General features: G+C 70.8%; 54 protein-coding genes (2 of these 54 running past the window's edge). 35 read left to right on the forward strand and 19 right to left on the reverse strand.

From position 1 onward, the window contains the following. The 3 genes from OG965_RS40230 to OG965_RS40240 form a co-directional block, all read left to right on the forward strand. Positions 1-360, forward strand: partial view of a hypothetical protein gene (locus tag OG965_RS40230; protein ID WP_331723602.1) — the 3' end only. Its footprint begins 366 nt before the window's first position; 360 of the gene's 726 nt are visible here — the last part of the coding sequence; its start codon lies off the left edge, out of view; its stop codon occupies positions 358-360. 294 nt (positions 361-654) lie between these two features. Then, entirely contained in the window at positions 655-966 is a 312-nt protein-coding gene (locus OG965_RS40235; RefSeq protein ID WP_331723603.1) for a hypothetical protein, read from the forward strand. 236 nt (positions 967-1,202) lie between these two features. Beyond that, positions 1,203-1,703, forward strand: a complete 501-nt coding sequence (locus tag OG965_RS40240) for a DUF5949 family protein (protein ID WP_331723604.1) — start codon at positions 1,203-1,205, stop codon at positions 1,701-1,703. A gap of 94 nt (positions 1,704-1,797) precedes the next feature. On the opposite strand, the gene OG965_RS40245 is transcribed toward OG965_RS40240, so the two are convergent. Next, the gene (locus tag OG965_RS40245; protein WP_331723605.1) at positions 1,798-2,076 is read right to left on the reverse strand and encodes a hypothetical protein; all 279 of its coding nucleotides are present in this window, start codon (positions 2,074-2,076) and stop codon (positions 1,798-1,800) included. A gap of 431 nt (positions 2,077-2,507) precedes the next feature. On the opposite strand from OG965_RS40245, the gene OG965_RS40250 reads away from it, so the two are divergent. Together OG965_RS40250 and OG965_RS40255 are read left to right on the forward strand one after the other, a co-directional pair. Next, on the forward strand, positions 2,508-3,146 hold the full coding sequence (locus tag OG965_RS40250) for a tyrosinase family oxidase copper chaperone (protein WP_331723606.1): 639 nt from the start codon (positions 2,508-2,510) through the stop codon (positions 3,144-3,146). Between the two features lie 36 nt (positions 3,147-3,182). Then, the gene (locus OG965_RS40255) at positions 3,183-4,061 is read left to right on the forward strand and encodes a tyrosinase family protein (protein ID WP_331723607.1); all 879 of its coding nucleotides are present in this window, start codon (positions 3,183-3,185) and stop codon (positions 4,059-4,061) included. Positions 4,062-4,137: 76 nt separating this feature from the next. On the opposite strand, the gene OG965_RS40260 is transcribed toward OG965_RS40255, so the two are convergent. The 6 genes from OG965_RS40260 to OG965_RS40285 form a co-directional block, all read right to left on the reverse strand. Then, complete coding sequence (locus tag OG965_RS40260; RefSeq protein WP_331723608.1) at positions 4,138-4,404, reverse strand: chaplin; 267 nt, start codon at positions 4,402-4,404, stop codon at positions 4,138-4,140. A gap of 110 nt (positions 4,405-4,514) precedes the next feature. Further along, a complete protein-coding gene (locus OG965_RS40265) occupies positions 4,515-5,267 on the reverse strand; it encodes a hypothetical protein (RefSeq protein ID WP_331723609.1) in 753 nt (250 codons plus the stop codon). 203 nt (positions 5,268-5,470) lie between these two features. Next, the gene (locus tag OG965_RS40270) at positions 5,471-6,730 is read right to left on the reverse strand and encodes a cytochrome P450 (protein ID WP_331723610.1); all 1,260 of its coding nucleotides are present in this window, start codon (positions 6,728-6,730) and stop codon (positions 5,471-5,473) included. A 150-nt stretch (positions 6,731-6,880) separates the two neighbouring features. Beyond that, positions 6,881-7,090, reverse strand: a complete 210-nt coding sequence (locus OG965_RS40275) for a hypothetical protein (RefSeq protein WP_371657207.1) — start codon at positions 7,088-7,090, stop codon at positions 6,881-6,883. A 149-nt stretch (positions 7,091-7,239) separates the two neighbouring features. Further along, positions 7,240-7,887 (reverse strand): HAD-IA family hydrolase, encoded by a 648-nt coding sequence (locus tag OG965_RS40280; protein ID WP_331723612.1) that lies wholly within the window; start codon positions 7,885-7,887, stop codon positions 7,240-7,242. Between the two features lie 89 nt (positions 7,888-7,976). Next, positions 7,977-8,921 carry a sigma-70 family RNA polymerase sigma factor gene (locus OG965_RS40285; protein ID WP_331723613.1) on the reverse strand — a complete coding sequence of 315 codons (945 nt, stop codon included), beginning with the start codon at positions 8,919-8,921 and terminating at the stop codon, positions 7,977-7,979. A 104-nt stretch (positions 8,922-9,025) separates the two neighbouring features. Between OG965_RS40285 and OG965_RS40290 the strand changes: the two genes are divergently transcribed. The 4 genes from OG965_RS40290 to OG965_RS40305 are packed head-to-tail and all read left to right on the forward strand — an operon-like array spanning position 9,026 to position 12,318. Beyond that, positions 9,026-9,790, forward strand: coding sequence for an SDR family oxidoreductase (locus tag OG965_RS40290; protein ID WP_331723614.1), 765 nt, complete (start codon positions 9,026-9,028; stop codon positions 9,788-9,790). Positions 9,791-9,846: 56 nt separating this feature from the next. Then, entirely contained in the window at positions 9,847-10,149 is a 303-nt protein-coding gene (locus OG965_RS40295) for an XRE family transcriptional regulator (protein ID WP_331723615.1), read from the forward strand. After that, entirely contained in the window at positions 10,146-11,747 is a 1,602-nt protein-coding gene (locus tag OG965_RS40300; RefSeq protein ID WP_331723616.1) for a helix-turn-helix domain-containing protein, read from the forward strand. The genes OG965_RS40295 and OG965_RS40300 overlap by 4 nt, the downstream gene beginning before the upstream one ends. 1 nt (position 11,748) lies before the next feature. Next, positions 11,749-12,318: a transcriptional regulator gene (locus OG965_RS40305; protein WP_331723743.1), complete on the forward strand. Its 570-nt coding sequence runs from the start codon at positions 11,749-11,751 to the stop codon at positions 12,316-12,318. Between the two features lie 100 nt (positions 12,319-12,418). Here OG965_RS40305 and OG965_RS40310 read toward each other — a convergent pair whose 3' ends face one another. The 3 genes from OG965_RS40310 to OG965_RS40320 all read right to left on the reverse strand — a co-directional run bounded on the left by OG965_RS40310 (position 12,419) and on the right by OG965_RS40320 (position 14,542). Next, entirely contained in the window at positions 12,419-12,910 is a 492-nt protein-coding gene (locus OG965_RS40310) for a hypothetical protein (protein ID WP_371657208.1), read from the reverse strand. Further along, entirely contained in the window at positions 12,910-13,242 is a 333-nt protein-coding gene (locus tag OG965_RS40315; RefSeq protein ID WP_331723618.1) for a hypothetical protein, read from the reverse strand. Before OG965_RS40315 ends, OG965_RS40310 begins: the two co-directional genes overlap by 1 nt. Positions 13,243-13,327: 85 nt before the next feature. Further along, positions 13,328-14,542, reverse strand: coding sequence for a helix-turn-helix transcriptional regulator (locus OG965_RS40320; RefSeq protein ID WP_331723619.1), 1,215 nt, complete (start codon positions 14,540-14,542; stop codon positions 13,328-13,330). Between the two features lie 103 nt (positions 14,543-14,645). On the opposite strand from OG965_RS40320, the gene OG965_RS40325 reads away from it, so the two are divergent. Further along, a complete protein-coding gene (locus OG965_RS40325) occupies positions 14,646-15,320 on the forward strand; it encodes a haloacid dehalogenase-like hydrolase (RefSeq protein WP_331723620.1) in 675 nt (224 codons plus the stop codon). A gap of 225 nt (positions 15,321-15,545) precedes the next feature. On the opposite strand, the gene OG965_RS40330 is transcribed toward OG965_RS40325, so the two are convergent. After that, entirely contained in the window at positions 15,546-16,133 is a 588-nt protein-coding gene (locus tag OG965_RS40330; RefSeq protein ID WP_371657209.1) for an NPCBM/NEW2 domain-containing protein, read from the reverse strand. Between the two features lie 533 nt (positions 16,134-16,666). Here OG965_RS40330 and OG965_RS40335 point away from each other — a divergent pair. The 9 genes from OG965_RS40335 to OG965_RS40375 all read left to right on the forward strand — a co-directional run bounded on the left by OG965_RS40335 (position 16,667) and on the right by OG965_RS40375 (position 26,951). After that, complete coding sequence (locus OG965_RS40335) at positions 16,667-17,191, forward strand: hypothetical protein (protein WP_331723622.1); 525 nt, start codon at positions 16,667-16,669, stop codon at positions 17,189-17,191. Positions 17,192-17,308: 117 nt separating this feature from the next. After that, complete coding sequence (locus OG965_RS40340) at positions 17,309-18,601, forward strand: serine protease (protein ID WP_331723623.1); 1,293 nt, start codon at positions 17,309-17,311, stop codon at positions 18,599-18,601. 231 nt (positions 18,602-18,832) lie between these two features. Continuing rightward, entirely contained in the window at positions 18,833-20,209 is a 1,377-nt protein-coding gene (locus tag OG965_RS40345; RefSeq protein ID WP_331723624.1) for a histidine kinase, read from the forward strand. Beyond that, positions 20,206-20,859 carry a response regulator transcription factor gene (locus tag OG965_RS40350; protein WP_331723625.1) on the forward strand — a complete coding sequence of 218 codons (654 nt, stop codon included), beginning with the start codon at positions 20,206-20,208 and terminating at the stop codon, positions 20,857-20,859. Before OG965_RS40345 ends, OG965_RS40350 begins: the two co-directional genes overlap by 4 nt. A 222-nt stretch (positions 20,860-21,081) precedes the next feature. Then, positions 21,082-22,539, forward strand: a complete 1,458-nt coding sequence (locus tag OG965_RS40355) for a DUF1996 domain-containing protein (RefSeq protein WP_371657210.1) — start codon at positions 21,082-21,084, stop codon at positions 22,537-22,539. A gap of 38 nt (positions 22,540-22,577) precedes the next feature. Continuing rightward, on the forward strand, positions 22,578-23,705 hold the full coding sequence (locus tag OG965_RS40360; RefSeq protein ID WP_371657211.1) for a hypothetical protein: 1,128 nt from the start codon (positions 22,578-22,580) through the stop codon (positions 23,703-23,705). Between the two features lie 27 nt (positions 23,706-23,732). Continuing rightward, positions 23,733-24,524 (forward strand): hypothetical protein, encoded by a 792-nt coding sequence (locus OG965_RS40365; protein ID WP_331723628.1) that lies wholly within the window; start codon positions 23,733-23,735, stop codon positions 24,522-24,524. Between the two features lie 193 nt (positions 24,525-24,717). After that, a complete protein-coding gene (locus tag OG965_RS40370) occupies positions 24,718-25,503 on the forward strand; it encodes a hypothetical protein (protein WP_331723629.1) in 786 nt (261 codons plus the stop codon). Beyond that, a complete protein-coding gene (locus OG965_RS40375) occupies positions 25,500-26,951 on the forward strand; it encodes an NADH-ubiquinone oxidoreductase-F iron-sulfur binding region domain-containing protein (protein ID WP_331723630.1) in 1,452 nt (483 codons plus the stop codon). The genes OG965_RS40370 and OG965_RS40375 overlap by 4 nt, the downstream gene beginning before the upstream one ends. A gap of 45 nt (positions 26,952-26,996) precedes the next feature. On the opposite strand, the gene OG965_RS40380 is transcribed toward OG965_RS40375, so the two are convergent. Continuing rightward, positions 26,997-27,392, reverse strand: a complete 396-nt coding sequence (locus OG965_RS40380; RefSeq protein ID WP_331723631.1) for a hypothetical protein — start codon at positions 27,390-27,392, stop codon at positions 26,997-26,999. A 227-nt stretch (positions 27,393-27,619) separates the two neighbouring features. After that, positions 27,620-28,660, reverse strand: a complete 1,041-nt coding sequence (locus tag OG965_RS40385; RefSeq protein WP_331723632.1) for a hypothetical protein — start codon at positions 28,658-28,660, stop codon at positions 27,620-27,622. Positions 28,661-28,998: 338 nt separating this feature from the next. Here OG965_RS40385 and OG965_RS40390 point away from each other — a divergent pair, with 338 nt between their 5' ends. The 12 genes from OG965_RS40390 to OG965_RS40445 all read left to right on the forward strand — a co-directional run bounded on the left by OG965_RS40390 (position 28,999) and on the right by OG965_RS40445 (position 46,203). Beyond that, complete coding sequence (locus tag OG965_RS40390; protein ID WP_371657212.1) at positions 28,999-29,412, forward strand: ATP-binding protein; 414 nt, start codon at positions 28,999-29,001, stop codon at positions 29,410-29,412. Positions 29,413-29,637: 225 nt separating this feature from the next. Then, positions 29,638-30,318 (forward strand): DUF4142 domain-containing protein, encoded by a 681-nt coding sequence (locus OG965_RS40395; RefSeq protein ID WP_371657213.1) that lies wholly within the window; start codon positions 29,638-29,640, stop codon positions 30,316-30,318. 18 nt (positions 30,319-30,336) lie between these two features. After that, positions 30,337-31,641, forward strand: a complete 1,305-nt coding sequence (locus tag OG965_RS40400; protein WP_331723635.1) for a hypothetical protein — start codon at positions 30,337-30,339, stop codon at positions 31,639-31,641. Next, positions 31,638-32,777, forward strand: coding sequence for a hypothetical protein (locus OG965_RS40405; protein ID WP_331723636.1), 1,140 nt, complete (start codon positions 31,638-31,640; stop codon positions 32,775-32,777). Before OG965_RS40400 ends, OG965_RS40405 begins: the two co-directional genes overlap by 4 nt. Positions 32,778-32,983: 206 nt before the next feature. Continuing rightward, the gene (locus OG965_RS40410; RefSeq protein WP_371657214.1) at positions 32,984-34,042 is read left to right on the forward strand and encodes a PucR family transcriptional regulator; all 1,059 of its coding nucleotides are present in this window, start codon (positions 32,984-32,986) and stop codon (positions 34,040-34,042) included. Between the two features lie 62 nt (positions 34,043-34,104). Next, positions 34,105-38,124 carry an amino acid adenylation domain-containing protein gene (locus tag OG965_RS40415; RefSeq protein ID WP_331723638.1) on the forward strand — a complete coding sequence of 1,340 codons (4,020 nt, stop codon included), beginning with the start codon at positions 34,105-34,107 and terminating at the stop codon, positions 38,122-38,124. A gap of 168 nt (positions 38,125-38,292) precedes the next feature. Beyond that, positions 38,293-39,669 (forward strand): hypothetical protein, encoded by a 1,377-nt coding sequence (locus OG965_RS40420; RefSeq protein WP_331723639.1) that lies wholly within the window; start codon positions 38,293-38,295, stop codon positions 39,667-39,669. 45 nt (positions 39,670-39,714) lie between these two features. Next, positions 39,715-41,091: a hypothetical protein gene (locus tag OG965_RS40425; RefSeq protein ID WP_331723640.1), complete on the forward strand. Its 1,377-nt coding sequence runs from the start codon at positions 39,715-39,717 to the stop codon at positions 41,089-41,091. A gap of 401 nt (positions 41,092-41,492) precedes the next feature. Then, positions 41,493-42,875, forward strand: a complete 1,383-nt coding sequence (locus tag OG965_RS40430; protein ID WP_331723642.1) for a hypothetical protein — start codon at positions 41,493-41,495, stop codon at positions 42,873-42,875. 142 nt (positions 42,876-43,017) lie between these two features. Next, positions 43,018-44,412 carry a hypothetical protein gene (locus tag OG965_RS40435; protein WP_331723643.1) on the forward strand — a complete coding sequence of 465 codons (1,395 nt, stop codon included), beginning with the start codon at positions 43,018-43,020 and terminating at the stop codon, positions 44,410-44,412. Between the two features lie 119 nt (positions 44,413-44,531). Then, positions 44,532-45,554: a hypothetical protein gene (locus tag OG965_RS40440; protein WP_331723644.1), complete on the forward strand. Its 1,023-nt coding sequence runs from the start codon at positions 44,532-44,534 to the stop codon at positions 45,552-45,554. Positions 45,555-45,570: 16 nt separating this feature from the next. Further along, positions 45,571-46,203, forward strand: coding sequence for a hypothetical protein (locus OG965_RS40445; RefSeq protein ID WP_371657215.1), 633 nt, complete (start codon positions 45,571-45,573; stop codon positions 46,201-46,203). A 165-nt stretch (positions 46,204-46,368) separates the two neighbouring features. Here OG965_RS40445 and OG965_RS40450 read toward each other — a convergent pair whose 3' ends face one another. After that, on the reverse strand, positions 46,369-47,769 hold the full coding sequence (locus tag OG965_RS40450) for a hypothetical protein (protein ID WP_371657216.1): 1,401 nt from the start codon (positions 47,767-47,769) through the stop codon (positions 46,369-46,371). A gap of 111 nt (positions 47,770-47,880) precedes the next feature. Continuing rightward, positions 47,881-49,506 carry an SGNH/GDSL hydrolase family protein gene (locus OG965_RS40455; protein ID WP_371657217.1) on the reverse strand — a complete coding sequence of 542 codons (1,626 nt, stop codon included), beginning with the start codon at positions 49,504-49,506 and terminating at the stop codon, positions 47,881-47,883. Between the two features lie 376 nt (positions 49,507-49,882). On the opposite strand from OG965_RS40455, the gene OG965_RS40460 reads away from it, so the two are divergent. Further along, the gene (locus tag OG965_RS40460) at positions 49,883-50,161 is read left to right on the forward strand and encodes a hypothetical protein (protein WP_331723648.1); all 279 of its coding nucleotides are present in this window, start codon (positions 49,883-49,885) and stop codon (positions 50,159-50,161) included. 15 nt (positions 50,162-50,176) lie between these two features. Here OG965_RS40460 and OG965_RS40465 read toward each other — a convergent pair whose 3' ends face one another. Then, the gene (locus OG965_RS40465; protein WP_331723649.1) at positions 50,177-51,649 is read right to left on the reverse strand and encodes a SulP family inorganic anion transporter; all 1,473 of its coding nucleotides are present in this window, start codon (positions 51,647-51,649) and stop codon (positions 50,177-50,179) included. 34 nt (positions 51,650-51,683) lie between these two features. After that, on the reverse strand, positions 51,684-52,286 hold the full coding sequence (locus tag OG965_RS40470) for an SET domain-containing protein-lysine N-methyltransferase (protein WP_331723650.1): 603 nt from the start codon (positions 52,284-52,286) through the stop codon (positions 51,684-51,686). A gap of 204 nt (positions 52,287-52,490) precedes the next feature. Here OG965_RS40470 and OG965_RS40475 point away from each other — a divergent pair, with 204 nt between their 5' ends. Further along, positions 52,491-52,874: a hypothetical protein gene (locus OG965_RS40475; protein WP_331723651.1), complete on the forward strand. Its 384-nt coding sequence runs from the start codon at positions 52,491-52,493 to the stop codon at positions 52,872-52,874. Here OG965_RS40475 and OG965_RS40480 read toward each other — a convergent pair. Both OG965_RS40480 and OG965_RS40485 read right to left on the reverse strand, forming a co-directional pair. Further along, the gene (locus tag OG965_RS40480; protein WP_331723652.1) at positions 52,867-53,514 is read right to left on the reverse strand and encodes a lytic polysaccharide monooxygenase; all 648 of its coding nucleotides are present in this window, start codon (positions 53,512-53,514) and stop codon (positions 52,867-52,869) included. The two genes, OG965_RS40475 and OG965_RS40480, sit on opposite strands and share 8 nt — an antisense overlap. 53 nt (positions 53,515-53,567) lie before the next feature. After that, positions 53,568-54,476: a cellulose binding domain-containing protein gene (locus tag OG965_RS40485; protein ID WP_331723653.1), complete on the reverse strand. Its 909-nt coding sequence runs from the start codon at positions 54,474-54,476 to the stop codon at positions 53,568-53,570. Positions 54,477-54,701: 225 nt separating this feature from the next. On the opposite strand from OG965_RS40485, the gene OG965_RS40490 reads away from it, so the two are divergent. After that, the gene (locus OG965_RS40490) at positions 54,702-55,952 is read left to right on the forward strand and encodes an aminotransferase class I/II-fold pyridoxal phosphate-dependent enzyme (protein ID WP_331757691.1); all 1,251 of its coding nucleotides are present in this window, start codon (positions 54,702-54,704) and stop codon (positions 55,950-55,952) included. A 43-nt stretch (positions 55,953-55,995) separates the two neighbouring features. Beyond that, positions 55,996-56,422, forward strand: the 5' portion of a protein-coding gene (locus OG965_RS40495) for an SDR family NAD(P)-dependent oxidoreductase (RefSeq protein ID WP_331723655.1). Its footprint extends 365 nt past the window's final position; only the first 427 of its 792 coding nucleotides appear in the window; it begins with the start codon at positions 55,996-55,998; its stop codon lies off the right edge, out of view.

Consider the following 56,422-nt stretch of genomic DNA (forward strand, 5'->3'; position numbering starts at 1 on the left):
CCCCCGGCGGCCTCGGTCGTCCCGCCGCTGCCCGTGCCGCTGCCCCTGCCGGCGCTGCCGGGCCTGCCCAAGCTGCCTGTGACGAAGGCGGCCGCGCACGGCGCCCCGGCGGCAGCCGACCCCGTGGCGGATGCCGTGGCCACGCTGCAGAAGGCCGTGGAGCAGCTGGTCAAGGACCTCACCGCCCTCAATCTCACGGGGGTCGTGGCCGATGCCACGGCAGCGGTCGGCGCCCTGCTCAACCTGCTCCTGAGCGCCGTGCTCGGCAGTGGCCTGCCCGGCCTGCCGAAGCTCCCGCTCCCCGAGCTCCCCAAGCTGCCCCTTCCGCTCCCCCTCCCTCTGCCCCTGCCGGTCTCCTGAGCGCACCACCCCGTACCGCAGCACACACACGAAGCGCCGGTCCCGGACAGGACCGGCGCTTCGTGCTGTGCGGCGGCTGCCGGGATACAGCTGCCTGGATGGTGATACGAGGATTCGTTTCGTACGAGTATCTGCGCGGCCCACTTCATACGAGTGGTCCGGCAACAATTTCCCGGCTGCTGGGTTTCCCTCGGGCGGGGAGGTCGTTAGCCAAGAGGAAGCGCGTGACACTTCGAATAGCGCATACAACGAACCGTAAACCGCGACGAAATGTCGCCTCCGGAAGGAATGATGATGAAGCCGATGAAGGTTGCCGCGATCGTCGCCGGTTCCCTGGCAGTGGTGGGGGCCGCGACCCCGGCGTTCGCGTCGAGTGGCTTCGGCGCCCCCGGCATGCCTCCCACCAGCCTCAACGGTGGGCTGGAGGCGCTGGCGGGCCAGGCGCTCGCCGACCCCACGCCGACGATCGTCCAGACGCAGGCCCTTGACCCGAAGTCGAGCGACTCCCTGATCCACACGGTCGGGCAGGCTACGGGAGGACTGAACAATGTCAATGGCCTTCCCCCGGCTGCGGGACTTCTCGGCGGCCTTCCGGTCGGCCACTGATAAATAGCGGCGAATTTCCTTTCGGGGGCGCGGGATAAGATCTCCGGCGGATTTCGGGAATCTCAGGAACGGGAAATTCGGATGTCCGCATGGCGGGCCCGGACAGGGGCGGACTGGGGCGGGCAGGAGACGGCAGGCGGCCGGACAGCGGGCGGGTCGGGGCGCACGGCAATCCGATTCGCCCTAACGAGTGGCCTTTGGTCCTGGTGTCTCCCCGATGTCGCTAGAGTCCCGGCATGACCTCAGCTTCCAGTGCCGTACGCCCTTCCAGGACCGCCCAGTTGGGCACCCTCGCCCTGCTCGCGTGGAGCGGCCCGCACCCCGACGAGGACCGCGACGTGGCCTTCCTCATGGCGTACTCGATGGGTGACGGCGAAGGCGGCCCCGAGGGCGCCGAGGCGGCCGTCCGGGAGCTGCTCGACGAGATCGGCATGCCGGCCGGGACCGTGGGCGACGCCGAGCACGGGGCGACGATGCCGGTGACGCTTCTTCTGGAGGGCGGCCAGGTTTCCCTGACGATGCCTCAGCTCAAGGTCCAGTGCGTCACGCCCCCGGAGTGGATGCAGGCCGCGCAGGCCGAGGACGCCGCGCACTTCATCTTCGCCACCCGCGCCTGGCCCGAGGCGGTCCCGGGCCGACCGGTCACCGAGGAGCTGCTGCGGGCGTTCGTGGGCGAGGAGGAGACGCTCACCAGCGCGGGCCACTGCGTCCTTCCGGTCCGCCGCCTGCGCAAGTAGTTCCCGCCGGGCCCCCGGGCGTACGGAAACGGCGTGTGCCGCGGACGGTGAAGTCCGCGGCGCACGCCGTTCTCATGTGCGGACCGGGTGGGAACTAGAGCACCCCGAACAGCAGGCCGAGAAGGCCGCCGTGCTGGCCGTAGCGGCCGTCGTGGTCGTCACGACCGTCGTGGCCGTAGCTGCCATGGTTGTCGTAGCGGCCGTGTTCCCGGTGGTCCTTGTCCTTGTCCTTGCACTTCTCGCCGTACCCGCACGAAAGTGCCGCCGATGCCGGGGTACGGGCCGTCGGGGGCGCTGCCTGGGCGGCGCCGGCGACCGGAAGGATCGCCACGGCGGACAGGGCGGCGGCTACAGCTATCTGACGAAACGTCATCTTCGGTGTCTCCTGATGTGATGAACACGGACACCAAGGACGCTAATCCGACAAATCTCACTTGTCGCGCTGAGCAAGCACGCGGCTACTGCATGTGAGTGGCGAGGGCTGGCGGCCCGTCAGAAGCCGACCGCGCGAAGAGGCGAGAGGCGCAAGGGTCGGGGGCAAAGGGCCGGGGAGGCCGGGGAGCAAAGACCAAGGCCCCGGAAGCGCGTTGGCCTCCGGGACCCCAGTAGGCGTTCATTCTCCTCTGCCCTACCCGCACCAACGACCGGCCGCCGGGAAGGTCACGGCCACCCGCCGGATCCGACACCAAGTGAGCAACCAGGGCCGGAACGGTTTCGGGGCGGCCTCGTTGTCCCGAATGCCCCCTTGTGCATGATCAGCCCCGGGCTGTAAGTGATCAGCCCCGGGGCAGAACGGAGACCCGTGTGATCACCGAAGACCCGGTGCCGCGGCGGCGCCCCGGCCTCAAGCGCCTTCGCCTGCCGCGCCCCGGCGCGCTGTGGCCCGGCCACCCCCCGTGGACGGCCCCCGCCTCCACCCGGCGCGGAGTGCTGCGCGGCCTGTTCACCCTGACGGTCGTCAGCTTCACCGGCGGCACCCTCGCCCGTATCAACGCCGCCCCCGCCGCCGAGGCCGACCCGGCCGATCCGGCTGATCCGGCCGGGCTCTGGCGCGACAGCGGTGGCGAGGCGTTCGCCGACCGCGCCGGCCTGCCCACCGCGTTCGACGAGACCTACCGGGGCCGCCGCATCCAGGGCCGCACGGTCCTCGCCGACATGCACGCGCAGGCGGTGGCGGCGGCGGCCGGCCGGGCCCCCGACCGCCCGCCCGGCACCCTCGCGGCGATCCCGCACCCGGGGCCGGGCGGCAACAGCGCGGCCGGAGCCGGGTTCGAGGCCCTCATCGACGGCCGCCATCTGCACCTGATGCGCCGCGCCGACGGCACGTACATCAGCTCGGTGGACCACTACACCTCGTACGCGACGCCGCTGGAGGCCGTCCGTGCGGCGGTCGATGTGCTGGGCCCCGCCCGTCTGGCCGCCGCCCCGGTCCACGGCAAGTGACGCCCCGCACCCGACAGGCCAGGTGAGACAACCCGCATGGTGTACATCCGCAAGAACCAGAAGAACCTCACGAAGGCCGAGAAGCGGGCCTTCGTCAACGCCGTCCTGGAGCTCAAGCGCCGGGGCAAGTACGACCGGTTCGTCCGCACGCACATCGAGTACTTCGTCGGCGACGGGGACGAAGGGCTGCGCGTCGCCCACATGGCGCCCTCCTTCCTGCCCTGGCACCGCCGCTTCCTGCTCGACTTCGAACGGGAGCTGCGCGCGGTCAACCCCCGCGTCACCGTCCCGTACTGGGACTGGACCCGCGACAACTCCCCTTCGTCGTCGCTGTGGGCCGAGGACTTCATGGGCGGCACCGGCCGCGGCGAGGACTTCCAGGTGATGACCGGGCCCTTCGCCCACCGGCACGGCAAGTGGAAGATCGAGGCCGGGGTGACCGAGGACCCCTTCCTCACCCGCGACCTCGGCAACGCCCTCGGCCGCGGCAACCAGCTCGACCTGCCGCCGCGCGAGGACCTCAACCGGGCGCTCGCCGACTCCGTCTACGACGTCGAGCCCTGGAACTCCCTGAGCCCCACCGGCTTCCGCAACAAGATGGAGGGCTGGACGGACGGCGCCGGCACCGACAAACTGCGCCTCCACAACCGCGTCCACCGCTGGATCGGCGGCACCATGATCGGCGGCGGCGCCGTCAACGACCCGGTCTTCTGGCTCCACCACGCCTTCGTCGACCTCATCTGGTCCCGCTGGCAGACCCGCCACACCAAGTCGGGCTACCGCCCGGCCCAGCCGCCCGGCTCCGACGATCCCCAGCACGGCCGCGTCGCCGCCCTCAAGGAGCGGATGCCACCGTGGAACACCACCCCGGCGGCGCTCCTGGACCACCGCAAGATCTACAAGTACGCGGACTGACCGCTCGGCGCATACGCGTACGGCCCCCGGGAAACCCGGGGGCCGTACGTGAACGAACCGTCGTCGACGGAGGGGCTCAGCGCCCGTAGCCTCCGTGGTGGCCGCTCTCGTTCTCGCAGTGGTTGCCGAACACCGGGTTCAGCAGGCCGATCACGTTGATGGTGTTGCCGCACACGTTGACCGGCACGTGGACCGGAACCTGGATCAGGTTGCCGGACAGCACACCCGGGGAGTGCGACGCATTGCCGTGCGCCCCAGCGTCGGCCGTGGCCATGCCGGCACCGCTAAGCGCCACCGCACCCGTTCCGGCGAGGACGGCGACGGTCTTCGCGATACGAGACATCAAGTTCTCCTTGTTCGTTCCAACGCTTCAGGGCCCCCGACGGCCGACGGCCACCGCGAAGCCGCAGTTGCCATGGCTAAACGCGCCCGGCGTGCAGAAGTAACGGAGGTTTACTGCGTCTGCTGGTGGCGGGCCACGCGTCGGCTCAGCGCCAGCACGGCTCCACCGGTGATGAGCAGCGTGCCGCCGGCCGCGCCGAGGACGAGCGGCAGGCTGTCGCTGCCGGTGTCCGCCATCTGCGGCGGCTTGCTCTCCTGGGGCGGCTTGCCCTGGTGCGGCGGCTGGTTGTCACCCGGAGGGGTGGTGTGGCCGGGCGGGGTGGTGTGGTCCGGAGTCCCCGGGTGGGTCGGCTTGGTGTGGGTGGGAGTGGGGTGCGGGTGGGGGTGCGGGTGGGGGTGTTTGGTCGGCGTGTGCGACGGCTTGGGGTGGTGCGGGGGGTGGTGAGGGTGCTTGGAGGGGTGGTGCGGGGACGGTTGGTGGTGGGAGGGGTGCGGGCGGGGGGTGTCGCCGCTGTGCTCATGGCCGTAGTCGTCGCCGTGGTCGTCAGCGGTGCCGTTGTCGTGCCCGTGTCCGTGTCCGTGCCCGTAGCCGGGGCGGTCGTGGTCGTCGCGGGCGTAACCGTCGTGGTCGTCGCGCGGGCCTGATGCGGAGTCAGCGCCGCTGGCGGCCTGGGAGTCGGCCCGGGAATCAGCCTGGGGGTCAGCCTGGGCGGCGAACGGGGCCGACGCCGCGCCCGGCGGCGTGGAGGAGCGTTCCCCGACGGGATCGCCACTGGCCGCGGCCGCGCTGTACGCCGTACCCAGCGTGGTGATGAGGCCTGCCACCAGGGCGGCCCGTGCGACAGAACCAGAGATGTTGTGCATGCCGAACAAACCCTTCGACGGGAATGCGGGGAGAAAGACCAGATGGTCATAGGAATACTCCGGGCATCGCGGGAAGGGCCGTATCCGCGGGCGTGTCCGTACGGGAGGGGGTGCGCGGCAACCCGTCTAGCGCAAGTCGGATGATCTGTTCGGGTCTACGGGGCTGTGGGCCTACGGGTTTATGGGCGTGGTCCCACCCGGTCTCACTTGGAGGCGAACGCACACCGCTGTGCGCGTACGCGGTTGTCGAAATTGGAATGCCCGAGATCCGGCACGCCCACGGCACGCAGGGCGAGCGGGCGGCTCAGCAGTTCGCGCAGCAGGGCTTTGATCTCGACGCGGGCGAGATGGGCGCCGAGACAGTAATGGGGCCCGCCGCCCCCGTACCCCAGATGGGGATTGGGCCGCCGGGTGATGTCGAAGGCGTCCGGGCGGTCGAACACGGCCTCGTCGCGATTGGCGGAGGCGTAAAGCAGCATGACCCGGTCCCCGGGCACAAAGGCCTGCCCGCCCAGAGTATGAGGACGGATCACATGCCGCCGGAATTGAATGATGGGAGTGGAGACGCGGACGATTTCGTCGACGGCGCCGTCGGCGTACCGCTCGAAGTCGGAGGTGAGCAGTTCGCGCTGCTCGGGGTGGTCGGTGAGCAGGGCGAGCGCGTGCGCGATGGCGTTACGGGTGGTCTCGACGCCGGCGACCATGAGCAGCGAGAAGAAGGAGCCCAGCTGGCGGGTGCTGAGGGCCTGCCCGTCGACGTCGGCGCTGACCAGGGCGGAGATGAGGTCCCCGGTGGGCCGCCGGCGCCGCTCACGCCCGAGCGCGGCGACGGTGAGCTGCATCCGGCCCAGCGCCCGCAGTCCGCGCCCGGGCACCCGGATGCGGGCCCGCAGCGTACGGGCGACCCCGGCGTTCTCGGAGGCCCGGTCGACCTGGCGGGCGATCTCCACCCGGCCCGGCTCGGGCACGCCGAGCATGTCGCAGATGACCTCGAAGGCCATGCGCGAGGCCGCGGCGGAGACGAACTCGTCGGCCCCGGTGGCCACGAGGTCGTCGACGATACGGGCGGCGAGGTCCCGGATCCCGCTCTCGGCGTCGGCGAGGACGCGGGGGGTGAAGGCCCGCGAGACCACGCGCCGCAGCTGGGCGTGGCGCGGCCCGTCCAGGTTGACCATGGAGTCCCCGAACACCCCCCGCACCCAGCGGGGCGGCTCGGGGGACGTGGCACCGGGCGCGCTGGCGAACACGTCGGCCATCCGGCTGGCCTCGACGACGTCGGCGTGCCGTACGAGCGCGTAGAACCCGCGCTCGGGCCGCCGCCTCCCGGCCGCGGCCCGCTCTACGAAGTAGGCGGGCCGGTCCAACTGCCGCAGCAGGGCGAAGGCTTCGAGGCGGCGCTCGCGGGGGAGTGTCCAGAACCGCGGATCGGCGAGATCGAATTCGACACCGTCCGTGTGATTCATACGATCCGTACTACTCGCACTACCCGTACCAACGGACAATGTCCCACCCGCCACTAAGTCGCACAAAATGGAAGTCCGCCCCCGGGTGATCCCCGAGGGCGGAAAGATCGGGCAAGGGGAAATGGGACTCCCCTGAAACTGCCCGCGAACTCAACTGACCAGGTCGTGCCCGGCCTTGGCGGCGTCAGTCCCGGCCTTCACGGCATCCCCGACTGCCTTGACCCGCTTGTTCAGATTGGGCCCGACAATCCCTTCGGCCACGGGCTTCGCCTTCTGCCCGGCGACGGAGGCCGTCTGTGCGGCGCTGCTGATGGTCCGGCCGAGGTCAAACGCCTGAGCAGAAGGTGCCACTGCAGCCACCAACGCCGACCCTGCCACCACAGTACTGAGAACTCGACATACATTCATGCCCGTACAACGCAATAGGCACGAAGAAGGCACGCCCGCGCGATGGGCGTGCAATGCCCTGCCTTTTGCGTATCCGTCGGGCGTGTGGCGGTCTTTGCCGGTCAGCCGACGGTGATCTCCAGGCCGGTTGCCGTGACCCGTACGGATACGGCGGTGAGGTCGGCGACGGTTGCGTCCGCGTCGAGTTCGTGGGCCTGGTGGGTTCTGGTGAGGGCGATCGTCTTCATTCCGGCGGCCCGGCCCGAGGTGAGGCCGGCGGGGGCGTCCTCGACGACCACGCAGCGGGCCGGGGCGACGCCCAGCCGCTCGGCGGCCAGCAGGAACGGCTCGGGGTGGGGCTTGTGGTGGGTGATGTCGTCGACCGTGACCAGGTGTGCGGGGCGGATGCCGACCTGGGCGAGACGGGCCTCGGCCACGCGCCGGGTGCCGGACGTCACCACGGCCCAGCGGTCCGGCGGGAGCGCGGCGAGGAGTTCGGGCGCGCCCGGGACGGCCACGACGCCGCCTGCGACCGCGTCCGCGACCTCGGCGTCCTCCAGCCGGGCCACGGCCTCGGCGACCTGCGCGGCGGGCAGCAGCTCGGCCACGATCGCGGCGGCCGGCCTGCCGTGCACCTCGACGCGGGCGACGTCCTCAAGGGTCATGCCGTACGCCGCGGCCCACCCGGTCCACGCCCGTACGACCGAGCGCATGCTGGAGACGAGCGTCTCGTCGCTGTCGAACAGGATGGCGTCGGCTGAGAATTGCATGATCGGTGAGCGTAGTCGGTGGGTTGGCGCAGGTCGGTCCGGCCCCGGGTTCGGCGGGCCGGGCCGGGCCGACCTGCGGTTGTCCGCCGTCAGGCGTCCGCGACCGTGATCTCCAGTTCGCTCAGGCGGGCCGGTTCCGCGATGACGTCGATCTCCGTGATCGCGTCGTCGGCGAAGGTGAAGCGGAGTGCCACGCGCAGGCGGCCGTACGGGGCCATGGTGAGGCCGGGGGTTCCGTCGACCAGGGCCACGCCGGTGAAGCGGGCGCGGCCGATCGCGGCCATCGCGGCCTTGGCGACCGTGACGGCGCCGCCGAGGAAGATGGGCTCGGGGGAGGGGACGACCGCCTTGTCGGCGCGCAGGACCACGTCGGGGTGGAGCAGTGTGACCAGGGCTTCGAAGTTCCCCTCGCGGGTGGCGGCCAGGAAGGCCTGGGCTACCTGGCGGCGGCGGGCCAGGTCGGGGGCGGGTGCGGTGGTCCCGCCCTTGACCCGTCGGCGTGCGCGGCTGGCCAGTTGGCGGGCGGTGGCCGGGGTCCGCTCGATCATCGGGGCGATCTGGTCGAAGGGCACGGCGAACATGTCGTGCAGGACGAACGCGAGCCGTTCCGCCGGGGAGAGCGTGTCGAGTACGACGAGCAGCGCGTGCCCGACCGAGTCGGCCATGACCGCTTCCTGCTCGGGGTCGGGCCGCCCCTCCTCCTGGTCGGGGCCGCCGGTGTCGGCGTCGGGGGTCACCTCGTCCAGCGGGTCCTCGCCGCGGGTGCGGCGGGTGCGGAGCATGTTCAGGCACACCCGCGCCACGACCGTCGTCAGCCACCCGCCGAGGTTCTCGACGTCGCTGATGTCGGCGCGGCTGGCGCGCAGCCAGGCGTCCTGCAGGGCGTCCTCGGCCTCGCTGAGCGAGCCGAGCATCCGGTAGGCCACCGACCGCAGATGGGTCCGGTCCTGCTCGAAACGGTCCGTCAGTGTCTGTGTCTGCGCCGGTGTTTGCGCCTGCGCCTGCGTCTGTGGCTCCGCTATGTGCTCGTCCATTGGCCCCATTCCTCCGGTCACATTCCTCACGCGCGGTGTGTCCAGAGAAGTAGATCACCGCTTACCTGCTCATCTTCTACGAAACGAATTGAGGAGCAGCAGCGATGGCGTCAACGATCCTGGTCACCGGTGGCACCGGCACGCTCGGCGGTCATGTCGTCCCGCTCCTGCTCGACGCGGGCCACCACGTACGCGTGCTCAGCCGCCACGGTCGCGAGGACGGCGGCGGTGTCGAGTACGTCGCCGCCGACCTGCTGCGGCCCGAGGGGCTCGGGCTCGCGGTCGACGGCGCCGACGTCGTCCTGCACCTCGCGGGCGGTCCCAAAGGTGACGACGAGGCGACCACCAACCTTGTACGGGTCGCCTCCGACGTCGGGGTGCGGCACCTCGTGTACGTCTCCGTCATCGGCGCGGACCGCGTCCCGCTGGGCTGGTTCGGGGCGAAGCTGGCGGCCGAGCAGGCGGTGAGGCTGTCCGGCATTCCGTGGTCGGGGCTGCGCGCGGCCCAGTTCTACGACCTGATCCTGCTGATGGCGCAGAAGATGACCAAGCTGCCGGTCGTCCCCGTTCCGGCGGGCCTGCGCTTCCAGCCGGTCGACTCGCGTGACGTGGCGGCCCGGCTGGTGGAGCTGACCCTGGGCGAGCCGTCCGGGCAGGCGCCCGACCTGGCTGGGCCGAAGACGTACGGGATGGGGGACCTGATCCGTACGTATCTCCAGGCGCGCGGCACGCGTCGGCTGCTGGTTCCGGTGCCCCTGCCGGGCAAGGCGGGGCGCGCCTACCGGGCGGGCGAGAACCTCTGCCTGGACGGCACGGCCACGCTGGGCGAGCGCACCTGGGAGGCGTTCCTCGCCGAGCGACTGGGGTAGTCCTTATTCCTCGGTTCCATGCGGTTTTCGCATCGCTGGTTGGTAGGGTGGGGTCTATGGGAGGACTGGGGCTTGAGGAGTCGCTGCGGTTGACCGTGGCGGCGCTGATGCAGGCGACGGGCGAGTCGCAGCGGGACCTGGCCGTGGTGCTGGGTCTGACGCAGACTCAGGTGTCGCGGCGTCAGGCGGGCACCACGGCGTGGAGCCTGCGCGACTGTGATGTGCTGGCCGCGCACTATGGGATCGGTTCTCTGGAGCTGTTGGCAGGGCCGACGCGGGCGTGTGAGGCGCGGGCGCTGCGGACGGGCGAGAACGTGAACGTGAACGGGAACGTGAAGGACGGGGTGGCGGGACGGTGAGCGACTTCGACGCGATCGACTCGCTGCTCGCCTCGGTCGGGCCCGAGGCCGTGCTCCCGGCGCCCGAGCAGCGCCTGCGGCTGCGCGAGGCCGCCCGCCTCTCGAAGGCGCAGGTCGCCCGCGCGCTCGGTGTCAGCCCGTCGACGGTCACGGGGTGGGAGACGGGCCGTGACCCGTCGGGCGAGGTGCGTACGCGGTACGCGTATCTGCTGGAGGGGGTGCGGGAGCGGCTGGAGGAGTACGAACCGGAGTCTGAACCGGGGTCTGAACCGGGGTCTGAACCTGTAGTCGAACCTGAGCCTGAACCGGTGGATGCGGATGAGGCCGGGGACGATGTCGAGTTGCTCGGTGCGCCCGAGCCGTGCGTGCTGTGTGGGCGGCCGGCCCGGCAGCGGGTGGCGGGGTTCGCGCAGCATCTGGATCCGGCGGAGTGCGAGGAGGCGGGGCAGACGGCTTCGGCTCCGGCGGCTTCGGTTCCGGAGGCTGTGGTCTCGGAGGCCCCGGCCCCGGCGGTCCCGGCCCGTACGGAGAAGGCGGCCGCCCCAGCCCGTACGGAATCGTCGAGGCCTGCCACGTCCGCGACCGCTCCGGCCGGGTCCCCCAAACCCCCCACCCGCCGGGCCTTCCAGCCTCCCCGTCCCGAGCCCTCCGACCTCGTCACCCAGGCTGTGCGCGGGGCCCTCGCCGAGCATCACGGGGACATCGAGGCGGCCACCGCCGCGCTGGTCAAGCGGGCGATCCCGGACGCGATGCGGCTGCTGGACGAGTCGCGCAAGGGCGCGCGTTACGACATCATCGCCCACCCCTGGATCCCGGACGTGCTGCGCAAGCAGACGGCCAAGGGTGCCGACCAGATCTGGGAGGCGCGCCCCAAATGGACGCGGCGCGAGCTGCCGCCGGGTGAGCACGAGGTGACGGCGCTCGACATCAACGGCGCGTACCTGTCGGCCCTGAAGACGCATCTGCCGCTGGGGCAGTTGGAGCACTCCACCGGGTTCGCGCACGACCGGCGCCGGGCGGGCGTACACCTGATCACGCCGCCGGCGTGGGAGCACGAGGACGTACTGCCGAACCCGATCGGCAACCGCGACGAGCCCGGCCCGCTGTGGGTGACCGAGCCGACCCTGCGCCTGCTGCAACGGCTGTCGGGCCCGAAGTACGGTTTGTGCGAACCCCCGGAGATCCACGAGTCGTTCACGTCCGGGGCGACGGAGAACCTCCTGGAGAAGTTCCGTATCGCCCTCAAGGACGCCCGTGACGCGGCGATCACGGACGGGGACGAGGTGACGCTGGAGTACGTGAAGGCGATGTACTCCAAGTTCGTCTCCACGATGGGGGAGTCGAACTACAACCGTGAGCTGTACCGTCCGGACTGGATGCACATCATCCGCTCCCAGGCGTTCGCCAACCTCTGGATGAAGGCGTACAAGGCGCACGACGAGGGTTTGGCGGTGGTACGGGCGATGGGCACCGACGAACTCCATGTGATCGGCGACTGGCGCGGGGTGTTCGCGGAGGGCCGGGGCGTGACGGAGGTCAAGGTCAAGGACACGTATACCGCCGGCGCTGTTGCTGTCGCTGAGGGTGTGGAGGACTGAAGTGCCGGAGCAGAGCCATGAGTTCGGCAAGTACGGGGCGCGCGGCATCAAGGGCAGCGAGGCCGTGTCCCGGGTCCTGGACGGGCTGGCGGGCGGCATCGCGACGCCGGTCACGGTCAAGCGAGGGTTGATGGCGCGGTTGCACTATCTGACGCGTACGCCGCATGCGTGGGCGGCGGCGCGGGAGGCGGGGCTCACGGTCACCGACCGTACGGTCAAGGCGTGGCTGGCGGGCGTCCGTAACCCGACGGCGGCGAACCTGGAGCGGATCGACGCGGCGTACTGGACGGTCCGCCGCCACAACGTGGCCCGCCATCTGCTGCGCCGCCTCAACTCGGCGGGGGGCACGCGGGTGGAGCTGCACCCCCTCAACCAGTCCCAGGTGCCGCGTCCGCGGCAGCGGGTGGTGGAGTACCGGGCCCTGAACGTACGGCGGTGGGACCGCATCGTTGAGGCGTGGGCGGAGGCGGATGCGGAGGCGTTGGACGGGGCGTGGACGGATGTCATCGAGGACTTGGGGTCGCAGTGGGGGCAGTACGAGTACGTGACGAATGTGGGGTTTGCGGCGTGAGGCTGCGCGCCCGCTGCTCGGCTCACTTGGTCTCTGTGCGCTCGTAGAGCGGGTGTCGTGTCGGTGCCGAGGGTCCATTCCGCGTGCCGGATCACGGACCTCATGGCGTCCGCTCCGGCGTCGGCGTCTGGCGCAGTCTGTTCTGCCCGAGGGCGACGAGGTCGACGACGGCTTGGGCCGCGCATACGCTGCCGACGGCGGTTGGTGGCAGGGTCCAGTGCGGGCCGGGGCGTGCGGTGAGGTCGAGGCGGGGTACTCCCAGCCAGGTTCCGGGCCGTAGGCACTCGACGTCCGGCACCTGCCAGTGGGTGTGGGTGCCCGGTGGGACGAGTGCGTAGTACCAGACGCCGATGCCGTACGCGTCGTGGATGACGGCCCCGTTCTTCAGGGCCTCGGTGAGGTATGCGGCGACGGCGTCCGGGTCTTGGCTGCCTGCGGCCGCGTGGACGACGGGGGCGGGCAGGCGGATGGCGTCGAACTGCTCGCCGGTCGGCACGAGGGCGATACCCACGTCGAACTCCCGCCGGGCCTGGGCGGGTACGTGGTGTGTGGAGGCGAGCCAGTTGGTGATGGCTGTGGCGGCTTGGGTCATCACGGCGTGATCACCTCGGCGTGCAGGCCGACGCGGCAGTCCTCCGTGGTCGCGCGGGCGGGGGCGGCTAGCGGGGCTGGTTCCAAGGCCCCGCCGTCCAGTACCTCACTGGCCCCGGCCACCCCGGCGCAGCCACGGTGCGCGTAGCTCGTGTGGGCGCCGCCGGAGTTGGTGACGAACATGCGGGTGACGACGTCCGCGCCCATCTCGTGGCACACCTCGCAGCGCCGGTACCGCGCCGGGTCGTCCGGCCGGCGGTTGAGCGCGTCCTCGATGCCGGTCGCCTGCAGGCGGGTGCCTGTGGCGGAAGGGTTTGTGGGCGGGGTGGACATGTCGCCTCGTCTCCTCGGGGATGGGGAGACGGTAGGGGCTGGGGCGGTGCACACCATGAACTGAGAGTTCGCATGAACTCTCAGTTCATGTCAGTCCCGCCCTCGCTGCGAGGCCGTCGACCTGGTCCCGGTACGTGGGCCGGGCTCTTCTACGCAGGTCGGCAAGGAGATCGAGGGCGGCTGGGCTGCGAGCCAGGTCCTCGGTGGAAAGTTCCTCCAGGCGCAGGAGGTGGACGAGAGTCGCGGCGTCTTCGTGCCGCATGGCGTAGCAGCGCGCCACTTCAAGGGTGAACGTGAATGCCCTTTCGCGGCTGGGGAGTTGGCGGGTGTCAATGCTGTCGGCCACACGCAGCGCTTCCCCGGCCTCCCCGGCGAGCATCTCGATGCTCAGCGCGTGCAGAGCGACGTTGGTAGGGCCGAACACCGTGTGCTGAACGTTCCCCTCACCCGCGCGGTCACCGAGGCCGCGCGCCTGGTTGGTGAGTCGGTCGCGGGCTCTCCACCACTGGCGGCGACGGGCGGAGGCGACGACGGCGACGAGTTGGAGAGCCCCGGCCATGGCGCGGGCTTCGCGGGTCTCTTTGCCTCGGCTGAGGGTCTCGATGGCGGAGAGTGCGATGTCGGCGGCTTCTTCCACGGCGCCTTCGTGCGGGTCGGACAGCATGACGTGGCCCATGTTCCAGCTGGCTGCCGCGATACGGATGGGATCGTCGGCATCTTCGGCGGCGCGCAGAGCCCGGTCGGCGACCATGAGGGCGAGGTCGTTGCGGCCGGTGCGGCGGCAGTAGGAGCGTGTCAATCCGTAGAGGTCAGCGGCAGTACGCAGGACGTCGCGCCGTGCCGGGGCGTCGGTTCCGAGACGGCGTGCGCGAGTGGCGTGCTCGACCTCTCCGATCAGTCGAGGGAGCACAGTGGCGATTTCCGTGAAGCGTGTCTTGGACGTCTGCCAGATCCGCCAGGCCGCCTCGACGGCATCGCGGAGTTCCGCGGCCGGGATGACGTCGCGGGAGCGTGGCGGCCCGTAGCCCATGAGGGCTTGGGCGATGGCGGGTGCGACGGTCAGCGGGGCTGCTTGTTCGGGCGTGTCGACCTCGGTGAGGAGCGCGCTGACGGGGACTCCGAGTTCGGCGGCGATGCGGACGAGGACGCCATGGGAGGGGATGCGCTGACCGCCCTCGATGTAGGCGAGGTAGCGCTCGCTGATGCCGCAGAGCCCGGCGACGGCGGCTCGCGTGCGGTTGCCGTTCTCTCGGCGGTAGTACACGATCCGCTCACCGACGGGCAGCCTCGGTGAGTCCATAGTGGTCAGCGTAGGGCGAGAAACGGTGTTCGGGCACGCTGTGTGCCCGCTTGGGTCGACTCTCGTAACCCAGTGGATTTTCCGGGCAGTTGGGGAGGACGACATGCGGCTGGTGTTGTGGGATGTCGATCACACGCTGATCGATACGTGCGGGGTGGGGCGGGAGTTGTCGGCGGCGGCGTTCCTCGCGGCTACGGGTGTGCCGATGCGGGAGCAGGCGGCGATCGACGGGATCACCGAACCGGTCATTTTCCGGGAGACCGCGAAGCTGCACGGGCTGGTCACGGATCGGGAAGACTTCGAGCGGTTCGCTCAGGCCCTCGAAGAGCAGCATCTGAAGCGAGCGGCCGAGCTCCGGGAACGAGGGCAGGCACTTCCCGGAGCCGCGGTGGCCCTGGGGGCCTTGGCCGCGGCGGGCGTCCGGCAGACGGTGGTGTCGGGCAACATCCAGGCCGCCGCCAGGATCAAGTTGTCCGTGTTCGGCCTGGATACACACATCGAATGGGAGATCGGGGCTTACGGCGAGGACGCCGACGAGCGTGGCGACCTGGTGCGACTGGCCCTCGACCAGGCGGGCGTCGCTGCGGCTGACGCGATTCTGATCGGCGACACTCCGGCCGACGTCGAGGGCGGCCGGACCCAGGGGGTACGGGTCATCGCCGTCGCCTCCGGCAGGAGCAGCGAGGCCGATCTGAAGGCGGTCGGCGCCGATGTCGCGCTGCCGGATCTGCGGGATGTGGGTCTGCTGGTGCAGTTGGTGCGGGACGGTGTCGGCTGACCGGGGCTCGACCGCAGGCGTCGCCCGAAGCCGTCTGCGCCCGCGAGGCCGACAAGCTGGAGTGCATGCTCCAGGGCATCGAATACGGGCGCAGGCTACGAGCACGCCCAGCGCTGGACTGGCTGCGAATGGCGCTCGGGGAGAAGGACGACTGACTGCGTCCACGCCCTGTACGGCGGCGCCGACGCCGCCGCACCAGGCCGGGCCGCCGTGTGGCGGCGGCTGTCAGAGGCGGTGGAGCACGGGATCACCGAGGGCGACTTTGGGAGTTTTGAAGTCGGCCTGCCCGACCTCGATCGTGAGGATGGCGACGCCCGTGAGCTCCACGGTCACCTTGGCCGGCCGATTGATCTGTGCGGTCACCGTCTTGAGGGTCTTGCCGCTCTCGTCACCGCTCTTGAACGTCACTGTGGCGGGATACGCCAGGCCGTCGTCGTCAAGACCGACGGTGGCGGTGAGGCTCTGGTAGCGCTCGTTGATGCTGTAGCCCACACTTTCGCCGTTGCCCGGCTCGGTGGTGACGGCATTGGAGAAGCGCTTGCCACCCATCACCACAGGCCCGACCGCCCAGTTGACGTATGACCCACCGAGAGGCGCGATGTCGGTCAGCGGTACGTCTTTGGTCCCGTCGGCGCGTGGGCTCGGAGGCGAGCTCGTGGATCCGCTCGGGTCGGGAGCGGGGGAAGCTGTCACTGTCGCCGTTGCCGTGACAGTCGTCGTGGCCGTGACCGTGCGCGCGGTGGGTGGCGTCACGAACGAGGGGACTCCGAAGAATCCGAGCAGGAGCCCGGCGAGGCCGGTGAACGCGGTCACGAGCGCCGCGGTTTCGGCTCTTCGGCCGCTGCGTGGCGGCGTCGGTGGTGGTGACGGTGGGCGAGGGGGTAACCCCGGACCCGGCTGTCCCGTACTCATCTCCGACTCCCCGTCTGTCGTCGTCCGTCGTTACACCTGTGGCCGTCGTTGCCGTATGCAGAACAGACAGATTCTTGCCAGAGAGGCCAACAGGCGGCAAGGGGACCCGGGTTGAGCCCTATCACGCCGTGATAGGCGACCCGGAGAGTGGAGCCGTCATTACCACTTCCGCCACGGCCCAAAAGAATTTCCCGTGGTCGTGTCACGTTCCTCCGCCCCCGCGTTTCACAGAAGCAGAGCCACGGAGAGGAGCGGCTCGCCTCTCCGGAACGGCAGGGGCACGAAAGCGAGTTCTGGAGCGAAGCGTCGTGGCGAAGCCCATCCCGGAAGGTCCGACACGGCGGGCACCACCAGCTCCGTGGCGATGGACGCCCGGTCGGGGCAACCGGATCGATCTTTTCTCGTCCGCGGTCGCTCGCAGGTAGCGTCGTGGCATGAGCGCACACCGACCATCCGCCGAAGAGCCCTGGCAGGGCTGGGGTCCGAGCGGGGCGGCGCGGGCCGCGTACGGCGAGGGTCTGGGGCGCGTGGTCGAACTCGTCCCCGCGCTGGTGTACCGGTACGCGATGGACCGTGCCGCTCTGACGGCCGCCCATGCCAGCGGGCTGCCCGAGGCGGTGCGGAGCGAGGCGTTCGGCGTGGCGCTGGAGTGCCGGGACGACCTGCTGGAGAGCGGGGTCGTCCTGGACGTCCTCGCTCTGTGCCAGGTGCCGGGTGGGTATTTGCCCCGGCCGTACCGGGAAGTGCCCGGTGGGCCGCCCGCCGGGGACGAGCTCCGTACCGACTCCTCCGACCTCGCCGACGAGTTGGTGCGTTACGACCACCGGTACGGCACCAGTGTCACCGGCGCGCTGCCGTCGGCGCTCGGGGACGGGTGCCAGGACGCCGAACGCGACGCCGTACGCGCCTACTTGCGCCGTGAGTGGTTCGCCGCGGAGCACGGCCGGTCGGCCGGCTGAACATACCCCTTAGGGCGGACGTCCGGCCCCGGTCGTCCGGCGTTGACTCAATTCCGCACCTGACGAGCGGTTGCTCCCGCTTGTTCCCCACGTATCCGGGCGGAGTAGGTCGGCGCTATGAGGCATCGAAGGAAGATCAATCGTACGTTCGCGGGAGCCTTCGTGGCGCTGGCCGTCGGCGGCGGTACGGCGGCGGTGCTCGGTGCCGCCTACGCGGATTCGCCGCTGATCATAGGTGGGCAGCCCGCGGCGGAAACGTATGCGTTCATGGGGTCGCTTCAAGTGAACGGGCAACATGACTGCGGTGCCACCCTCATCGGCTCGAAGGTCATGGTGACGGCGAAGCACTGCGTCATGGGGCAGAACGCGGCATCCATGACGGTGCGTATCGGATCGAACGACCGCGCCGCCGGTGGCACCGTGGCCCGAGTCGCCAGGGTGGTGCCCTTCGACACCTCGCAGAACCTGCCGGGCCAGGACATCGCGCTGCTCGTCCTGGCCGACGACGTACCGAACACGCCCGCCGAGATCGCCTCGGCGCCGCCGAAGGCGGACGCGGAGCTGCGATTGATCGGGTGGGGCCAGGACAAGTGCCCCGTCAAGGGCTGCCAGCCCGAACCGCCGCGTCAGCTGAAGATGCTGAACACCGCCGTCAAATCCGGCAGTTCGTGCGGGAGCACCTTCGTGGCGGGCAAGGAACTGTGCGTCGGCGGGACGGCGAGCGACACCGCGTGCTTCGGCGATTCGGGAGGTCCCGCGCTCGTCAAGAATGCCGATAAGTGGCAATTGGTGGGTGCTACGAGCAGGGGTACGGGGAGCGGGCCCCAGGGCGAATCCCGCTGCGACACCGGTAACGCGATCTACACGGACGTCTCGGCCTTCCGGGACTGGGTGAAGCAGAACTCCTCGGGCGGGCCCGCGCGGGGCGCGGAGCCCGGCGGCGCCGGCGGCGGGCCCGGACTTCCCGGCGGGATGCCCGGCGGGATGCCTCGTGGAATGCCTCACGGGATGCCTGGTGGGATGCCCGGAGGCGCGACGGGTGGTGCCGGTATGCCGGGGTTCCCCGGCCGTGGGCCTGGTGGGCCTGGTGGGCCCGGGGGGCCCGGGGGGATGCCGGGCGGTGGCGGTGGTGGTGGCGGTATACCAGGGGGTGGCGGTGGCGGCATGCCGGGCCTGCCTGGTCTGCCCGGCCTGCCGGGCCTGCCTGGCGGTACCGGGGGTATGCCCGAGATGCCTGGCATGCCGGGCCCGGGTGGCCCTGGAGGCTGGCCGGGCATGCCGGGCTTCCCCGGTCTCCCCGGTCTCCCCGGTGGTCCCGGCGGTCCCGACGGCTTCCCCGGCTTCCCCGGCGGTGGCCCCGAGGGGATGCCGGGGATGCCGGGGATGCCGGACATGCCGCCGTTCGTCTGACCACCCCTCATCCTCCCCTGATGAACCGGCCGGCCGCCCCGGAGAGATCTGTCAGTAGCGGACAAATCGCCGCTTTCCGGTTTCGTGGTTGTCTAGGCTCCCCACGTGGCAGATCTCGTGGCGGCCAAGAAACGCGGGTGTATTTCCGAGGCGGCCGCTGCGCGGCCGCACCACCCCCTCGCTCTGCGGGGTGTGTAACGGGTGTCCGGCCTGGAGTCGACGGTATCCACGGTGTCCCGGGGAGAGCGGCAGTCCGAGCCGGTCGAGCCGGTCGAGCCGGAAACGCCCGGCGCCGACACCCGGCGGACCGAGGAACCCGGTCCCCTCACGGGGCTGGCTCCACGGCCGAAGCTACGCAGCTTCATCTATGACCTGATGCTGGCGGCGGTAGCCACCGCCTACGCACTCCTCGCCCCACTCTCCCTCGCCCTGTTTCCCGCCATGCCCGCCGATCCCGGGGTGCCGTTCGCCCAGCCCTCGCCACTGGCCGTATCGGTGTCGGTGTACGCGTCGCTCGCGGCCTCGCTCTCGGTGCTCCTGCGCCGCCGCCTGCCACTCGTTCCCGCCGTGCTGGCCGTCGTGTCCTTGTCGGTGCACGGCGTGAGGGAGCTGTACCCGGTCGCGCTGTACACGCTCGTCGTGCAAGGGCGACACCGCTGGGCCGTGTTCGTCGGCCTCGCCGGTGCCGCGATTCCGATCGCCTTGACGGTGGCCTTCCCTCCGCCCCCACCCCCGCCGGGGCTGCCCGCGCCTCCACCCATCGCACTGTTCAATGAATACGTCCTGGGCCACCTCGCTCCCCTGGTCGCCGCCCCGGTACTGATCGGAGCGTCGGTCCGTACGTACCGCCTGTACATCGAGCTCGCGCGCGACCGCGCCCGCCGCCTCGAACGCGAGCAGGAGTTGACGGCGCTCAACGCCCGGCTGGAGGAGCGCACCCGGATCGCCCGCGACCTGCACGACGTGGTCGCCCACTACGTCGGCCTGTCGGTCATCCAGGCCGGGGCCCTGGAAATCCGCTCCACGGACGGACCCGTGACGGACACCGCCCGCCTCATCGGCGACCTCGGCCGCCGGGCCATGTCCGAACTCAGGGATCTGCTCGACGTGCTGCGCTCCGACGCCGACCCGGCGGCGCAGGGGTCCGTGTCGGACGAGGAGACCACCGGTATCTGGCGGGGCAAAGTGCAGGACCTGGTGGTCCGTACGCAGCAGGCCGGTGCCTCCGTGTCGTGGGAGATGAGCGGCGAAGTCACGCAGAGCGGCGCGGACACGAACGACATCGCCTACCGGGTCGTCCAGGAGGGACTGTCGAACGCCCTGCGGCACGCACCCGGTGCCCCGATCCATTTCACTGTCGCCGCGAGCCCGCGCGAACTGCACGTCCGCGTACGCAACGGGGCGCCCACGGCCGCGAGTCCACCGGGAGGACGCCCGCCCAGCGGCGGTTACGGCCTGGTCGGCATGCGCGAGCGCATCGCGGGGATGGGCGGCTCGCTGGTGACCCTCCCGACCTCCGACGCGGGCTTCCTCCTGGAGGCGACCATCCCCACGGCAGGCACCACGGCAGGCACCAAGACAGGCTCGACGACAGGGAACACCCCATGATCCGCGTCCTGCTCGTCGACGACGAGACCCTTGTGCGGCAGGGCATCCGGCTGATCCTGGAGGCCGCCGGCGACATCGTCGTCGTCGGCGAGGCGAGCGACGGCTCGCAGGTCGTGGACGCCGTCCGCACGCACCGGCCCGACATCGTCCTCGTCGACATCAACATGCCCCGCGTCGACGGCCTCGCCGCCACGCGTGAGCTGCTCAGCGGCTCGTTCCGCCCGCGCGTGGTCGTCCTCACCGCGCACGCGCTCGACGAGCACCTCTACGCGGCGCTCGACGCCGGGGCGGACGGGTTCATCGTCAAGGACGTCTCGCCCCACGACCTGATCGCCGCCGTCCGGACCGTGCAGACGGGAGACGCGCTCATCTCGCCGTCGATGACCCGCCGCCTCATCGACCGGTACGCCTGCTCCACCGCGGTACGTGCCAACCGCGCCCAGGAACAGCTGGACCGGCTCTCCGCCCGGCAGCGCGGCACGCTGGCCCTGCTCGCCCGCGGTCTGTCGAACGCGCAGATCGGCGTCGAGCTCGGTATCACCGAGTCCCGCGTCAAGGCCCAGGTCAGCGAGCTCCTGGGCGCGCTCGGTGTGGCGAACAGAGTGCAGGCGGCCACGCTCGCCTGTACCGCCGGGCTGCTCGACTCATGAGTCCGGCACGTGAACTCGGCCGGTGGGTGCGGCTCGTGAGCCTACATACCCCTTGGCAATCCGAAACAACCGGACGAGTTCTTTATCCAATCCGAACGGACCGCTGGTCCCTGCATGTCCATGCTTTATTGTCGTCCTTGTCCTGAGCGTGTCGCTGATTTTCGGGAACGTGCTACGGGTAGGTGCGTCGAGTGCGAATCGCCACAGATTTAGGAGAGCGACATGCGGCGTGGTCGTCGATATCGAAATCGAAATCGGTCTCAGCGTGGGAAGTTGATTCCCTTCCTCGCCGTGGTGGCGCTCGCGGGTACGGCGGCCGTCGCCGCCGTATCGAACTACACAGGCGGTTCGCCCGGCCTCGTTGCGAGCGCCAGCACTGTTCAGTGCCCGGACCTCACCGACAGTCTCAGCCAGGTGTCCGATGCGGACAAGCAGATGGTCGACGAGAGTGTCGCCCTCCTCGATGTGCAGGTCAGCGGCGCCTACGACCGTCTCCAGCAGACTCCGGTCGCCAAGCGGGACGCTCTGGTGAACGACCTATGGGTACAGCGCATGCCGATCCTCACGCGGATCTCCGGCGCCCTGGCGCGGTCGTCCTCGGCCCCCATGGACCCGAGGCAGATGGCTTCCTGCAAGGTCGTCACGGCATCGAGCGAGGCCGACAGCATCGTTTCTCTGCGGGGGCGCGGAAAGGGTAAGGGCAAGGGGAAGGCCAAGGACAACGGCAACGGCAACGGGAATGAGAATGGGGGCGGGGACGGGGGTGCGGACGAGGACAACGTCGGACAGGGGCAGGGTCTCTCCCGCAAGGATTTCGCGGACATCACCCAGGTCCGCCCCAATGCCGGGGGCAAAGGGAATGGGAAAAACGCATCCGGGGGCGGCCAGTTCACCTCCAAGTGCGGCCGCAACGAAAACGGTCACTCGAACCCCGACAACGTCATCGTGGCGCCTGGTGTGAGCAACGGTGCGCACCATATGCACGACTATGTGGGCAACCTCGACACCAGCGCGTTCTCCACGAACGACAGCCTCTCCGGCGCGGGCACGACCTGCAGCAACGGGGATAAATCGGCGTACTACTGGCCGGTCCTGCGCCTGCTGGACGGCTCGCGCGAGCGCGACGCGAAGGCACCGGGCGGTGGTCAGGACAAGAACGTCGGAAAGATCCTGCAGCCCGCCGACGTGAAGCTCACCATGGACGGGAACGCCGTCGACAACGTGACGGAGATGCCGCCCTTCATGCGCGTCATCACGGGGGACGCCAAGGCGTTCACGGACGGCGTCAAGAACGCCAACGCCTCGTGGAGTTGCACCGGGTTCGAGGACCGCCAGCTCAAGGACAAGTACCCGATCTGCCCGCAGGGCAGCCGTGTCGTGCGGAACCTTGAATTTCCGAGCTGCTGGGACGGCAAGAACGCCGACAGTGCCAACCACCGTACGCACGTCGTGTTCCCGAAGGGCGACGGGTCGTGCCCGAAGCAGTTCGTGGCCGTCCCCAAGCTCACCATGGTGCTCGCCTACGACGTTCCCAAGAACGCGTTCTTCGCGATCGACAGCTTCCCGGAGCAGGTGCACAAGCCGGTCACCGATCACGGGGACTTCATCAATGTGATGCCTCAGAAGTTGATGCGCCGGGCCGTGAACTGCATCAACAGCGGCCGCCAGTGCGAGAACTGAGGCGGCGGCAGCCGTGCCGCCGAAACGAAAGGGCAGTGATGTTGAGGAAACGCCATCTCCGCGCGGTCGTCACCGGGGCGGTCTCAGCCGTCCTCCTCTTCACGGCGGGCTGTGGCACCAAGGACCCCGACCCGCCGCCGCCCTCGACCGTTCCCAACGCCGGGTCCGGGGGAGCCCTGCCCCCCCTGCCGCCGCCCCCCGGAGGCGGCGGGCCCTCCACCTCTCCCGGCGGCGCGCCGCTCGGTGGCGGCCCGGGCTCGGGAGCCGGGCAACTGGGCGTACGCCAGGACGCGGCCCTGGGACCGATAGTGATGGACAGCCAGGGCAACACTCTCTACCGGTTCGACAACGACACGCCCCAGCCCCCCAAGTCGAGCTGCGACGGCGCCTGCGCACAGACGTGGCCCCCGGTGCCCGCCGACGGTGTGTCCGGCGGGGCCGGCATCAAGGCCGCCGACCTCGGTTCGGTCCAGCGCGCCGACGGGACCCGCCAGGCGACTCTGGCGGGCTGGCCGCTGTACCGCTACTCACAGGACGCGCGCCCCGGTGACACCAAGGGCCAGGGGGTCAAGAACACCTGGTTCGCGTCCACGCCCGAGGGGAAGCGCGCTCCCGGCGGAGGGGCCGGCGGAGGGGCCGGCGGCCAGGGGAAGGGCAAGCAGCCGCAGGGCTCCGGCGGCATGGGGGACATGGGGGGAATGGGAGGCTCGGGAGGAATGGGAGGCTCGGGAGGCGGACGGGGCGGCGGAGGAGGTACGGGTTCCGCCGATCAGAACCGCCAGGGCGGCGGTTCGTCCCGGGACGGGCGCGGACGCGGCGACAACGGACTGACCGTCATCGTCCAGCCGGTCCTCGGGGAGATCATCGTGGACTCGTCCGGGCGGACGCTGTACCGCAACGGCGGCGGCAGGCGGCAGACGACCTGCCGGGGCGGCTGTCTCGGGAACTGGACGCCGGCCCGCGCCGTGGACATTTCGCTCGTCAGCGGCATCGACGTCAAGCTGATCAGCAGCGTGCAGCGCTCCGACGGGATCGCCCAACTCGTGATCAACGGAGAGCCCATGTTCACCTTCAACGGGGACAGGCGGATCAGGGACGTCAACGGACAGGGCCTCCACAACTGTTGGTCAGCGGTCGGGCGGGGTGGCGGCAGCGTGGGCAAATAGGGCGCACGGCGACGGAGGCGGCACACGGTGAAACGTCTGGTTGTCCTGGTCGCCTGTCTGGCGGCGGCACTCGGTTCGGTCGGCCTCGCGGTCCGTGAGGGTCTCGTGGGCGAAGAGCAGGAACATCCCCTGGGAAGCGCGGAGATCGCCGCTGCCATCGGCTGCACGCTGGATACGGCGGTGGATGCCCAGGAGCTGCGCGAAGCGGCCTGCGAGGCCAAGGGGAACCATTACTGGGTGATGAGCTTTTCCTCCGCTGGAGGGGAAAAGGTCTGGCTCGACGAAGCGAAGGCGTACGGCGGTACCTACCTGGTGGGGCCGCGGTGGGTCGTCGTCTCCCAGCCCGAGGGCGCGGCGGAGGCTCTGAAGGCAGAGCTCGGCGGTGAGTTGCAGAAGGGGAGCACCCACCACGGCTCGGGCGACTCGGACCCGCACGGCACCGCCACCCCCGCCAGCCCGCACGGCACCGCCACCCCGGCCAGCCCGCACGGCACCGCCACCCCGGCCAGCCCGCACGGCACCGCCACCCATGCCAGCCCGCACGGCACCGCCACCCCCGCCAGCCCGCACGGCACCGCCACCCCGGCCAACCCGCACGGCACCGCCACCCCCGCCAACCCGCACGGGACCGCCACCCCGGCCAACCCCCACGCCACCACCACCCATGCCAGCCCGCACGGGACCGCGACCCCCGCCAACCCGCACGGCACCGCATCCCACCCGGACCCCCACGGCACCGCACCCCACCCGGACCCGCACGGGACCGCATCCCATGCCGCCCCCGACGGGACCGCACACGAGGGAGCGTCGGCCGGCTGACGAGCCGCCCGCCTCGATCCCCTCGCCTCCCCCCGACACACGACCGTCCTGTGCGGGCAGCCCCCTGCCGGGCACCGCACCCGCATGATCCGAAGGACCAAGCCCTATGCCACCCAGTCAGCGTTCCCGATCCCGTGGCGGGTCGGCCGGGCCTCCCGAGACGGAGGCGATCAGAGACGCCGTGGCGCGGCGCATGAGCTTGCTGCCCGGCGCCGGGCTCCTGGTCGTCGCGGCGCTCGCCACCCTGTTCGTCACGGCCGTGCAGTTCTCGCCCCTCATCCAGGACTTCCTCGACTTCGGTGCCGGGGTGCTGGCCCTCGTGTCGCTCACCTCGGCGGTCATGTGGGGCCTGGTGGCTCCCGACCGCAAACTCCTCTACTCCGAGCACCGGTTGTTCACCCAGCGCGTCCACCGCGTGCTCGCGGTCGCCGGTCTCGCCTTCCTCGCCCTGCACATCTGGATCAAGGTCGCCCGCGACCGGGTGTCCGCGTCCGCCGCGGCCCTGCCGTTCACCGACTCCTCGCAGCCCGTCCTCGTCGGCCTTGGCACGCTGGCCGGCTACACGTTCGTGGGGGTGGCCCTCACCGGGGCGGCGCGCAGCTCGTTCACGTCTCCGCAGCGGTCCCGGATGTGGCGGGTGCTGCACATGTCGGCGTACCTCGGCTGGGGCGCCGCCCTGCTCCACGGGCTCAGGGCGGGGCGCGAGGCGGCGGACTGGGTGACGTTCTCGTACACCGCCTGCGTCGCACTCGTCGCCGTCGTGCTGCTGCTGCGGTCACGAGCCGGCACCGGTCTCGACGGTCAGAAGCAGCCGCGGCGCGAGGCCCGGGCAGCGGCGGCACCGCCGTCGTCGCCGTCACCGTCGCCACAGCAGCCGACGCCCGCCTACGCACCGCCGACAGCCCGGGGCCCGGCTCCCGGCGGCGCCCCCACGCAGCCGATCCCCTCGCGTCTGGTCTATGAGAGGCGGTCGGAATGAGCCTGGTCCAGCCCGACATCATGTCCTTCGGGCCGCCCACCCTCCTCGCGGGGCTGGAGAAAGCGGAGCGGATGGACCGCGACCAGCATCTCGACGTCCACGGTCCGCTGAGACTGCTGCGCACCGACGACCTCGTGGAGCTCGCGACCTCCATCGACCTGCGTGGGCGCGGCGGCGCGGGATTCCCCTTCGCGCGCAAACTCCAGGCCGTGATGAAGTCCGCGGCGGCCGGCACCGACAAGCCCGCCGTGATCGTCAACGGCAGTGAGGGGGAGCCGAGTTGCCTCAAGGACACCGCCCTGCTGCTGCGCGCCCCGCACCTGGTGATCGACGGGGCGGAGCTGGCGGCGGCGGCCATCGGCGCGGACCAGGTCGTCCTCGGCGTGACCCGCCCCGACGTCGAGAAGGCGCTGGTCGACGCGCTGGCCGAGCGGGGTCCTTCCACCATCGACATCGCGGCCCAACGGCTGCCGGAACGCTTCGTCACCGGCGAGAGCACCGCCATGACCAACGGGCTGAACAACGGCCAGGCGCTTCCCACCGGGCGCAAGGTCCGCACCAGTGAGCGCGGGCTCGACGGTGTGCCGACCCTGTTCTCCAACACGGAGACCTTCGCCCAGCTGGCCGTCGCCTCCAGGCTCGGTGCGGCGGGCTACCGCAGGACCGGTCTGGCCGAGGAGCCCGGAACCGTCCTGCTGACCATGTCCGGCTCACTCGTCGTGGAGTGCCCCACCGGGGTTCCGCTGAACTACGTGCTGGAGATGTGCGGCATGGCGGCCGGGCAGGGCGTCCTGGTCGGGGGCTACCACGGCCTGTGGCTCGACCCGATGGCCGCACAGCAGGCGCTGGTCTCCCGGGAGTCCATGAAGTCCCTGGGGGCGACGCTCGGAGCCGGGGCCGTGCTGCCGCTGCCCGAGGACACCTGCCCGGTGGGCGAGGTCGCGCGGGTGGCCCGGTGGATGGCCGGCGAGTCGGCGCAGCAGTGCGGCCCGTGCGTGTGGGGGCTCGCCCGCCTGGCCGACGAGCTGGCCGCGCTGGCGGGCGGCGGCGGACTGGCTGCGTACGACGCGGTGTTCACCCATATCAAGGGGGTCGTGGGCCGGGGCGCCTGCAGCCATCCGGACGGCACGTCCAAATTCGTCGCCTCCGCGCTCTCGATCTTCGGGGACGATGTGGCCCGGCACGTCCAGTCGGACGGATGCGGGCGGCCAGTCCTGGGCGTGCTCCCGCTGACGAACGAGGAGGCGGCGAAGAACCAGAGCCTGGTGGTGGACTGGACGCTGTGCCGGGGCCACGGCCTGTGCGCCGACGTCCTGCCCGAGGTCGTCCAGCTCGGCCCCGACTCCTATCCGGTGTCGCCCAGGATGTCGCTGGGTGCGGAGTACCGCGAGGACGCCCTCAAGGCTGTACGCCGCTGCCCTGCGCTCGCCCTGCGCATCGAGGCCTGAGCGCGGGACGCCGGCCGGGGCCGGGGCCGGGAGCGGCCTTCGGCCTCATCCCACGGCGCGGTAGATGTCGATCAGCGTCCGGTAGCGCGCGCTCTCCACGAACGGGGTGGGGGTGTAGACCCACCCGCCCATCGCCGCGGCCGGACTCCGCGCCAGATAGGTGTGGACGTCCGCGACCCACCGGTGGACGTCGGACTGTACGCGCACGTTCCTGCCGAGCTGGACGTCGGCCTCCGTGCGGTCCTTGCGCCACTCGCGCCGCGCAAGGCTGTTCGGCCCGATCATGTACCGGAAGTCGTGCTGGGCGAACGCCTTCCAGGTGTCGTCCGTGGTGACGACACCCGGCATGTCCGTACGGGCGGGGGAGTAGAAACTCGTCTGCAGCGCGCAGATCTCGGGGATGTCCGAATGGCGTACGAGTACGCGCGCGCGGAGTTTCATGAAATCCTCGTTGCGCATTCCGGCTATGAGTCGGTAGAGGTGGGGCTCGAAGACTGCTACACCAAAAGATTCCGATGGCGGTGCGGGAATGACGGACACGCTGCTCGCCTCTCCTGAGATCCCGGGGGAAACAATTCCGTACCGAAAATCTTGCCCCTCCGTTGTATCGGACCGGGTGTGGTACCGGAAGCAATTGCCTGAAACTGTATGCTCCGTTGACAAGGCGTTCAGTTGTGCTGTCGCTGTCGGTCAATCAGGTCGCTCGTGGTCGCCGTGCCGGACTCCCGGTGACCGTCCGCCCATACAGAGGTCACGAGGGCGCCGAGAATGACGCCAACGGCGAAACCGGCGATGACGAGTCCCAGGCGTTTCCGCAGGGCGACGAGTGGTCCGGCGGCCTTCGGTCCTTGGTCATGAGCGGTTCTCGCCTGCTGGATCGCGCGTTCCAGGAAAGGCGGGTCGGAGGAGGGCGACATGACGGACGCTTTGAGGGTGGGGTATTCAAGGGTCGGCCACCAGCCGAGGAGGCGCCCGGGCAGATGCGAGGTGAGGCGGGCGTCGAGATGCGCGACGTCCTGGTACACCTCGTAGCAGCTCTCGCACGCATAGGCATGATGAAGAGGGGTCGGGCTGTTGGGCTGGACCGCCAGCGCCTGGATGGCGTCCCGGCATTCCGGAAGGACGTCCAGCCGCCCCAGATAGAGCGCCATGCGGCCGTAACGCAGCGAGCTCAGCGTGCCGGCGCGGGTGTCCTCGATCGCGCGCTGGTCGATGCCGGTGATCCGCGAGGCGAGCAGCGGCTCGTCCCGGTCGAGGACGGTGTGCCACAGCAGGCAGCGGGCGTCCCGGGAGGACTTCTCCCAGGCCAGCGTGAACTGTTCTCTCTCCTGCAGGGGCCACGGTGCGCCGGCGGCCACCCACTCGCGAAAACGCGGCGAGAACCCTTCGCCGTCCTGTGCGCACCTGCGTACGGCGAGGGTACGGACGCTGTCCATGAGCTGGAGGCGCAGGGATCCCGCCAGATGGTCCTTCGGGCGTTCCTTGCCGATGAGCCGCTGGAGCGTTTCGGTGAATGCCTGGAGCGTGAGTTCGTACGCGTCCAGTGAGGTCCGGGCGCAGGTGAGGGCATAGGCGAATACGGCCGGATAGTGCCGGTGGTAGAGAGGCCTGAATTCGGCGGGGTGGCCCGCACGCACACGCGACATGAGGATGTCGTCCGGTGCCCGTGCGGAGGCAGCGGTGGATTTCTCGTTCAGGGTGGAAACCATCGGATTCTCCTCTCGCGCCCGGGAACTGCGGTGCGGGCTGAGGCATGGGGATCGCTCACAAATTACAAGGACGCGGGCCCGCCCACGGCGAAGGGGGAGTGCCTTCGAGGTGCCTCGGTGCGGCCCGCCCCCCGGGATCGACTCGCGCGGGAGGCCGGGCGGCGCCGCGTCGGCCGCGCACAGCACGAGGCTGCGGACGTTTGGCAATCCGCGAGCAAGGGAGTACGAGAACTTTTCCGGTTTCCCAAAAGGCCTTTACGGGGTGCGTATCGAAGCCGGAGAGTCTGAGAGCCGGCTCTTCCGAACGAAAGGCCTGTGCGATGGGGTTACTGGAGGATATGAGCAGCCCCTACACGTTCCGTGTGCCGGAGGGCCGGGAGACAGTGCGCCGCGCACGCCGTCGAGTTGTCGGGGTCGCGCGCGCCAGAAGGTATCCGCTCGACGAGGAGTTGATGTGTTGTCTGGAACTTCTGGCAAGCGAACTGATAATGAATGCCGTTCAGCACGGCGGAGGGCCGAACGAGGTGTCCGTCTCCTGGACCGGAGCCCGGGTGCGGGTCGAGGTCAGTGACATCGACCCCACCGACACGAGGCCGGAGCCGGCGGGCCCGGAGGACGAACACGGCCGGGGGCTCGTGATCGTCGACGCGCTGGCCGACGCCTGGGGGAGGCGGCGCCACCGCCTGGGCAAGATCACGTGGTTCGAACTGGGACCCGCGGCTCCTCGCGCCACGGGCGCGCGGGCCTGCTGAGGCCACCCGGTGACCGGGCCCGTGAGCCCGTACGGGCCTTGTTCCCGCCCCTTTCAGACTCCCTCGCCTCCCCACGGGCGAGGGGCCCGGTGCGGCTGTTGAAAGGGTCGGCCGCACCGGATGCCCGAGGGCAGGCCCCCGCCTATCCCGCCCTGCTCTCGGGCTCCACTGCGCGTCCCGCCGCTTCCCCCGCCGCACCCCACCACCGAGGAGGATCCTGTCGTGATGTTCCGCCGCACCACCACGGCCCCCAGGGGGCCGTCCGCTCCCGGCCGTGAACTCCAGATACCCAGGCCCCTGGTGACCGGGGTGATAGTCCTGGGACTGGCCACGACCGTTTCCGCACTGCTCTTCCCGGTGAAACCGTTCGCCGAGGCCCGCCAGGGGATCGGGGTCGCCCCCGCGTCCGCGCTGGCGGACGACGGCCGAGGTGTCGTCAACACGGCCCAGGGGCCGCTCACTCCGGCCGACCGGGAGTTCATGCGGAAGATCGCTCTCGCGGGTCTGTGGGAGCTGCCGTCGGGCCAGCTGGCGCAGAGCCGCAGCAGCAGCCCCTCGGTGAAGGAGGCGGGCATGCATCTGCTCATGGGGCACCAGGACCTGAACAACACCGTGGCCCAGGACGCCCAGCTCCTCAACGTTCCACTCCCCGTTGAGCCCAATACCCAGCAGAAGGGATGGCTGGCCCAGATGAACGCCGATCAGGGGCAGGCCTTCGACCGGGACTTCGCCAACCTGCTGCGCAGTGCGCACGGGAAGGTGTTCCCCCTCGTCGCGGAGACGCGCGCCAAAACACAGAACAGCCTGGTCCGCGCGCTGGCCGATCAGGCGAACACCACCGTCCTCGACCACATCGGCATGCTGGAGAAGACCGGCCTTGTCGACTTCCCGTCCATGGCCAAATGAGCGGGCCCGAGGCCCGACATGATCAGAATCAGCAGGCTTCCCTGGGAAGCCGAAGCCGAAGCCGAAGTCGAAGCCCCGCAGGACCGCGAGCCGCCGCCGCGCGAGCCGTCGTACCGCGAGCCGCTGCCCCCCGTCCCGCCGTACCGCCCCGACGGGCCGACGCCCGTACCCCTGAACGGCGGGCGCCCGGCACGTCCTGAGCGGCCGACGGGCCTTGAGAGCCCGTCAGGCCCTGAGTGGCCCGCAGGCCCCGAGCGGCGGCCGACCGGTCTGGTGCCGGTGCCGCCGGTCCCGGTCCCGGACCCGGTCCGGTTGCCCCGGATCCGGGCGGCGGAGCCGGAAGTCGTCCGGCGCATGCCGTCACCCGTACTGCTGGCAGGCCCCGCCGGTCCCGCCGCCCTCGACCTGGGCGGTGCCGGGCCCAGCGTGTCCGACTGCCTGTACTGGCTCTACCGGATCAAGCAGCTCGTCCACTTCGCGGAGGACCTGCACGCACGCCTGCGCGGCGTTTCGATGCCCGCCCATCAGGGCGGAGACCGCCGGGGCGGCGACCTTCTGCGTGCCTGCGGCGCCGGTACGGCCCACGCGGCCCAGGTGCTCGCCGCCGCCATCCAGGAAGCGGTCCCCACTCCCGGCAGGCTGCCGCGCCCGCGCCCGCAGCAGGCTCCCATCGCCCACCGGGCCTGGGTCGAGGCCGTGTGCAGTGTGCACGCCGAGCACGCGATCTGCCGCGAGCTGGTCGCCAGGGCGCCGCAGCACCAACTCGTCCACGGCATCACGGAGTTGGCGCACCGCGCGGAGCAGGAGTTCCGCAAGATGGCGGGCACCCCGTCGTTCGCCTCCTGGTACGAGAGGGCGGACCCCCTGTACCGGTCCTGGATCGGCGGCACGCTCAGGGGCACGGCCCAGCCGCCCGCCCTCTTCCCCGACCGCACCGCGCTCTACCGGGCCCGGCCGGAGCTGGCGACCGGCTGGGACCTCGACGGCTCGGCCGAGCGGGGCGGCGACGGGCTGCCACTGGGGAGCCTGGAGCGGTACGTCTCGGACGAGCGGGGGGACGTGTGGGCCATCGTCCTGGCGGCGCCCGGTCACGTGGACGACCCCCGGGACTGGCCCGAGCCCTCGGGCGCGGTGATCGCCGCGCACACCGGCCCAGGACAGCCCCCCACCCGGTGCTATCTGCTGGCGGACTCGATCGTGCCGCGGCAGGCCCTGACGCTCATCGGCCCGGGGCAGGGGCGCGACCAGTTGGAGCACGTCGCCTCCTCCGTGGCCGCGTTGCGTTACCCGCCGTCCATTCCATCCCTGGAGGAACGTCCATGAGGCTCGTCTGGCGACGGCCGGCGGTCGCCGTCGTACTCATCACGGTGCTGGCGCTCACCGCCGTCGCCTGCGGATCCGGGCAGCGGGACGGCCGGGCCGGCGCGGCTCCCGCCGCCGGGCCGACGCGGCCCGCGGACCTGGAGCGGTGGAAGGACGGCGGCTGGAAGGACTGGGATCCGGGCCAATGGCTGCGCGCGGCGGAGGACTTCTTCAATCCGGTGATCGCGGGGCTGTGGGGGCCGGACCGCATGCGTACCGCCGGCGGGTCCGCGAAGGCCGTCGACGGGAGGATCGCCGACGGCGGGGTCTCCGACCCGGAGCCCGCGCCGGTGGTCGCCAAGGCCGCGAGTCTCCCGTACCGCCAGAACGCGGCCCCCGTCGGGAAGATCTTCTTCGACACCCCGGAGGGGACGGCCGTGTGCTCGGGCACCGTGGTGAAGGACCCCGCGCATCCGGGGCGGTCCGATCTCGTGTGGACGGCGGGCCATTGCGTCCACGCGGGCATGGAGGGCGGCTGGTTCCGGAACATCGCCTTCGTCCCGGACTTCAACGACACGGCCGCTGCGTCGACGGCGTCCGGGGCGTCCGACTTCTCCGGCACTCCTCAGGGCGCGACCGGCGTGACACCGCTGGGAACCTGGTGGGCCGACGGGGCGCAGACCTCGCAGCAATGGATCGACACCGGGAGAAAGGTCGGCGGCGCGGGCGCACCGTTCGACTTCGCCGTACTCCATGTGCGGCCCGGCCCGGGGATGACCACGTCCCTGGAGGAGGCCGTCGGTTCGGCGGCACAGGTCGATTTCAACGCCCCCCAGCCGAACGCCACCCCCTCCATCCAGGCCATGGGCTATCCGGCCGCGGAGCCCTTCGACGGCACCCGCATGTTCGGGTGCGTCGGACCACCCGGCCGCCTCTCCGTCAAGGCCGACCAGCCGACGATGTACCGGATCGGCTGCACCATGACGGGCGGCTCCTCCGGCGGCGGCTGGTTCGCCCAGAAGGCGGGGGGAGAACTCTCCCTGGTCTCCAACACCTCCATCGGCCCGGAGCCGGCGTCCTGGCTGGCCGGGCCGCATCTGGGACCGGAGGCGCGCGGCGTCTTCGAGGCGGTGAGCGGCCGTTTCGCCGGTCCCTAGGGATACGGGCAACAGGCATACGCATACGGCGACTTGTATGCGTGGCCGGCGCACGAGGCACACCGAGGCACTCCGGCGGATCTTGGTTCTTCGAGGCGATGAAGATTCCCTGGGACAAAGGCACTTCGGGCGCGAACGCGCAATGCGCGGCGCCTTTCATGGCCGGTTCAGAAAGCTCTCTTCCGTGTTGGGTGATGTGCATCACTATGGACAGTCCGCTTCCGCAGCCTGCGCGAGCAGGTTCGCAGACATTCCTCCGGGCCCTCGCCTCTCTCCTGGAGGAAGCACTGGAAATCCTCGAACGGCAAGGTCTCGTCGTCTTCACCCAGACCCCGGCCCCGTCGGCGGCCGATCTGCGGGCCCTGACGGAGTACGCGCTCTCGATCGTGATGCGGACACTGACCGTTCCGCAGGGCGCGGCCGGGGCGGCCGACGGTGATCGGGCGAGCCGTGACGTCGTGCCCGTCGCCCCGCGGCCGACGGACGGTCTCCCGGAGTTCCCCTTCCCCCGGCAGCACACCACGGCCCAGGCGGTCCATGCCCGCCAGCAGCTCTTCGACGCCTTCGTCGGGGAAGTGGCCCTGCCCTCCGGAGTCCTGGAGGACCTGGCGGTCTCGGCCGGCTGGCCCGCGCTGCCCCAGCGGATCCAGCCGGTCGTCCTGGCCCCCGGAGTCACCCTGCCCTGTCTGCCCTCCTCCCAGCACATCCTGGTCGGTACCGCGTCGCAGGAGCCCTGCCTGCTCCTGCTCGATCCGACACCGCAGAAGTCCGCCGCCCTGCGGGCGGCTCTGGGCACCCACACGGCCGCCGTCGGGCTGGCGGTGGGCGTCGCCGAGGCGGGCGCGTCGCTGCGCTGGGCGCGTCGGCTCGTCCACTTCCATGTCGCCCGCAACGGCCAACTGGGCGGCCCCCTCTGCGTGGAGGACCACCTCTCCACCTTGATGCTGCTGCAGGACGAGGTCCTCTCCCAGGCGCACGCCGCGCACTGGCTGCGCCCGCTGACCGACCTGCCCGCCCAGCGCGGCGAACGGCTCGGGGACACCCTCCAGGCCTGGCTGGACGGCGGGGGCGCGACCGAGGCGGCGAAGCTCCTCGGCGTCCACCCCCAGACCATCCGCTACCGGCTGCGCCAGATCGACAAGCTCTTCGGCGCCCAGCTGCGCGATCCCCGCAGCCGCCTGGAGCTGAAGCTGGCGCTGCGCAGCCGGACGCTGATGGCCTCGCGCCCCGCCCGGTCCCTGGACCGCACCGCCCGGACGTCGTAACCCTCTTTGCCGTGCTTCCCCGCCCTTCGCCGTAACCCCACCCCCGCAGAGGAGATCTGGCGATGACCGTCGCGGCCGAGCGGCTGCCCGATGCCGGGCCCACCATGCTGCCCGGTGCCGGGCCCACCACGCTGCCCGAGCTGTTCGAGACCGCGGCCCGGCTCCGGCCGGGAGCGCTGGCGCTCGACCTGCCGCCCGCCGAGGGCCGGCCGCGCCGGTCGCTGACGTACGCCGAGCTGAAGGCGCAGGCCGACGCGCTCGCCGGGGCCGTCGGCGCGCTGGTGGGGCAGGGGCGGATCGCGGCCGTTCTGCTGCCCCGCACCACCGAGCGGCTCTACGCCGCGCAACTCGGCGTGCTGCGGGCCGGTGCCGCGTACGTGTGTCTGGACCCGGCGTTCCCGGACGCGCAGATATGCGAGATCCTCGCCGCGTCCGGCGCCGCGGCCGTACTCACCGACCTGGACGGCCAGTTGCGTATGCGGCTCGCCGGTTACGAGGGCCCGGTGCTCCGTGTCGACAGGCCGCTGGAGCCGGTGCGCGCCGCGTTACCGGCTCCTCCGGACCCGGAGGAGCTCGCCTACCTCATCTACACCTCCGGCACCACCGGCAGACCCAAGGGCGTGATGATCGCCCACCGCTCGATTGCCTCCCTGGTCGCCTCCGACGTCGCGGAGTTCGCGCTCGGCCCCGGCGACCGGGTGGCGCAGGGCTCCTCCAGCGCGTACGACTCCTCGGTCGAGGAGACCTGGATGGCGCTGGCGTCCGGCGCGACGGCCGTGGTGATGGACGACGAGGTGGTGCGGCTCGGCCCCGACCTGGTGCCCTGGCTGCGGCGGGAGGGCATCACCGTGCTCTGCCCGCCCCCGACACTGCTGCGAGCGGCCAGTTGCGAGGACCCGGGCACGGAACTGCCCGAGCTGAGACTGCTGTACGTGGGCGGCGAGGCACTGCCCGCCGACGTCGCCGACGCCTGGTCGGTGGGCCGCCGCATGGTCAACGGCTACGGGCCGACCGAGTGCACGGTCACCTGTGTGCGCCACGACGTCGTCCCCGGCGAGCGGATCGCGATCGGCCGGGCGGTGCCGGGCATGCGGGCCTGGGTCCTGGACCGCAACCTGGAGCCGGTGCCGCGCGGCGAGCGGGGCGAGTTGTGCATGAGCGGCAACGGGCTCGCCCTCGGCTACCTCGGCGAGCCCGACAAGACCGCCGCGAGCTTCCTCCCCCACCCTCACCTCGGCCGCCTCTACCGGACGGGCGACCTGGTGCACCAGGAGCCGGACGGCACGCTGGTCTGCCACGGCCGCATCGACTCGCAGGTCAAACTCCGGGGCTACCGGGTCGAGTTGGAGGCCATCGAGGCCGCCCTCGCCCGCTGCCCCGGGGTGCGTGAGGCCGTCTGCCGGGTGCAGGGCGAGGGCTCGGCGCAGCTCCTGGCCGCGCACATCGTGCCGGTCGACGCCTCCCGGCCGCCGGAGTCCGACGTCCTGGCCGGGCGGCTGCGGGAGGTGCTGCCGTCGTACATGGTGCCCGCCCGGTTCGGTGTGCTGCGCGAGCTGCCGAAGAGCGCGGGCGGCAAGGTGCGCCGGGCCGATCTGCCGCTGCTGGAGCCGGCCGGGACCGGCGGCGGGCGTGCGACGCGCGGCCCGGATCCCGAGGACGCCGCCGCCCTGCGGATCGCCCAGGCCGCGGCGCAGGTGCTCGACCTCTCGTACGTCCCCGTGGACGCGGACTTCTTCACCGGTCTCGGCGGCACCTCCCTGCAGGCCGCGATGCTCGTCTCGTACCTGCGCGCCGACCCGGCCACCGCCTCCCTCACCGTGCGCGACGTGTACGAGGCGCGCACCGTCGAGAAGCTGGCGCGCAAGGCACGCGGATCCGGGCGTCCCCGGACGGACCCGCCGCCCGGGAGCGACCCGGACGGGCAGGACGTGCGGGACCGTTACGCGGACGCCCCCGTCGCGACGGCGGAGCAGACGGCCTGGCTGATCACCGAGCTCATCGCCCTCTCGTTCCCCGCCTACCTGGTCGTCTTCGGGCTGCTGCCATGGCTGTGCGACACGGTGGGCCTGGTCCCCCTGCTCCTGCTGGGCCCGCTGATCGCGGCACCCGTGCGCCTGCTGCTGGCGCCGCTGACCGTACGGATCGCGGTCCTCGCCAAGAAGGCGCTGGTGGGGACGTACGTGCCGGAGGCCTTGCCGGTGTGGAGCGAGCGCGCGGTGCGGATGTGGATGGTCCGCCAGGTGGTGCGCATCGTGCCGTGGGGATCCCTGGCGGGCACCGAGTACCAGTGCATGGCGCTGCGCGCGCTGGGTGCCCGGATCGGGGAGCGGGTCCACATCCACCGCGGGGTGAACCTCCAGCAGGGCGGCTGGGACCTGCTCGACATCGGCGACGACGTGACGCTCGGCCAGGACGCGTCGCTGGGGCTGATGCACCTGGAGGCGGGCCAGGTGGTCGTCGGCTCCGTCGTGCTGGGCGACGGGGCCACCCTCGACGTCCGCGCGGGCGTCGGAGCGGGCACGCGGGTCGGCAAGGGCGCGTGGCTGACCGCGCTGTCCTCGCTGCCGAGCGGCACGGTGGTGCCCGACGGCGAACTGGCCGACGGTGTCCCGGCGCGGATCGGCGGGTGGGTGCCCCCGCCGCCCCCGCCCACCCGCGGCGACTGGGAACTCTCGCCCAGGGCCCACGGTGTGGCGCTGATGCTGAGTCAGGCCCTGCTGCGAGGCGTCATGGCCGCGCCCTACGGGCTGTTGGCGGTGCTGCTCGTCAGCGGACTCGACCTCGACTACCCCTCACTGCTCACCGCCCTGACGCACCCGGCGGGGCACCCGGGGCTGCTCGCCGGGATCGCCGCCCTGACCTGCCTGGGAGTCGCCTCGTCCGTCATGCTGGAGGCGCTGGCCGTACGGGTGCTCGGCACGGTCGCGCCCGGGGTGATCAGCCTCTGGAGCCCCGGCTACATCCGGGTGTGGCTGAAGACCTCCCTGGTCGACTCGGCGAGCAACTGGCTCAGCGGAACCCTGCTGTGGCCCCGGTGGCTGCGCGCCGCGGGCATGGACATCGGCCCCGACTGCGAGATCAGCACCATCATCGACGTGGTGCCCGAACTGGTGTCCATCGGCGGGGGATCGTTCCTGGCCGACGGCATCTACCTCGGCGGGCCGCGCATCCACCGAGGCACGGTCGCGCTCGGGCTGCTGGGCCTGGGCAGCGGCACGTTCGTCGGCAACCACGCGGTGCTGCCGGGTGGTGCCTCGCTCCCCGACGACCTGCTGATCGGCGTCGCGACCCCCGGCCACGACCGCGCTTTCCGGCCCGGCAGCTCCTGGTTCGGCCATCCCGTGTTCGAACTGCCGCGCCGCGAGGTCGTCGAGGCGGACCGGGAGCTGACCCACGAGCCGACGCCGCTGCGGCGGTTCAACCGCTGGGTGTGGGAGCTCGCCCGGTTCCTCCTGCCGCTCGTCCCGCTCGCGGCGACGCAGGCCTGGCTCCTCGGGGTCGACGCCCTGAACCCGACCCCCTTCTACCCGTGGCCGGTGCTCGCCGTACCGGCCGTCACGCTCGGCTGCGCCGTCGCGCTGTGCGCCGTGGTGCTCGCGATGAAGTGGACCCTGCTCGGCCGGGTGCGTCCGGGGGTCCACCCGCTGTGGTCGTGCTGGTGCAGCCGCTGGGACTTCCTCTACGTGGCCTGGGGGGTCATCGCGCTGCGCCCGCTCACCGCTCTGGAAGGAACGTTGCTGCTGCCGATGTTCCTGCGCCGGACGGGAATGCGGATCGGCCGCCGGGTGGTGCTGGGCGAGGGCTTCGCCCAGGTCGTCGACCCGGACATGCTCGACATCGGCGACGGGGCCACGGTCTGCGCGAACTTCCAGGCCCACACCTTCGAGGACCGCGTGCTCAAGACCGACCACGTCCGGGTGGGCGCGGGCGCCACGCTCGCCGAGAACACCGTGGTGCTGTACGGGGCGGACATCGGGCCGGACACGTTCGTCGCCCCGCACAGCGTGGTGATGAAGCGGGAGAGCCTGCTGCCCGGGAGCCGCTACGAAGGCGTGCCGACCCGGCCCGTGAGCGTCGGCTAGCCCGACTCACCACGCCACAGGCCCGGATGACAGACATGCGCCGGGGGGCGTGCTTCGCAGGTGCCTTCCGCCGCTGGTCACTGGTTGGGGGCCGGACCCGACTCCTACGATCTGTGACCGTTGAACTACTGAGGCCGGGGACGGTGCTCAGAAGGCGGGAGACCACTCATGGCAGCACACCCTTTGGCGTTCCTGCGGGCGTCGACCGGCGTGTCCCATCCCTCGTACGCACGGCTGGTGGCCGAGACCCACGCCAAGCTGGGCTACGGGCACATGGCCGCGCGGCGCGAGAAGATCTGGCGCTGGGAGTCGGGCCGTACGGTTCCCGAGCTCACCGCGCAGCTGGCCATCGCCCATCTCCACCAGGTCCCCGAAGACGACGTCCGGCGCCTGGGCTGGCCCCACTGGCTGCATCTGGCCGCCGGGGACGCGGTGTTGCTGACGCGTCCCTGGACTCCCCGGGGCGCCATCGACGCCCTGCGCGACGGGAGCCGCCTCGCCGAACGCCGCGACCTCTCCTACCTCGCCGTGACCGGCCCGTTCGTGGACACCCTCACCCGGCAGTGGACGTCGGCGGCGGCCCCGGCGCTGCCCGTGCGGGCGGACGGGAGAAAACCCGGCGAGCCGCACCCGACCGAGCCGCACCCCGGTGAGCCCGACACCGTGTACCGGGCGCGGGTGCGCGTGGAGGCCCTGGAGACCATGGCGTCGACGCTGCCCGCGGCCGTCCTCCACCCCGCCGCCCGCGACGACCTCTCCCTGCTGACCTCGCTCGTGTCCGCCGCCGGTCACGACAGCGCGGCGACCGCCCCGCTGCTCCTGCTCGCCGCCCGTACCGCGAACCTGTGCGCGGGGCTGTGCATCGCGCTGGGCGAGGGCGCCACCGCCGAGCGGTACTACCTCCTGGCCGCCCGCGCGGCCACCGCGGCCGACCACCCCGAGCTGTCGGCCGCCTGCCTGGCCGGCATCGCCTACAGCCACCTCCTCGAAGGGGCACCCGGGGAAGTGATCCCCCTGGTCGAGGCGGCCTTCACCGCGCTGCGCACGCCCAGCCATCATCTCGCGGGGGTGCTGCACCTGTTGGCCGCCCGGGCCCACGCGCTGGCCGGGGAGGCCACACCCTGTGCCCGCGCCCTGGAACGCGCCGGGACGGCGCTGGCCGCGCACGCCGCCGCGCGGCTGGGCGAGCCGTGCCCGCTCGCCAGGGACCTGGACGAGGACTGTGCCGCCGTGGTCGCGGGCACCACCGCGTTCCACCTCGGCCGTCCCCGGCAGGCGCTCGGGCACTTCGCTCCGCTGCTGGACACGTCACGCTTCTTCGGGATCCGCCCGTTCGCGGTCCACGAACTCCTCCACGTGGTGGACACCCAACTCGCCCTGGGCGAGGTGGAGGCCGCGGCCGACACCGCCGGCCGCGCTGTTGCCCACTGCGACGGCCCCCCGGCCAAAGTCGTCCGGCAGTACCAGAAACGGTTCGCCGCGCATGGCACCGTCCCCGCGGTGCGTGACCTGCTCGCCTCTCTGACCCCCCACCTCGTGGGGTGACCAGCCCCGTCAAAGCCGGTCCGCCACGACCTGGCGGCGCCCGCGATGCCTGAGGCGTGCGCGGTGCCCGAGGCCGCGGGCGGCAAACCGGTGTCCCGGCAGCGGGTGCGGGTGCCCATGCGGCTGGTGTCGTCCCCGGACTACCCGGACATCGCGTTATCGGTGTACGTGAAAGTGGCGGCGCTCGGCGCCAGGCCCGAGGGCTGTACGGCGAGGACCTCGACGATCGCCGCCTACCTGGGGGTGTCCAAGGCATCGGTGGAGCGGGGGCTGACCGCCCTGCGCCGCCCGGGCACCGACGGGGTGGTGGAGCTGGTGTCCCGACGGCGTACGAGCCGGGGCGGCACGGGGACGTCGGCGCTGCGCGCGGTGCGCCCGATGACGCACAGGGAGGCTTTCGTGTGGCTTCCGGTGGTGGCCGCAGAAGATTTGACGCCTCGTCAGTTCAGGGCGTACGCGCTGATCGTGTACGCGGGGCAGCGGAACATCGCGCTGACCGAGGGGGAGTTGGCGGGTTCGCTCTTCCACCACTCGGGCGAACGGGCCGGACAGCCGCTGACGGTGACGGCGGCCGGGGTGATCGTGGACGAGTTGGAGGCAGCGCGGTGGCTCACGGTGCACCGGCGGGCCGGAGCGCAGGGCCGCCACCGCTTCGTCGCCCATGACATCGCGCCGACGGGCATCGTGCCGACGGAGGAAGGCGGCGGTTCCCCGGTCGGTGAGGGATCGGGTTCGCCGTCCGGTGAGGGATCCCTCGCGACTGAGGAATCACCTAGGACTGACCGACCTGATGCCGGGCGAGCGCTTTTGCCACCCGCCGTAGGCGAGATACCGGTGGATGGGGTCTTCGGGGGTGTACGGGGGAGGCCGCCCCGGCCGCCGTACGACGGGCCGCCGCTGACCCTGAGCGCACGGATCCACGACGTCCTCGAACCCGTCCACTGGCTGCTGCGGCGCGTGGACAGCCCCTTCGTACAGCGGCAGATAGCCCGGGAGGTCGGCCGCCGGCTGCGCGACGGCACGGCGGACGACCGGCTGCGCCACCGCCTGTCCGCCCGGTTCGCGGCCACCTCGCCGTCGGAGATCCGGGACCCGGGGCGCTGGCTGCTGGGGGTGGCACTGCCGCGCTGGGGCTGCGGCCACGCCGACTGCGAGGCCGGGGTGATGTGGTCGACCGGCCGCCGCTGCGAGGTGTGCGCCGAAGCCGTCGTGGACCGGTACGCCGCCCGGGCGGCCCAAGTGCCCGTCACCGTCCCCGAGTTGGAGCACGGGCGACCGCCGAACGGCCCGCCGCGCGGCTCCTGCGGCGACTGCGGCTGCCGGATCTTCCTGGTCGGCCCGGCGTGCGCCGACGGGCTGTGCAAGCCGTGCCGTACCGAACGGGCCGACCGCGCGGGGGGCCTACGGCAGTCGTCCGCGTAAGCCGTTCCCAAGGCGGCTCCCCGCGCGGCGCGGCCACTCGTACCGCCGGATCTCCGCCTGGAGGGGGATCTCCGCGACCGTTCGTCCGCTCTTCAATGGGGACACCGCCCGCCGGACCCCGCGGCGGCGGCCCGGCCCGGACGAGGGCTGGAAGGAGGGGTCGAGGAGATGCGATGAAAAATGACCGAGCGTCATCCCGCGAGGGTCGCTTCACGGCTGTTCTCGGCATAGCGCTGGTGGTCGGGCTGACGCTGGCCGGCGCCGCCGGGACATCCGCGCGAGCACAGGAGCCCCCGCCCCGGATCGGCAGCGCCTCGGGAGCGCCCACCCACCTGATTGGTGTAGACCAATAAAGTCTCTCTAGAATCCGGCGACCCGTTCCATCACCAGGGGCAAGGCGCATGTACCAGAGACCAGACGAGCCGGACGGCGCGCGGCATCCGCTGAAAGCCGCGCGGCAGGCGCTCGGCCTCTCCCAGATCGCGTACGCGCGGCTGGTCGCCAAGACGCACGACGAACTCGGCTTCGGGCCCATGGCCGTCAGGAACCACCACAAGGTCCTGCGGTGGGAGTCCGGGGGGACCGCGCCCGAGCACACCGCACAGCTCGCCATCGCCCGCATCCACCAGGTGCCCGAGGACGAGGTGTCGCGCCTCGGCTGGCCCCACTGGCTGCATCTGGCCACCGACGACGCCACGCTGCTCCATCAGCGGCTGACCCCCCGCAGCGCCATCGACGCCCTGCACACCACCGCCCGGCTCACCGACGAGAGCCCCCGCTCCTACCTCGCCGTCACCGGTCCCGCCCTCGGCTCCCAGCTCAGGAACGTGCTCACCGCGCTGGACAACCCGCAGCCGCTGCCCTCCCGCCACGGGCACTGCCTCACCCCGGACGCGCTGGCCCACGTCGAGGCCCGGCTCGAAGCGCTGGAGCTCCAGGAGGCGGGCGCCCAGGTCACCCCGGCGGTCCTGTACTTCGCCGCCCGCGCGGAGCACAGGCTGATCACCGGCCTTCTGACCGACGGCGGCTACAGCCGTACGACCGGCGCCCGGCTGCTCCTGCTCGCCGCCCGCGCCGCCGTGCTGTGCGCCTGGCTCTGCGGATGCCTGGGGGAGGAGGCGCGGGCGGAGCGCTTCTCGCTGGCCGCCATCCGCGCCGCCGCCGCCGCGGGCGCACCCCGGCACGTCGCCTCGTACCTGCCCGACCTGGCATTCCGTCACCTTCTCGCCGGTGCTCCCCAGGACGTGCTGTCCCTGGTCACCGCTGCCCGGGCGATCGTCCGCCACCCCTCGCCCCAGCTGGCGGCCGTCCTGCACACCCGGGAGGCCCAGGCCTTCGCCCGCCTCGGGGAGGACAGGGCCGCCGGCCGGGCGCTGCACCGCGCCGCCGCCGCGCTGTCCGACCGGCACGGCAGCCCCGACCCGTTTTCCGTCAACGTCGACGAGACGTGGCTGGCCTCGGCCGCCGGGTCCGTCTGGCTCCACCTGGGCCGGCCAGGGAAAGCACTGCCGCACTTCGCCCCGCTGCTCGACGAAGGCCCCGCCCCGCACCGCCCCGACCCGCTCTCCCCCTACGCCGCGAGGCGGCTCCTGTCCGTGGTCGACACCCAGCTGGCCCTCGGGGATCTCGACGCCGCCGCCGCCACCGCCCACCGCGCCATCGCCTTCGTCGGCAGCCTGCCCCCGGGACTCGCCCGGCAGTACCGGCAGCGGTTCGCTTCCCGTGCCGCCGAACCCGTCGTACGGGACCTCTCGCAGGCGCTGTCCGAACAGCCCGGACGGTGAGGCCGGGAGGCGCACGCGGGTCTTGGGAAACCGTCCGCCGAGGGGCTCGCCCCGCCTGTAACTAAGGTGTGCCTTGCTTAGCCGTCCTGTGTAGAAACGCTCCCTATGGTTAGTGATCGTTCAACTACTGCGGGGGTGGGGTATGCACTCGGGACCGGACCAGTCCGACATCGTCCAGCATCCGTTGGAGATGGCGCGCGCATCGCTCGGCCTCTCCCGGGTCGCGTACGCGCGGCTGATCGCCGATGCCTACAACGAACTCGGGTCCGTACTCGCGGCGCCCGACCACCGCACCACGGTTCCGCGCCCGGGGTCCGGGGCAGAGGCACCCGGGCTCACCGCGCAGCTCGCCATCGCCCATGTCCACCGGGTGCCCGAGGCCGAGGTGGTGCGCCTGGGCTGGCCGCACTGGCTGCACCTGGTCACCGACGACGCCGCGCTGCTGTACCGGCGATGGACCCCGCAGAGCGCCATCGACGCCCTGGGCAGCACCGCCCGGCTCGCTGACGCCAGGCCCCGCACCTACCTGGCCGTCACCGGCCGCGCCCTTGAGACCCTGGTCAAAAAGGCGCTCACCGCCCTGGACCACCCGCTGCCGGTGCCCTCCCGCGACGGCTGCCGCGTCAGCCCCGAGACGCTGGCCCATGCCGAGGCCCGCCTCGAAGCGCTGGAGCTCCAGGAGGCGGGCGCGCGCGTCACCCCGGCGGTCCTCTACCTCGCCGCCCTCGCGGAACACCAACTGCTCACCGGCCTGCTGACCAGCGGCGGCTACAACCCCACCAGCGGGGCCCGGCTGCTCCTGCTCGCCGCCCGCGCCGCCGTGCTGTGCGGCTGGCTCAGCGGCTGCCTGGGCGAAGAAGCGCGGGCGGAGCGCCACTGCCTGGCCGCCATCCGCGCCGCCGCCGCGGCCGGCGCGCCCAAGCGCGTCGCCTGCTACCTGGTCGAGCTGGCGTCCCGTCACCTGCTCGTCGGTGCTCCCAAGGACGCGCTGTCCCTGGTCAAAGCCGCCCGTGTCGCCATCCGGCACCCTTCGCCCCGGTTCGCGGCCGTCCTGCACACCCGCGAAGCGCAGGCCTTCGCCCGCCTCGGGGAAGAGAAGGCCGCCACCCGGGCGCTGATCCGCGCCACCACCGCGCTGTCCGACGACGAGCCGGACCGCCACCGCGCGCCCGACCCGCTCTGCCTCAACGTCGACGAGACATGGCTGGCCGCAGCCTCCGGGACGGCCTGGCTCCATCTGGGCCGGCCCGAGAAGGCGATGCCCTGCTTCACCGGGCTGCTCGTCGGCAGTCCCGCGGCACGCCCGCACCTGCCGCCGTCTCCCTACCTTGCCCGGTGCCTCCTGCCCGTGGTCGACACCCAACTGGCCCTCGGGGAACTCGACGACGCCGCCGCCACCGCCCACCGCGCCATCGCCCTGGTCGGCAGCCTGCCCCCCGGGCTCGCCCGCCAGTACCGGGAGCGGTTCGCCCCCCAAGCCGCCGATCCCGCCGTGCGCGACCTCGTCGAGGCACTGGCCGAACAGCGCGGCCACTGACTCCATGTCCGCGCCCACGTCCGCCTCCAGCGCCGCCGCCCGCCCCGCCGTCGACCGCTCACGGGCCGCGCAGGCGTCGAGCGGCACCCACCGCCGACCCTCAAGACGAGAAACTCCCCATGGCAAAACACCCCTTGGCCTCCCTGCGGGAATCGATAGGGGCCTCGCATCCGTCCTACGCCCGCCTGCTGGCCGACACCCACGAGAAACTGGGGTACGGGCACATGGCCGCGCGCCGGGAGAAGGTCTCGCGCTGGGAGTCCGGCCGTACGGTGCCGGAGCTCACCGCGCAACTGGCCATCGCCCACCTCCACCGCGTTCCCGCGCGCGAGGTGACGCGCCTGGGCTGGCCCGCCTGGGTCGAGTCGGCGACCGAGGACACCACCGGGCTGCTCGCGCTCCCGTGGACCCGCGCCGGAGCGACGGACGCCCTGCACGAGGGAAGCCGGCTGGGCAGCGGCGCGGCCCCGCGCCGCCTCGCCCTGACCGGGCCGTTCGCGCACACCTTCGTCGAGCAGTGGCGTGCGACGGTGGCCGACGGGGGATCCGTACCGGCCCGGAAGGAGCGCCCCCCCGTCCTTCCCTCCGGCCCTCCCTCCAGCCCTCCCACCGGTGCGGGCAGCGGCCTTCACGCCGGTACGGACTCCCTGAACTGGGCCCGGGCCAGAGTCGAGTCCCTGGAGACCATGGCGGGGACCGTCGGCCCGGACATCCTCTATCCGGCCGCCCGCAGCGATCTGTCCCTGCTCGCCACCGTCCTGTCCGCCGCCGACGACCGGGCGTCGGACACCGAGTTGCTTTCCCTCGCCGCCCGGACGGCGAGCCTGTGCGCCGGACTCACCATCGGCCTCGGTGACAGCGTCACGGCCGAGCGCTACTACCTCGTCGCCGCCCGGACAGCCGCGGTGGCCGGACAGCGCGAGCTGTCAGCCGCGTGCCTGAGGGGTGTCGCGTACAGCCACCTTCTCAAGGGCGAGTCCAGTGAGGTGGTCCTGCTTGTCGACACGGCGCTGTCGGTAGTGAGTACGAGGCCGTCTTTGTCCACTTCGGGCAAGTTTCCCACGCTGCCATTTCTGCCGGTGGAAGCTCTGGTAGAACGGCCTCAGTATGGCTGGCCAAAGGGAGGAGAACGGTATGCCTAAGAAAAGGAAATTAGCGGTGCTGACCGGAGTGGGGGCGTCGGTCGCTGCCGTGGCGGCCGGGGCATCGGTGTATGTCGGCGCGGCTGGTGCGGAGCCCGCCCATTCGACTGCCCGGGGCGACGACCTCGGGGTCCGTGCTGCAGAAAAGGACAAGCGCGAGCCGCCCGCGGAGAAAAAACCCGGAGCGAATGCCGAGCGGGACGAATACCTGAGGATCGCGAATCTGGACAACCGGAGCTTCATCAGGCTTCGCGATGCCGTCAGCGCGGGTGACCTCACGGGAGTCGACCAGGTACAGATGAAGCTCCTGCAGGCCAGTCTCGCCTCGGACCGGTGCCCGGCCGAACCGCCGAAATCCTTGCGGAAGGCCGTCAGTGGTCTTTCGTCCCAGCAGATCGTCAACGGCTGCCTTCAGCACGATTTCCGCTACACCGTGGGACCGACCGTGTTCAAGCGCGACGCGTCGGCGGGGTTGGCGGAAAGGGCAGCGGCCGACAACCAGCTCGCGAGCCTGTTCAACGTGGCCCTCCAGCAGCTCATACAGCTCGGCCTCAGCTTCCTGGGAGGAGGGGCGGGCCTTGTGCCGAACCTTGGGCAAGGGAGCCAGGGGGCGGCAGGCGTGTCGATCGGCGGACCCGGCTTCGGCTAGACGGGCGAGTCGGGCGGAGCCGCTCCCGGTCGGATGGACGGAGGAACGTGGGGGCTGCCCCAGGCGCTGAACCCACTCACGTGACGGGGACGGGGGACGCCGGACGGCCGAGTTCTTCCGCACCGCCCCGCGCCACCCCGTCAGCCCCCCTGCCCATCCGGCATGTCACGCACCTTGCTTCATGATTCCGAAAAGGTCTCCCACAGGCCGGCCGGCTGTCGGCGTAGCCGAGTAGAAGAGCCCCCCGGCGGCCTTTGTCAGCCACTTCGCCAACCAGCCCGTGCCGCCGCCGACATTGTCTCCGAGCTGAACATTGGCAGCGTCCCTCTCGGACGAGAAGGTCCCCGGGGACAGGTTGGGACCAGCGGTGTATCGGAAGTCGTGCTGAAGGCAGGCGTTGAGGGTCTGCTGACTCACCCACGACACTCCTGTGCAGCCGTTCGCGTAGAAACTGCGCTGCAGCCGTGCCCATCCGGGATCCGAGGGGGACTGCTGAAGAACGCGGTCCCGAATCCGTACGAAATCGTCGTTCTTCAGATTCGCGATCCGCTCGTACAGTTCCTTGGTGAATACGGCTCCCGGATTCTGCGCCGAAGGAAGTCCCGGCCCCTCGGCCCATGTCGGTGCGCTACGACCCTGTCGACCTGGCCCGCCGCTCTTGGGGTCGGTGGGGCAGATGCTGCTCTGCGGCTTGTTCGCCGCCTTCTTCTCGGCGGGTACGCAGTGGATGTCGATGCCCGCCGACGGGTCCTCCTCGGTCACCGGCTTCGCCGGAGTCGAGGGCGTTGCGGGCCGTGGAGGTGCCGGGGATGCCGGGGGCGCCGGGGTGGTGCTGCCCGTTCCTCCTGCCCCGGCGGGCGGGCATCCGGGCGCGGCCTCGGTCTGAACATCTGCCCCTTCGTCGGTTTGGTCGCTCGGCTCGGCTTGTCCGGGCTCCTCGGCTTGTTCGCCCTGCTCGGCTTGTTCGTCCTCCTCGGCTGTGCTCCCTTCGGGTGCGTTGGTGTTGTCGTCGTCGTTGCCAGTGACGTTTGTGCCGTCGGTGGGGAGTTCGGTGTCAGTGCTGGAGGCAGGTGCCTCCTTGTCGGTGTCGGTGTCGGTGGGTGCGTTGCTGTTGTCGGGGGTGCTCCTGTCGTCGGGGCTGGCGGTGGGTTCCGGGATGTCGGCGGTGTCGGGGGCGGGAGACTTGGCGGCGCCGGTCTGGTCGCCGGTGTCGGCAGGGTCTTGGGTGGGAGTGTTGGTGGGGGGTTTCTTGTCGTCGGTACCGTCAGGTTCTTTGGTGGGGGTGGTGGGGGTGGTGGTGGCGCTGGAAGGGCCGTCCTTGGCGCCGGTGCCGGCGCTACCACCCGTACTTCCGGCGGTCCCAGGAGCGCGGCCGGGGACTCCGGTACCGCCGGTGCCTGCGGCAGTGCCTCCGGCGGTGGCGGGCGTGCCGCCCGTGGCACCAGGGGCGGGGAGGCCGGAACAAGCGGCCAACGCCTTGCTGTTGACGTTCGAGTGTGACGGGGTGGTGCCGTGTGCGGCGTTCACAGCGAGGGCCGTGCCCCCGGCACTCAGCGTCAGGCTCACTGCGAGTGCTGCTCGTAATTTGTGCTTCCTTTTGTGCAAATCTGCTCCAGGGGGTAGGGGCGCATGGTTTCCCACGCGCCCAAGGGGGAGACATCTCAGGTCAGACGAGCGTCAATCGGCCCCACCCCCTGGCGTAGACACCGACCCGCTTCCGCCGGCTGAGACCTGTACCGTCTCCGGCCCTCCGCCGCCGGCGGCCTTGCAGCTGAACTCGCTCTGCCCGCCGGTGTGCTGGCGAACGGTCTCGGTCAGGCAGCGGCTGAGCGCCTTCTGGCCGTAGGCGTTGGGGTGAACTGCCTCCTGCTTGCTCCCTTGCGTGACTCCGACCTTGAGCAGAAAGGGGATCCAGCGGATCCATTCGGCTCGATCTCCGGTCAATGGCTTGGCCGAGGTATTGTCCTTAGCCGCCAACTGGGAGGTTTTGGCGCCCAGTTCGTGCCCGGCGAACGCATCAGCCAGGTCGAGGAAGACGGCATCCTTGCTCTTGGCCAGAGCGCGCAGCGTTGCACTGATACGGGGGACGACGGACTTGTGTGCCCAGTTGGAATCCGCGTTGTAGAAGGGGAAACCGTCCCTGGTGTAGCGGCGGTAGCTCTCGCTGGTAGAGCGGATCTGGTCGGCGGCGGGCAGCGGGTTCGGGTAGGACTGGAGCACCAGCGTGTAGGCGCCGTCGTCGTAGCCGGCGTCACGCATCACCTTGCGGATGGCATCCACCGAGGAAGCGACTCCGGTCTTCATGCGCTGAAGGCTGCCCGAGAAATTGGGCTCCTGATCGCCCTTGCAGGGGCCGCCTACAGGATTCAGGAACTGCTTGGCGCAGCTTTCGAGGATGTCGGCGAACTTCAGGTCATTTCCGCCGATGGACAACGCGATCGCTTTGACGTTGTTGGACGATGCGATTTTGGCGAGCTGTTCCGTCTGCGGCTTCTCGCCCTTGAAGCTCTCGCTGATCACATGCCTCGTCTCGGCGCCGGAGCAGGCGATGTTGAAGCGTCGGTCCGGCGGGATCCCGTCAATATCCGCTCCCTTGATCTCTGCCACGTCGGAGCGGTCGCAGTTGTCCGCGGTGTCTCCATAAATCCGGGCGACGTCTTGGGTGCACGAGCTCTCGGACGCGTTGCAGTTCATAGCTGCCCGGTCGGTCCCCAGGACAGATCCGCTGTTCTGCCCCCAATAACTGCCGTTGCCCGCCCACCGGCCTCCCTCACCGGAGATGAAACTGTCGCCCATGGAGACAATGGCCGCGGGCTTGCCTTCGTTGCCCCGGCAGTTCGGCGATGCGCTGCCGTCGGCGGGTGGGGCGGGTTCGGTGGGCTGGGTGGCGTCGCCGTTGGCACCCGGAGGGCTCGTACCCTCGGCACCGGCGGCACCATTGGTGGGTTCGGGGACGCCGGGATCGGCCTTGTAACCGGCTTCGGCACCGGGCTCGGCGCCGACACCGGTACTGGCACCGGCCTCGGGGCTGGCCTCGGCGGTGGCTCCGGCATCGGGCGCAGTCGGTTCGGCGGGCGTGCTGGGTGCGGCGGGTTCGGCAGGCGCGCCGGGTTCGGCCGGTGCGGCGGGTGTGTCGGGTGCAGCCGGTGTGGCGGGATCGACAGCTGAGGGGGTGTCAGGCTCGCTGCCCGCGCGTCCCGGGGTGGGAAGACCCCGTCCCGGGGCGGGAACCCCGGCGCAGGCGCCGGGCTTCTTGCTGCTGACGCTCGACTGCTGCGGGGCGGAGCCGTGTGCGGCGTTCATGGCGAGCGCGGTGCCCCCGGCACTCAGGGTCAGACTTACTGCGAGTAATGCTCGTATATTGTGCTTCCTTTTGTGCAAACCTGCTCCAGGAGATAGGGGGCAAGCTGATGTCCACTCGTCCGTTTCGTCTGTTGGGAGATATCCAAAGGCAGACGATCGGGAATGCGGATCCATCCGTGGAAGGAGGTGTCTGCAATCGGTCGGCGGTGGAAGCACGCGGACCCAGGAGGAGGTACCCGGATTCAGAAGGAGGCACCTGCGAGGCACGTCCCGTACCTCTCCGCGGACGGCACCGCAGCGGTGATACTCGCTGCCGGGAGCTCGAAGCTGCCCCGGCCGGACCACGGTCGGACCACGGCCCGTTGGGAAGGTCCGCGTGCATTTCTCGTCGTACCAGCTGATCCGTACCACCGAACTGGCCGAGCTCCGGATGGCCGCGGCCACCGGCGAGCTCGATGCGCAGGAGGCCGTGGCGCTGGAGGAGGAGCGCGACGAACTGCTCGTCGAGTGCCGCAGGTTGCTCGAACAGCAGGCTGGTCTCCGGAGCCGTATCGACGCTCTGGAACTGGCCTTGGTGACGGTCGAGCAGGAGAGACTGCGACTGCGCGGTGGGTCGCGCCGAAAGCCCGGCATGGCGGTGTTCCCGCCCTGTTGAACGCCTCGGGCGGCGCTACGCGGGCCGCGCGCTCGGGAGCCGGTGCGTCCGAGCCGGGTGATGGGCCTGCTTCGACCAGCTCTCGAACGCGGTCGCGCAGGCGTGGTCGAGGTGGCGCAGCCCGCTGAGGTCGAGTTCGAGCGGGCGGTCGCGCGGCAGCGCCTCCAGCTGGTCGAGGAGCGCGGGCAGTCGCAGGAAGGTGGCGTTGCCGGTGGCGCGCACCCGCAGGCCGCCCCCCTCGGTGTCCTCGACCTCCAACTGCACCCGAGACGTCTCCCACGCCGACTTGGCGACGGCGACGAGCAGCCCAGCGAGTACCCCCTCGAAGAGGTTGGTCGCCACGATCGCGGAGGCGGTGACGGCCAGGACGACCGCTTCTGCCCGGTGGGTGCGCCACATCCGGACGAAGTCCCGTACGGGGATGAGCTTGCAGCCCGCGTGGACGAGTACCCCCGCCAGCGCGGCCAGCGGGATGACACCCAGAGCGGCCGGGAAGGCGGCGGCGAAGAGCAGCAGCCAGATGCCGTGCAGGACGCGGGAGAGTTTCGTACGGGCGCCTGCTTGGACGTTGGCGGCGCTGCGGACGATGACGGCGGTCATCGGCAGCGAACCGAGCATCCCGCAGACCGAGTTGCCCACGCCCTGCGCGATGAGCTCCTTGTCGAAGTCGGTACGCGGCCCGTCGTGCAGCCGGTCCACCGCGGCGGCGCTGAACAGGGACTCGGCCGACGCGATCAGCGTGAAGGCCACGAGCGTGCCGAGCGCGCTCAGCAGCACCGGCCCGCCGGTCAGGCGGCCGAAGTCCTCGCGCTCGGGCAGAGAGACGGCGTAGGCAAGTCCGTTGACCTCAAGGCGCGGTACAGGTAGATGGAGCAGCGCGACCGCGCCCGTGGCCAGCGCGGTGGCGAGGAGCGGCGCGGGCAGGACGCGCGCGGCGCGGCGCAAGCGGGGCCACCCGATCAGGATGGCGATGGTATTCCCGCCGATGCCCAGGGCGGTGGCGGCGTCGTCGGAACGCACGGTGTGCAGGGCGAGGTCGGGCAGCCCGGCGAGGTTGGCGAGCCCGCTGCCATGGGCGTGTGCGCCGGTGAGGGTGTAGAGCTGCCCGGCGACCAGGACGACCCCGATCCCCGCCAACATGCCCTGGACCACCCCGGTGGAAATCGCCCGGAACCAGCGCCCCAGCTTCAGCGCGCCCAGGGCGATCTGGAGCAGCCCGGCCAGCAGCACGAGGACACCGAGCGCGCCGGGCCCGTACGTCTCCACGGCCTCGTACACCAGCACCGTGAGTCCGGCGGCGGGCCCGCTGACCTGGAGGCTGCTGCCGGGCAGCAGCCCGGTGAGCAGTCCGCCCACGATGCCGGTGACCAGCCCCAGTTCGGCAGGCACCCCCGAGGCCACCGCCACCCCGACACACAGGGGCAGCGCCACCAGGAACACCACGAGCGATGCGGTCACGTCGGCACGCGAGAGCCGGACCCGCCTCATGTGGGGGCGCCGGGAGGCCGTACGGCCGCGAGGATCACGGTGCGGCGGCCGGGCCGACGGGCTCCGGCGCACTGGCAACAGGCGCCGGGCCGCCCGTCAGCAGATGCTGAGCCAGCCACGGCCGCAGCCGCTCGCGCTCGGCGTCCGAAGCCATCGTGAAGCCGGCGATGTGGCCCGCGCAGTTCACGCTCCCGCACCGGCAGTCGAACGGCTCGGCCATGAAGAACTCGGTGGTGCTGTAGTGAAACGTGATCTCGTCGCCCACACCGATGTCGGTGGCCGCGAGCACCTGCCGCCCCGCGATCCTGGAATTCGGCGAGCAACTGTGATTCATGAACCGCCAGAAGTACGCGTCCATGGTTTCCTCGTTCCCCACACCCTCGGGCAGATCGAGGTGCACGTCCTTGCCGACCTGTACGGAATACCGGCTCGGTACGTTCGTCGGCTCGCCGTGCACCTCGAACAGCGGCGCCCCCGCCCGCGCGGGTTCGCAGGCGATCAGCGCGTATTCACCGGCCGTTCGCAGTACCCCCACCTGTATTTCCCCATGGCTCACAAGAGGAGCTGTCTCGGTGAGCGGCCCCATGAGAACCAGTGTGCTCTGTTCGTCGGTCAACGCTGAAGCGAGCTCGGTCATGCAGTCAACCTCATTAAAGGGGAAACGTGCCGGTCTGCGAGTATGTCTAACGCCCGCGCACGACGTTTTCAAGCAATCGTTCGGCCGGTGACAACGCCTCGGGTGCGTTGCTCGCATGCGTGCAAAAGCGTTCAAGTTCCGCCCTGGTGGGACGGAGGATCGGGCAAGGGGTGGGCGGGTCCGGCGCCGAGCGAGGAGTACGTCATGGCATGGGGTGCGAACCAGGACATCCGCGTCACCAACCATCTCGACCGGGACATCTATGTGATGCCGGCCTTCAGCACCTTTGCCGCCCCCAGCCCCTTCCTGAGGATTCCGGCCGGCGGGAGCGAGGACGTGAAGGAGGAGGTGCTGGCGTTTCTCGGCGGCTACTTCAAACCGGCCGGCGGATGGTTCACCATGACCGGTTTCATCAAGGTGAGTCTGACCGTCGTGACATGTGACGGAAAGCGGACCGCGGAAATCGAATCGTCCCCGGGCCAATCCTGGACAGTCACAGACGCGGGGATCACTCGCGCGATACCCGGGACCCCGGACAACCCCGGCGCCCCGCTCGAACCCGTCGCGTGGAACCTGTCCGTCAGGTGAAGTCCACGTCCGAGCAGGCGTAGAACGCCTCCCCGCTGGAAGGGAGTTCGCGCTGCCAGATGGTGAAGACGAGATGCCTGCCCTTCTTGGCGGGCAGTTGGGTGGCCCAGCTCGTCCGGGTGTCGAGCGCGGGTTGTTGGGCGACGAGGAAGGGGATGGCCTCCAGGTCCTTCCAGGCCAGCGGCTTGGTGGGGTTGTAGCCGTCCTTGGTGACGTAGTACTCGAAGTGGCTGGGGGCGTGGCGGGCCGTCTCCTTGAACACCAAGGTCTGCTCGGTGTTCGACGGCAGCTTCTGGGCGGGCCAGTCGTCACGCGCGAGATCGAGCCCGGAGAATTTGGGCTGATTGCCGCTGCACAGCTTCCCGTCGGGCAGGAAGGACCGGTGGCGGCCGGCCACGTCGATCTGCGCCACACTCATCCAGTCGCTGAAAGGGGACTCCCCACTGCGCTGATAGGCGGCGTTGCACGCCTTGTTCGGCGTACGGCCGCCGCCCCCCTTCACGACTCCGAGGTCCTTGCAGACCAGGGCCCGGCTGGGGGGAGACGACGACGTACCGTGTGCGGAGGCCGTGCCCCCGGTGGTGAGGGCCAGGGGAGCCAGCAGCAGCGCGCAGGCCGTGGCCGCGAGGTGTTTCCTCATGGTGATGATCTGCCTACTCGTCGGTTGCCCGGGGGCGGGGTGAGCGGTCACCGTCACGGGACGGAGACCGTCTGCTCGGAGGAGAAGGCACTCCAACGTCCGTCGTTCTGCTGAGCCCTGATCTTGATCTTCATGGCGGATACGGGGGACGAGCCGACGGGCAGTGTCTGTGCGACCTTTCCGCGCACCGCCGTCGTATAGACGGTGGAGGCGAGCCGACCGTCCACGTACACCTCGTAGCGCCGCATCGCGTCGGAGCCGCCGGGCGCCGCCCAGGTCAGCTGGAGCAGACGGAGTTTGGTGGCGCCGTCCGTCTTCGATTCCGCGCGGACGGAGAGACCGGCGAGCGCGGCCCCCGTGGTGCCGGAGGGGCTGCCGCCGTCCGGCGCGGGAGCGCGGCTGTCCGGCTCCGCGGGAGCGGGTACGACGGGAGGGGCAGCCGGGGAGGCGGGGGCAGCCGGTGGCTTCTTGGCGGATTCCTCGGGCTCGGCCGGATGCGCGTGCCCGTCGCTCTCACATCCCTTGACCGAGTCCCCATCCAGCGAGCAGTTCGTGATGCGGAGTCCGGAGGTGCCCTGCCCGCTGATGCCCCACAACACGTCCTGCGTGCCCGAGGGGCGCAGCGGATGACCTTCCTTCGGGGTGAGCTTCACGTGGCCGCCGGACTGGACGGCCGTGGTGTTCCAGGACGAATGGTTGTCGAATTTCCCTCCTACGACGTCGAATTCGAGCTTCCAGCTGTCAGCGGGGGTTCCGGACTTGTTGGAGATACGGAACTTTCCGCCCGCGTACCAGGTGTTCCCGCTTCCGGCCTCCAGACTTCCGGACAGGTTTCCCCCGCCGTGGTCGTCGTGTGTCGCCATCGCGACGGTGGGAACGAGTCCGAGGGTGGCGATCACCGCAGCGGACCCCAGGACTCTCTTCCGCTTCCTCCTGGAGTGCAGCTGCCTCATCTGCTTCATCGGCTTCTCCCTGCGGTCTGATCGTGAACTGCTGAAGAGTCAACCGCAGACGAAAGTTCGGGAAGTCGGCATCAGGAATGACTTAGGTGGAGACGATCGGCGCCCCACCTGAATAAGCCGCTGGGCACGTGCGAGGCACCTCCCCATCCCTTGAACCACGAAGAGGGCCACGATTTCCTGGGCCGTGACTGTGCCTCAGGTGTCGTGATCCGAGGAGAGAACATCATGCCGCTCCACCGTGCGGAATCCTGCCCCGTATGCGTCAGGTATGCGAAAATCAATGAAGTGGGGAACCCCTATTACCGAAAAGTGACAGGGAAAAGCGGAACGACCATCGAGTTCGACGGCGAGCCCACGCTGCTCGCCGCCGGAAACGACTATCTGGACCTGTCCACCGATCCCCGGGTCACCCGGGCGGCGCACGACGCGATCGACCGCTACGGCGTGGGCATCACCGGGTCCCCGTTGATGAACGGGTATCTCGACATCCACGCCCAGCTGGAGGACGAGCTGGCCGAGTGGGTCGGGAAGGAAGCCGGCATGGTGTTCGCCGCCGGCCTGCTGGCCAACGTCGGCCCGCTCTCCCAGATCATCCGGTTCAACTACGACACCGCGGTCGTGAGCGATGAGTCGATCCACGCTTCCCTGATCGACGGAATCAGGCTCGGCCGCCCCAAGTATGTCGCTCGGTTCGCCCACAACGACGTGTCCGAGTTGCGGGCTGGACTCCAGAAGGTCTCGGAGAAAACCAGCAACATCCTGATCGTCGTCGAGGGCACGTACTCCGTGGAGGGCGACCTCGCCGCGCTGCCCGACATCGTGGCCGTCGCGCGGGAGTTCGGTGCGGAGATCTTCTTGGACGACGCGCACGGTGTGGGCGTCCTGGGTGCTGGTCGAGGCACCGCCGCGCACTTCGGTCTTGCTGATCAAATCGACTACATCACGGGTACGTTCAGCAAGAGCTTCGGCTCCTCGGGTGGCTTCCTGTGTACTTCCCGAGAAGCCATGCACCATTTCGCGGCACAGTGCCCGAGCCATATGTTCGCAGCCGCCCTGGCCCCCGCCCTGACCGCTGCCGCCCTGTGCGCTCTGGAGATCATGCGGCAGGAGCCGCACCGTTCTGATCACGCGCTCCACATGGCGAACACCCTGCGCGAGGAGCTTCGCGCTCTGGGATTCGATGCGACGGGTGTCACCCCCGTTGTCCCCGTCTCCCTCAAGGGCCTTTTCGGTTCCAGCGGCGATCTCGACCTGCTCCAGAAGGAGATGATCGGTGCGATCGAGGCGCAGAGCAGGCTGCTGTCGGAACACGGCGTCTATGCCAACCCTTTCATCCCGCCGGGCTCTCCCGATCCACTGCTCCGCCTCAGCGTCACCGCCGGGTTCGATGACGACGACATCAAAAAGATCGTCGACGCGTTCGCCGCTCTCCGGGAGACGATCCCCGGCTTCGGCACCGAGCAGCCGGCGTCGTGAAGCCGAGCGTCCCCGCGCAGCCCGCACAGAAAGCAGTTCGAGTGTGTCGTCTCCCACGGCCCTGATCACGGGCGCGAGTTCCGGAATCGGGCGCGAATTCGCCCGACAACTGGCGGTTCGCGGCTACCGGCTCGTCCTCGTCGCCCGCAGTGAGGTGAAGCTTGAGGAGACGGCGGCGGAGCTGTCCGACATGTCCTTCTCCCAAGCCGAGATCCTGGCAGCGGATCTCGGCACCAAGACCGGACGGGCCGCGGTCCTGAGCCGGTTGCGGCAAGGGGACATCGACCTCTTGGTCAACAACGCGGGGATCGGGTACGCGATGCCGGCGAGCCGCAACCCGGTCGAGGACGAGATGTATCTCCTGGAGGTGAACGGGTTGGCGAAGGTCGAGCTCTCGCTGACGGCTCTCCAGATGATGCTCAAGCGCGATCGGGGGGCGATCATCAACGTATCCAGCATCGCGGGAATGG

It is taken from the genome of Streptomyces sp. NBC_00224, assembly GCF_041435195.1.
Taxonomy (GTDB): Bacteria; Actinomycetota; Actinomycetes; order Streptomycetales; family Streptomycetaceae; genus Streptomyces.

Excerpts from the sequence above, each read along its gene's own strand:
- OG965_RS40435 (WP_331723643.1), top strand. The coding sequence starts at position 43,018 with ATGCACTCGGGACCGGACCAGTCCGACATCGTCCAGCATCCGTTGGAG.
- OG965_RS40400 (WP_331723635.1), top strand. The coding sequence starts at position 30,337 with ATGATCAGAATCAGCAGGCTTCCCTGGGAAGCCGAAGCCGAAGCCGAA.
- OG965_RS40385 (WP_331723632.1), bottom strand. The coding sequence starts at position 28,660 with ATGGTTTCCACCCTGAACGAGAAATCCACCGCTGCCTCCGCACGGGCA.
- OG965_RS40255 (WP_331723607.1), top strand. The coding sequence starts at position 3,183 with ATGGTGTACATCCGCAAGAACCAGAAGAACCTCACGAAGGCCGAGAAG.
- OG965_RS40390 (WP_371657212.1), top strand. The coding sequence starts at position 28,999 with ATGAGCAGCCCCTACACGTTCCGTGTGCCGGAGGGCCGGGAGACAGTG.
- OG965_RS40420 (WP_331723639.1), top strand. The coding sequence starts at position 38,293 with ATGGCAGCACACCCTTTGGCGTTCCTGCGGGCGTCGACCGGCGTGTCC.
- OG965_RS40375 (WP_331723630.1), top strand. The coding sequence starts at position 25,500 with ATGAGCCTGGTCCAGCCCGACATCATGTCCTTCGGGCCGCCCACCCTC.
- OG965_RS40470 (WP_331723650.1), bottom strand. The coding sequence starts at position 52,286 with ATGACCGAGCTCGCTTCAGCGTTGACCGACGAACAGAGCACACTGGTT.
- OG965_RS40475 (WP_331723651.1), top strand. The coding sequence starts at position 52,491 with ATGGCATGGGGTGCGAACCAGGACATCCGCGTCACCAACCATCTCGAC.
- OG965_RS40350 (WP_331723625.1), top strand. The coding sequence starts at position 20,206 with ATGATCCGCGTCCTGCTCGTCGACGACGAGACCCTTGTGCGGCAGGGC.
- OG965_RS40410 (WP_371657214.1), top strand. The coding sequence starts at position 32,984 with ATGGACAGTCCGCTTCCGCAGCCTGCGCGAGCAGGTTCGCAGACATTC.
- OG965_RS40370 (WP_331723629.1), top strand. The coding sequence starts at position 24,718 with ATGAGCTTGCTGCCCGGCGCCGGGCTCCTGGTCGTCGCGGCGCTCGCC.
- OG965_RS40335 (WP_331723622.1), top strand. The coding sequence starts at position 16,667 with ATGAGCGCACACCGACCATCCGCCGAAGAGCCCTGGCAGGGCTGGGGT.
- OG965_RS40235 (WP_331723603.1), top strand. The coding sequence starts at position 655 with ATGAAGCCGATGAAGGTTGCCGCGATCGTCGCCGGTTCCCTGGCAGTG.
- OG965_RS40280 (WP_331723612.1), bottom strand. The coding sequence starts at position 7,887 with ATGCAATTCTCAGCCGACGCCATCCTGTTCGACAGCGACGAGACGCTC.
- OG965_RS40355 (WP_371657210.1), top strand. The coding sequence starts at position 21,082 with ATGCGGCGTGGTCGTCGATATCGAAATCGAAATCGGTCTCAGCGTGGG.
- OG965_RS40320 (WP_331723619.1), bottom strand. The coding sequence starts at position 14,542 with ATGGACTCACCGAGGCTGCCCGTCGGTGAGCGGATCGTGTACTACCGC.
- OG965_RS40240 (WP_331723604.1), top strand. The coding sequence starts at position 1,203 with ATGACCTCAGCTTCCAGTGCCGTACGCCCTTCCAGGACCGCCCAGTTG.
- OG965_RS40490 (WP_331757691.1), top strand. The coding sequence starts at position 54,702 with ATGCCGCTCCACCGTGCGGAATCCTGCCCCGTATGCGTCAGGTATGCG.
- OG965_RS40405 (WP_331723636.1), top strand. The coding sequence starts at position 31,638 with ATGAGGCTCGTCTGGCGACGGCCGGCGGTCGCCGTCGTACTCATCACG.
- OG965_RS40465 (WP_331723649.1), bottom strand. The coding sequence starts at position 51,649 with ATGAGGCGGGTCCGGCTCTCGCGTGCCGACGTGACCGCATCGCTCGTG.
- OG965_RS40325 (WP_331723620.1), top strand. The coding sequence starts at position 14,646 with ATGCGGCTGGTGTTGTGGGATGTCGATCACACGCTGATCGATACGTGC.
- OG965_RS40480 (WP_331723652.1), bottom strand. The coding sequence starts at position 53,514 with ATGAGGAAACACCTCGCGGCCACGGCCTGCGCGCTGCTGCTGGCTCCC.
- OG965_RS40360 (WP_371657211.1), top strand. The coding sequence starts at position 22,578 with ATGTTGAGGAAACGCCATCTCCGCGCGGTCGTCACCGGGGCGGTCTCA.
- OG965_RS40260 (WP_331723608.1), bottom strand. The coding sequence starts at position 4,404 with ATGTCTCGTATCGCGAAGACCGTCGCCGTCCTCGCCGGAACGGGTGCG.
- OG965_RS40285 (WP_331723613.1), bottom strand. The coding sequence starts at position 8,921 with ATGGACGAGCACATAGCGGAGCCACAGACGCAGGCGCAGGCGCAAACA.
- OG965_RS40485 (WP_331723653.1), bottom strand. The coding sequence starts at position 54,476 with ATGAAGCAGATGAGGCAGCTGCACTCCAGGAGGAAGCGGAAGAGAGTC.
- OG965_RS40270 (WP_331723610.1), bottom strand. The coding sequence starts at position 6,730 with ATGAATCACACGGACGGTGTCGAATTCGATCTCGCCGATCCGCGGTTC.
- OG965_RS40455 (WP_371657217.1), bottom strand. The coding sequence starts at position 49,506 with ATGAACGCCGCACACGGCTCCGCCCCGCAGCAGTCGAGCGTCAGCAGC.
- OG965_RS40430 (WP_331723642.1), top strand. The coding sequence starts at position 41,493 with ATGTACCAGAGACCAGACGAGCCGGACGGCGCGCGGCATCCGCTGAAA.
- OG965_RS40245 (WP_331723605.1), bottom strand. The coding sequence starts at position 2,076 with ATGACGTTTCGTCAGATAGCTGTAGCCGCCGCCCTGTCCGCCGTGGCG.
- OG965_RS40440 (WP_331723644.1), top strand. The coding sequence starts at position 44,532 with ATGGCAAAACACCCCTTGGCCTCCCTGCGGGAATCGATAGGGGCCTCG.
- OG965_RS40380 (WP_331723631.1), bottom strand. The coding sequence starts at position 27,392 with ATGAAACTCCGCGCGCGCGTACTCGTACGCCATTCGGACATCCCCGAG.
- OG965_RS40290 (WP_331723614.1), top strand. The coding sequence starts at position 9,026 with ATGGCGTCAACGATCCTGGTCACCGGTGGCACCGGCACGCTCGGCGGT.
- OG965_RS40340 (WP_331723623.1), top strand. The coding sequence starts at position 17,309 with ATGAGGCATCGAAGGAAGATCAATCGTACGTTCGCGGGAGCCTTCGTG.
- OG965_RS40415 (WP_331723638.1), top strand. The coding sequence starts at position 34,105 with ATGACCGTCGCGGCCGAGCGGCTGCCCGATGCCGGGCCCACCATGCTG.
- OG965_RS40315 (WP_331723618.1), bottom strand. The coding sequence starts at position 13,242 with ATGTCCACCCCGCCCACAAACCCTTCCGCCACAGGCACCCGCCTGCAG.
- OG965_RS40310 (WP_371657208.1), bottom strand. The coding sequence starts at position 12,910 with ATGACCCAAGCCGCCACAGCCATCACCAACTGGCTCGCCTCCACACAC.
- OG965_RS40265 (WP_331723609.1), bottom strand. The coding sequence starts at position 5,267 with ATGCACAACATCTCTGGTTCTGTCGCACGGGCCGCCCTGGTGGCAGGC.
- OG965_RS40295 (WP_331723615.1), top strand. The coding sequence starts at position 9,847 with ATGGGAGGACTGGGGCTTGAGGAGTCGCTGCGGTTGACCGTGGCGGCG.
- OG965_RS40395 (WP_371657213.1), top strand. The coding sequence starts at position 29,638 with ATGTTCCGCCGCACCACCACGGCCCCCAGGGGGCCGTCCGCTCCCGGC.
- OG965_RS40425 (WP_331723640.1), top strand. The coding sequence starts at position 39,715 with ATGCCTGAGGCGTGCGCGGTGCCCGAGGCCGCGGGCGGCAAACCGGTG.